Origin of the sequence: Streptomyces sp. Y2F8-2, assembly GCF_014905555.1 — a bacterium.
GTDB lineage: Bacteria > Actinomycetota > Actinomycetes > Streptomycetales > Streptomycetaceae > Streptomyces > Streptomyces cynarae.
Genome location: NZ_BNGS01000014.1, coordinates 167,683 through 218,962, shown reverse-complemented (window position 1 = coordinate 218,962; position 51,280 = coordinate 167,683). Strand labels below are relative to the sequence as shown.

The window sequence follows — 51,280 nt, the reverse complement described above, 5'->3', positions numbered from 1 at the left end:
TCCGCGCGGCGATCGCCCCGGACGCGGCCACCAGTGCTCCGCGCGCACCCTGCTTGGTGACCACCAGCGGCACATGGCGGCTCAGCTTGGCCGCCGCGTCCGCCGGGTCGGGCAGTCCGGTCAGCAGGCACGCCTCGTCCCGGCTGGGCAGCAGTACATCGACGCCTTCGGCGAACGTCAGGAACCGGTCCACGCCCAGCCCGGTGAGGAACCCCGCCGACGCCGGATCGAGGCTCACCGGCACTCCACGCGCGCGTGCCGCTTCGAGGGCCACTATCGCCAGCGCCCGGCTGGGCTCGGAGAACAGCAGGTAGCCCGACAGGTGCAGCCGTGCGACACCGTCGAGCAGCTCGTGCGACCAGTCACCGGGGTCGAGCCGCAGCGAAGCCCCGCTGTCCGTGAGGAACGTCCGCTCCGCCGAGGCGCCCGTGTCCACCAGGCAGATCACCGTTCCCGTAGGGGCCTCGGGGTCGACGACCAGATGTGGCTGTACGCCCGACTCCGTCAGCTCCCGCTCGTGCCAGGCAGCGGAATCGGCCCCGACGCGTCCGAGCAGCCGCACATCCGGACAGCCCCACCGAGCCGCCCAGCAGGCCACGTTCGCACCTGCGCCACCGGGCAGCGTGCGGATGACCGCGGCCGTGTCCGTACCCGGCGCGAGAGGGCCGAGGTGCCGCGCGACGACATCCGTGACGATGTCCCCGACGACCAGCAGCGCCCCGCTCACGCCCCCGCCCAGGCCGCCGCGATGCGTGCCGCGAGCCGCACGTTCCCGCGCACGGCCGCCAGATTGGCGCTGAGCGACGCACCGTCGGTGTGCCGCACCAGATAGTCCAGCAGGAACGGTGTGACCGCCTGACCGGTGACCCCTTCCGTGCCGCACGCGGTCAGCGCGTCGGCGAGCACGCGCGCGTGAACCTCCGGATCGAGCTGCTCCGCCTCCGGTACCGGATTGGCGACGATGAGCGCCGACTGGGGGGCGCCGAGCGTGTCCTGCGCCCGCATGACCTCCGCGACCTGCCCGGGCGTCTGAAGCGTCCAGTCGACCGGATGGCCGGAGTCGGACAGGTAGAAGCCCGGGAAGCGGTCCGTGCGATATCCGGCGACCGCCACACCCAGCGTCTCCAGGCGCTGAAGCGTGGCGGGCACGTCCAGGATCGACTTCACGCCCGCGCAGACCACGGTGATCCTGGTCCGCGCCAGCAGGCCCAGGTCGGCGGACTCGTCCTGGGTCACCGTCCACTCCCGGTGGACCCCACCCAGCCCACCCGTGGCGAACACCCGTACACCCGCGAGGGAGGCCAGCAGCGCCGTCGCGGACACCGTCGTCGCCCCGCTGACGCCCGCGGCCACCGCGAGGGGCAGATCACGATGGCCCAGTTTGCGGATCCCGTCCTCGTTCGCGACCCGTTCCACCTGGTCCTTGCCGAGGCCGACATGGGGCCGCCCGTCCAGCACCGCGATCGTCGCCGGTACGGCGCCCTCCTGCCGGACCACGTCCTCCAATTCCAGCGCGACCTGGAGATTGCGCGGGCGCGGCAGCCCGTGCGCGATGATCGTCGACTCCAGAGCCACCACCGGCCGACGGGCGGCGAGCGCCTCCCGCACCTCTTCGGACACCACCAGCACGCGCCTGCCTCCTGTCTCCGGGTCTTCTCTCATCTCTGGCGGGCGGCGCACCCGGCCAAACCCTTACGAGGTCCGGAGGCGACATCACCTGGGCGCATCACGGGCGCGGACCGGCTCAGAACAGCGGTTCCGGCAGGACCCCTTCGAGGGCCAGCAGCTTCCGTTTGGTCTCCAGACCCCCTCCGAACCCACCGATGCCACCGCCGCTCTCGACCACGCGGTGGCACGGCACCACCACCGGCAGCGGATTCGATCCCATCGCCACACCCACGGCCTGGGCGGCGCCCGGCTGACCGACCCGGCCGGCCAGGTCGCCGTACCCCACCACCGTGCCGTACGGCACGCCGGAAGCCAGCTCGCGCAGGACCTGGCGGTTGAAGCCGGTGATCAGGGACCAGTCCAGGGGCAGCGCGAAGTCGTGCAGCCTGCCGGCGAAGTACGCCGTCACCTGGCGTATCGCCTCTGCCAGCAGCGGTGAGCGGGGGTTCTCCACGGGCTCGGTCCCGAGCCGGGACGCGAGCCGCTCCAGGGCCTTGTCGCGCACGGCGTCCGAGGCGTGGAACACCACGTTCACCAGGCCCTCGCGTGTGGCGGCCAGCAGCAGAGGGCCGATGTCGGTGGGGACGACGGTCCACACCAGTTGTTGCTCGTCCTGCCCATGACTGTCCATGCGCCCACCGTACGGCGCGGCACCGACAACGGCCCGGGCGCGGACAGGGCGGCGCGGTGCGCCGCGCGGGCACAGCGCGCCGCCGGTTCAGTGAGCGCCGATCACGGCCTGCACCACATCGGGTGCGTTCGTGATGATGCCGTCCACGCCGAAGCCGGAGACCCGTCGGGCCGCCTCCGCGGTGTCGACGTTCCAGGCGAACACCTTCATCGGCCGGTCGTGCGGTCCTTTGAGGGCGTGGACCGCGGAGACGTAGCGGGCGGACAGCTTGGTCTGCGACGAGTTGATCTGGTCGGCGAACCGCGCGTACAGGGGCAGCTCCGTCGTGGGCGGCGTGCCCAGGTAAGCGGTTGTGATCCCTGGGCGCAGGTCGTGGACCATCCGCACGCTGTTCGCGCTGAAGCTCTGGACGATCAGCCGGTTCCTGAGGTGGTCCGCGTCGAGCCAGCCCTCGTTGCCGAGCAGCTTGAGGATCTGCCGATCGAGCCCCGGATACAGTTCCGGGTTCTTGATCTCCAGGAGCAGGTTCTGGTGATGCTGGGACACACGCTCCATGTACTGCCGCAGCGTCGGCACGCGCGCGCCGGTGTACCGGGGGCCGAACCAGCTTCCCGCGTCCAGGCGTGCGATCTCCTCGGCGGTGAAGTCCTTCACCCGCCAGGGCGACCGTCCGGGGTACAGCTGCTTGACGTCGGTCGTGCGCTCCAGCGTCGCGTCGTGAATGACGACGAGCCGGCCGTCCTTGGTGCGCTGCACGTCGTTCTCGACCCACGTGAAGCCCATGGCGGCCGCCTTGTCGACGGCGGCCAGCGTGTTCTCCGGCGCGTACGCCGAAGCGCCGCGGTGGGCGATGACGACCGGGCTCCGATCGCCCGAGGCGCGGGCGTGCGGGGTGGGCAGTATGGCGACGCCGAGCCCGAAGAGGGCCATGATCGTGGCGGCGGCAAGACGCACGTACATGCTCACTCCAAGTGTCCGGCTGGTCACGGAAGCACCAGAATGGCAGCACGGCGCCCGGTGGCTCGGCCGCAGCAAGGACGCAAGTGGACCGGGATTGCCCGACACTGGTCACAGGCGCCGCACAAGTGCGGAAGCGCCGTGATTCTTTGCCGGAAAATCGTTCGACCGTCCCGGTGAGGGTCATACTCTCTGCCTCAGCCCTGACCGTCGTCACGGCCTGGGGATGGGGGTATTTTCCGGAGCAGACCATCAGGGTGGGAAGGGCAGCCGCGCATGCAGGGCACCGTCGACGGCTTCAGCTACGGACTCGTCACACCGGTGGTGGCGTACCTCATGGCCAGCCTCGGCGGCGCGCTCGGTCTGCGCTGCACCACCAGATCGATGCTGGTCGCCCAGTCCTGGCGGGCCGGCTGGCTCGCCCTGGGATCGGCTGCCATCGGGTCCGGCATATGGACCATGCACTTCGTCGCCATGATGGGTTTCACCGTCAAGGAGTCCCCCGTCCACTACGACAGGGCGATCACCTTCGCGAGCCTCGGCGTCGCCATCGTCATGGTGGGCATCGGCGTCTTCATCGTGGGCTACCGGGGCGCGACCGGAGTGGCGCTTTTCACCGGCGGCACCATCACCGGTCTGGGCATCGCCTCGATGCACTATCTGGGCATGGCCGGGATGCGCCTGCACGGCGTGCTCGAGTACAACACCCTCACCGTCGCCGCCTCCGTCGTCATAGCGGTCGTCGCCGCGACCGCCGCTCTGTGGGCCGCCGGACAGATCCGCGGATTCCTCTGGAGCATCGGCGCGAGCCTCGTCATGGGACTCGCCGTCAGCGGCATGCACTACACCGGCATGGCCGCCGTCAGCGTCCACCTGCACGGCGCCGCCGGAAGCCCGGGCGGCGACTCGCCCGCGACCCTGCTCGCCCCCATGATGATCGGCCCGATCGTCTTCCTGGTCCTGGCCGGCGTGGTCGTGCTCTTCGACCCGTTGATGGTCATGGGCAAGCCCGGATGGATCGTCGAGCGCAAGCCCGGCGTACCGGCTCACCCCGAGCTGGCCCCCACAGGCCTGGGACGCCGTCCGCTGTCCCGCTCCGGTCCGCGCGCCGGACACCGGAGCTCCCGCACCCCTCAGAACTTGTGACCGGCCCCCGTTGTCAGTGCGGGGTCGTACGGTGGATTCCATGCGGCCCGTTTCACAGATCGAACGCACGGTGGCGCCCTTCGAGGTCGTCAGCCCCTACCAGCCCAACGGTGACCAGCCCACGGCCATCGCCGAGCTGGAAAAGCGCATCCGCGGAGGTGAGAAGGATGTCGTCCTGCTGGGCGCGACCGGCACCGGCAAGTCCGCGACCACCGCGTGGATGATCGAGAGGCTTCAGCGTCCCACCTTGGTGATGGCGCCGAACAAGACGCTGGCCGCCCAGCTGGCCAACGAGTTCCGCGAGCTGTTGCCGAACAACGCGGTCGAGTACTTCGTCTCGTACTACGACTACTACCAGCCCGAGGCATACGTCCCTCAGTCGGACACGTACATCGAGAAGGACTCCTCGATCAATGAGGAGGTGGAGCGCCTGCGCCACTCCGCCACCAACTCGCTGCTCACCCGTCGTGACGTGGTCGTGGTCGCCTCCGTCTCCTGCATCTACGGCCTCGGTACTCCTCAGGAGTACGTGGACCGGATGGTCAGCCTCAGAGTCGGCGACGAGATGGACCGCGACGAGCTGCTGCGCCGCTTCGTCGACATCCAGTACACGCGCAACGACATGGCGTTCACGCGCGGCACCTTCCGGGTGCGCGGCGACACCATCGAGATCTTCCCGGTCTACGAGGAGCTGGCCGTCCGGATCGAGATGTTCGGCGACGAGATCGAGGCCCTGTCCACCCTCCACCCGCTGACCGGCGAGGTCATCAGCGACGACGAGCAGCTGTACGTCTTCCCGGCCTCCCACTACATCGCCGGCCCCGAGCGCATGGAGCGGGCCATCAGGGGCATCGAGAAGGAGTTGGAGGAGCGCCTCGCCGAGCTGGAGAAGCAGGGCAAGCTCCTCGAGGCCCAGCGGCTGCGGATGCGCACGACGTACGACATCGAGATGCTCCGCCAGATCGGCACCTGCTCCGGCGTGGAGAACTACTCGATGCACTTCGACGACCGCGAGCCCGGCTCCGCGCCGAACACGCTGCTGGACTACTTCCCGGAGGACTTCCTGCTCGTCATCGACGAGTCGCACGTCACCGTGCCGCAGATCGGTGCCATGTACGAGGGTGACGCCTCCCGCAAGCGCACCCTCGTCGAGCACGGTTTCCGGCTGCCCTCCGCACTGGACAACCGCCCGCTGAAGTGGGAGGAGTTCCAGGAGCGCATCGGCCAGACCGTGTACCTGTCGGCGACCCCGGGACCGTACGAGCTCTCCCGCTCGGACGGCGTCGTCGAGCAGATCATCCGCCCCACCGGCCTCGTCGATCCCGAGGTGGTGGTCAAGCCCACCGAGGGCCAGATCGACGACCTGGTGCACGAGATCCGCAAGCGCACCGAGAAGGACGAGCGCGTCCTGGTCACCACGCTCACCAAGAAGATGGCCGAGGACCTCACCGACTACTTCCTGGAGCTCGGGATCCAGGTGCGCTACCTGCACAGCGACGTCGACACCCTGCGCCGTGTCGAGCTGCTGCGAGAGCTGCGGTCGGGCGAGTTCGACGTCCTGGTCGGCATCAACCTCCTCAGGGAGGGACTCGACCTTCCGGAGGTCTCCCTGGTGGCGATCCTCGACGCCGACAAGGAGGGCTTCCTGCGCTCGGGCACCTCGCTCATCCAGACCATCGGCCGCGCGGCGCGCAACGTCTCCGGCCAGGTCCACATGTACGCCGACAAGATCACCCCGGCGATGGAGAAGGCCATCGATGAGACCAACCGCCGCCGGGAGAAGCAGGTCGCGTACAACACGGCGAACGGCATCGATCCGCAGCCCCTCCGCAAGAAGATCAACGACATCGTGGCGCAGATCGCCCGCGAGGACGTCGACACGGAACAGCTGCTGGGTACGGGCTACCGCAAGGCGAAGGACGGCAAGGGCGCCAAGAGCCCGGTGCCCGCACTCGCCAACCACGCGGTCAAGGAGGCCAAGCCGGCCAAGGGCAAGACGAAGGCCAAGGAGACGGTCCCGACCGACCGCCCGGCCGCCGAACTCGCCGAGCAGATCGAGGAGCTGACCGAACGGATGCGCGCCGCCGCCGCGGACCTGCGGTTCGAGATCGCGGCCCGGCTGCGCGACGAAGTCTCCGAAATGAAGAAGGAACTGCGCCAGATGAGGGAGGCGGGGCTGGCCTGACGTCCCCACCACGGTGCCGGACCCCGGCACGCGCCTGGTGTGTTGCAAGACCGACACAAAGCGCGAGCCGGGGTTCGGCACTGTCAGTGCCGCTGCGTAGGGTTTTGACATCCGCGGAGTCCGCGGCCAACAGGGGACGCTCGAGAGGGGAACAGCGCGTGACCGTCAACTTGACCAAGGGTCAGGCCATCAGTCTTCAGAAGAACGACGGAGGCACGCTGACCGCGGTGCGCATGGGGCTCGGCTGGCAGGCCGCTCCCCGACGCGGGCTGTTCGGTTCGCGCACCCGGGAGATCGACCTGGACGCGTCAGCGGTCCTGTTCGCGGACAAGCAGCCCGTGGACGTGGTCTTCTTCCGCCACCTCGTGAGCGACGACGGTTCCGTCCGGCACACCGGTGACAATCTCGTCGGCGGTGTGGGCCAGGGCGGCGACGACGAGGCGATCCTCGTCGACCTCCAGCGCGTCCCGGTCCACATCGACCAGATCGTCTTCACCGTGAACTCGTTCACGGGCCAGACGTTCCAGGAGGTGCAGAACGCGTTCTGCCGCCTCGTCGACGAGACCAACGGCCAGGAACTGGCCCGCTACACACTCGCGGGCGGCGGCGCCTACACCGCGCAGATCATGGCGAAGGTGCACCGTGCGGGCGGGAGCTGGACGATGACGGCTCTCGGTACCCCGGCCAACGGCCGCACCTTCCAGGACCTGATGCCGGCGATCCTGCCGCACCTGTAGGCGGCCGGACGCCCGGCACAAGAAGCGACGCAGGGGGACGAGGCGATGACGGCCGAGCTGGTCCGGGGACAGAACCATCCGCTTCCCCAGGTCCGACTTGAGGTCCGGGTGTCGGCCGGCACGCCGATCGTGGCCGGGGCCACGCTCAGCGACGAGCAGGGCAGAGTGCCCGGCCCCGAGTGGGTCGCCCATCCGGGCAAGCCCATCCTGCCGGGTCTGGAGGTCTCCAGGCAGGCGGCAGCCGCCCACCGTCTCGCCTTCGACCTGGACGCCCTCCCGGAGCGCGTGCATCGCGTCACGGTGCTGCTGGCGCTGCCGACCGGCATCGGCGGCCCGGCGCGATTCGGCGCCGTCGCCGCCCCCTCCCTGGCGGTCACCGGCCTCGACGGCTCACAGGTCGTCACCTACTGCATCACCGGTCTGGACTCCGAGTCCGCCGTCATCGCACTGGAGATCTACCGCAGGCAGGGTGGCTGGAAGGTGCGTGCGGTCGGCCAGGGGTACGCGGGCGGGCTCGCCGCGCTCTTCATGGACCAGGGCCTGGCCGAAGCCCGGCAGCTCGCGGACGGCATCAACGAAGCGGTGGTGCAGGGCCTTGCCCGTTCGGTGGCCCCGCCTCCGCCGCGCTTGCCCAAGGGCGACCGCACCCGGCAGGCGACCGCCCCCGCGCCTCCCCAGGGACCACCCGGCACCGTGGCGCCGGCGCAGCACCAGGGACCTCCCGGCGTACCGCAGCAGGGATCCCCGTACGACGTCACCGACGCCCCGATCCCTGTCGCACAGCCCGCTCTCAGCGGGCCGGTCGACTACCGCCACCCGGGTCGCCAAGCCACGCCCCCGCCCCCGCCTTCCGCACCGGCCGGTCAGCCCGCGCAGCCGGTCGCGGGCGACGCGACCGGCTGGTCCATGGAGGAGCGCCTGTACAACCAGGTGTGGGGCATGTTCGAGGACCTGGCGCGTACGGTGGCCGCGTACCGCAGCGCGGTCGACTTCGCCGACTCGCGCCTTGAGCAGGAGCTGGACAAGGCCTTGGCCGACCCTCGCGCCCGCCTCGGCGGGCAGGGCGATGCCGCACGCGACGCGGCCCAGGCCAAGCACACCCACCTCGTCAACCAGGCGAGAGCCGCGCTCGACCGTGACCTCACCCAGCTCATCGCCGAGTCCGATGTCGTCGAACCGGCGCTGCCTGAGGCGTTCGCACGCTGGGACAGCCCCGTCTGGCAGGGTTACCGGGTACCGAGGGACCTCCCCATGGCCGTGCGCCTCGGCGACCTGCAGTTGCCCGAGAGCGAGAGCCTCCGCATTCCCATGCTGGTCAGGCTGCCACTGCAGCGCGGTCTGTGGATCGACAGCGGCCGTTCCGGATTCCCGGACCCGCTCGTGGACCCGGACGAGCTGCGCCGCCTCGCCATGGATGTGGCGGTCTCGCAGGCGGCCCGGCTGCTTGCCGTGTACCCGCCCGGCGCGTTCGCGGTGCACATCATCGACCCGGCGGGCTCGGGCGCTTCCGCGCTCGCGCCCCTCGTGCACTCCGGGGTGCTCGCCACTGCGCCCGCCGGCGGTGCCTCGGGGGTGGCCGACGTGCTGACCCGGCTCACCCAGCGCGTCGACCTGCTGCAGATGGCGGTGCGGGGCGGCGCGTCCGACTCCCTGCCGCCGGGCCTCGACACGGCCCAGCAACTGCTGATCGTCAACGACTTCCCCCACGGCTTCGACGACCGGGCCGTGAACCAGCTGCGCTACCTCGCGGACGAAGGCCCGGACGTCGGTGTCCATCTGATGATGGTCGCCGACCGGGAGGACGCGGCCGCCTACGGGCCGCTGCTCGACCCGCTCTGGCGTTCACTGCTGCGGCTCACCCCGGTGCCCGACGACCATCTCGCAGACCCCTGGGTCGGCCACGCCTGGACCTACGAGCCACCGCGGCTTCCGAAGGGCAGCCAGGTGCTCGACCGAGTGCTCACCCAGGTCGCCGAATCCCGTCGCTCCTGGAACCGCTGAGGCGTCCCCCTCTGCCCGCTGGTGTACGGGCAGGCACTTGACCAGGTGCTTTGACCTTTCTTTTGCCAATCTCTTTACCTTTCCTTGGTGATTCGGGTACTGTTGCTTGGCAACGGAGGGGAGTACTCCCTATCTGCTGCGGCGCGCCCGTCAGTACGGATCAGGCCAGATCCCGGGGCGTCGGCCCACGGCACCGGGCGTATCACGCGCCTGCGACGGTGGGTGGAAGAGACCTCCGGTGGCGACGACGCCGACATTTGCCGTGACGTACGTACTGCCGGAGGCGCAGTGGATGTTTCGATGACCCTGTGGGTCCTGACCATCGTGGGCCTTGCCGCCCTGATCACGATCGACTTCTTCATCGGCCGCAAGCCGCACGACGTATCGATCAAGGAAGCCGGGATCTGGACGGTCGTCTGGATCGCCCTCGCCGGCCTGTTCGGGATGGGCCTGCTCGTCTTCGGCGGCGGCCAGCCCGCCGGGGAGTTCTTCGCCGGCTTCATCACCGAGAAGTCGCTGAGCGTCGACAACCTCTTCGTCTTCGTCCTGATCATGGCGAAGTTCGCGGTGCCGTCGCAGTACCAGCAGCGCGTGCTCCTCGTCGGGGTGCTCATAGCCCTGGTCCTGCGGGCGGTCTTCATCGCCGCGGGCGCCGCGATCATCGCGTCCTTCTCCTGGGTGTTCTACCTGTTCGGCGCGTTCCTGATCTGGACCGCCTGGAAGCTGATACAGGAGGCGAGGGCCGATGAGGAGGACGAGGAGTACGAGGAGAACAAGCTGCTGAAGGCCGCCGAGCGCCGCTTCGGTGTGGCCGACCGTTACCACGGCACCAAGCTGTGGATACGGCAGAACGGCAAGCGGGTCATGACGCCGATGCTGGTCGTGATGCTCGCGATCGGCACCACCGACGTGCTGTTCGCCCTCGACTCCATCCCGGCGATCTTCGGCCTGACGCAGGACCCGTACATCGTCTTCACGGCCAACGCGTTCGCGCTGATGGGTCTGAGGCAGCTGTACTTCCTCATCGGCGGCCTGCTCAGGAAGCTGGTCCACCTGTCCTACGGCCTGTCGATCATCCTGGGCTTCATCGGCGTCAAGCTGGTGCTGCACGCGCTCCACGAGTCCGGGATACACGTCCCCGAGATCTCCATCCCGGTCTCCCTCGGCGTGATCTGTGCCGTCCTGATCGTCACGACGATCACCAGCCTGATGGCCTCCCGGAAACAGGAGGCGGCGGCTGACGCGACGCACAAGGCCACACAGAGCGCTGCCGAGGACAGCATCGAGGCCTGACGCGTCCCGGCCGATACGGCTGACAGGGGTGCCCGGCACCTTGCCGGACACCCCTCCGCCAGACCGTGCGAGGTGAGGAGCGTTCCCGGCGTGGGGACGCACCCTGGAGGTGCCATGACCGACTCGGTGACGTTCATACAGACCCCGGCCGCCATCGGGACCATACGGTGGGCAGGAGCCGGAATGCGGGCTCCGGGCGTGTCTGCGACGATCGCCGCATGATCGTGGGGCTTCGGTCGCTCGCGGCGCGGTGGACGGCCGTCGTGCCGGTGGCCGCCGTGGTCCTGCTGGCCCTCACCTGGGGCCGCGCCGTGCCCGGCGCGGTCGTCGCGGTGATCACGTTCGTGCTCGCCGCGTCCGTGCTGGCCGCGGTCCACCATGCCGAAGTGGTCGCGCACCGGGTCGGTGAGCCGTTCGGCTCGCTCGTTCTCGCCGTCGCCGTCACGATCATCGAGGTGGGGCTCATCGTCGCCCTTATGGCGGACGGCGGACCCAAGAGCGCGAGCCTGGCCCGGGACACCGTCTTCGCGGCCGTGATGATCACCTGCAACGGCGTCGTCGGACTGTGCCTGCTCGTCGCCTCACTGCGCCACGGAATCGCGGTCTTCAACCCCGAGGGCACCGGCGCGGCCCTGGCCACCGTGGCGACACTCGCCACCCTCAGCCTGGTCCTGCCGACGTTCACCACCAGCAAGCCCGGCCCGGAGTTCTCCTCGGCCCAGCTCACCTTCGCCGCGCTCTCCTCACTGGTGTTGTACGGCCTGTTCGTGGCGACCCAGACCGTGCGCCACCGCGACTACTTCCTCCCCATCACCCGGCAGGGAGAGGTGATCCACGCGGACGACCACGCTGAAGCGCCGTCCGCGCGGACCGCCGCCCTCAGCCTGGGCCTGCTCGGCCTCGCCCTCGTCGGGGTCGTCGGGCTCGCCAAGGGAGTGTCTCCCGCCATCGAATCCGGGGTGGCGGCGGCCGGGATGCCGCAGGCCGTCGTCGGGGTCGTCATCGCGCTGCTCGTGCTGCTGCCCGAGACCATCGCCGCGCTGCGGTCGGCGCGCCGCGACCGGGTGCAGACCAGCCTCAACCTGGGTCTCGGGTCTGCACTGGCCAGCATCGGCCTGACCATCCCCGCAGTCGCCCTGGCGAGCGTATGGCTCCCCGGGCCGCTCGTCCTCGGTCTCGGCCCGGTGCACATGGTGCTGCTGGCGCTGACCGTGGTCGTGAGCTCTCTGACGGTGGTCCCCGGGAGAGCCACGCCGCTTCAGGGCGGTGTTCATCTGGTGGTGTTCGCGGCGTACCTGGAACTGGCGGTCAATCCGTAGCCGGGGAACAACAGGCGACGATCGCCGGGCCCCAGCGCCTCATCCGGGAGTCGGCTCCGACACCGGGGCCTGCATCTGCACCGGACGGGTCTCCGGCAGCAGTGCGAAGCACCCGAGGCTGAGCAGGGCCACCGCCGTCAGGTAGGCGCCGACACCCCAGGGCACCCGGCCCCCGCGCTCGGCCAGTGTGGTGGCCACGATCGGGGTGAGGGCGCCGCCGAGCACGCCGCCCAGGTTGTAACCCACGGCCGCACCCGTGCAGCGCACCCGGGGCTCGAACAGCTCCGGCAGATACGCGGCGATCACGGCGAACATCGTGATGAGGGCGAGCCCCGCCCCCAGGAACCCCACGAACATCAGCAGGGGCTCGCCCGTGGCGAGCAACGCCACCATGGGGAACATCCACAGCGCGGTGCAGGCACAGCCCGTCAGACACAGGGGACGCCGCCCGTAGCGGTCACCCACGAGGGCGAACAGCGGGGTCAGGATCCCCTGCACCGCGACGGTGGCCATGACACAGGCCAGCATGACCGTGCGGCTCACGCCGAGCCGCTCCGTGGCGTACGCCAGGGACCACGTCGTCGTGGTGTAGAAGACCGCGTACCCGATCGCGAGTGCGCCGGCCGTCAGCAGGACGAGCCGCCAGTGGCGGCGCACGACCTCGACGAGCGGCACGCGCGCGTGGTCGTCGATGTCCAGGAACAGAGGGCTCTCGGCGAGCGCGCTGCGCAGCCACAGACCTGCCGTCGCGAGCACCCCAGCCGCCCAGAAGGGAATCCGCCACCCCCAGGAGGCGAACTGCGCGTCCGACAACGTCGCCGACAGTCCCAGCATCACGCCATTGGCCAGCAGGAAACCCAGCGACGGGCCGATCTGCGGAAAGCTGGACCACAACACGCGCCGCCCGGCGGGCGCGTGTTCCACGGTCAGCAGCACGGCACCGCCCCACTCCCCGCCGAGCCCCAGGCCTTGCAGAAAGCGCAGCACCAGAAGGAGCACGGGAGCGGCCGTGCCGATCGACTCGTACGTCGGAAGACAGCCGACCGCCACCGTCGCCGTGCCGGTCAGCACCAGGGAGGCGATGAGAACCGGCCGTCTCCCGCGCCGGTCCCCGATGTGCCCGAACAGCACCGACCCGAGCGGTCGCGCCACGAAGCCGACCCCGAAGGTTCCGAACGCCGCCAGTGTGCCCGCCACCGGGGAGAACGTCGGGAAGAACAGGGGGCCAAGGACCAGGGCGGCCGCGGTCCCGTAGACGAAGAAGTCGTAGAACTCGACGGCGGTTCCGGCGAGCGAGGTGGCCGCGAGCCGGAGCATGGAAGGAGCCCTTACCGAGCGTGCATCGTGCATGCCGGATCAACTACCCGGCGTAACCACCTGCTACGGGGGCGCACGGGGGCTCGGTGCCGCGACCGATGGGGCGGGCGTGCGCCCGAGCGAACGGCGCGATCACTGGGTGCGGTGATGCGCCACGCGGGACGCTCCGCGCGCACGGCACCTGGCCCAGCTCGCACCGGCCGGGTCACGCGCTCGGCGCATCGTGATAGACCGGGGGCTGATCAGCGGTCCGCCAAGGACCGGAAGACCTGGAACGGACCGGAGGAAATGTGCCCCGCACTCTCGCCGACGCCCCGATCATGATCCTCAACGGCCCCAATCTGAATCTTCTCGGGCAACGCCAGCCGGAGATCTACGGCTCCGACACGCTCGCGGACGTCGAGGCGCTGTGCGTGAAGGCGGCGGCCGCCTACGGCGGCACGGTGGACTTCCGGCAGTCCAACCACGAGGGCGAACTGGTGGAGTGGATCCACGAGGCGCGCCTGAACCACGCCGGGATCGTGATCAACCCGGCCGCCTACTCGCACACCTCCGTCGCGATCCTCGATGCCCTCAACACCTGTGACGGGCTGCCGGTGGTGGAGGTCCACATCTCCAACATCCACCAGCGTGAGCAGTTCCGGCACCATTCCTACGTCTCCCTGAGGGCCGACGGGGTCATCGCCGGGTGCGGGGTGCAGGGGTACGCGTTCGCCGTGGAGCGGGTCGCGACGCTCGTGGGGGCGGGGCGAACGGAGGCGTGACCTCGGGGGAAGCAGCCCCTGCCTCAGAGCCGCCCCGCCTCCACGATCCGGTGCAGGAAGCGCCGTGTGCGCTCCTGCTGCGGATCGCCGAAGACCTGCTCGGCCGTACCGCGCTCCAGGACCACGCCGCCCTCCAGGAAGCAGACCTGGTCCGCGACTTCACGGGCGAAGCCCATCTCGTGGGTGGCGAGCACCATGGTCATGCCGTCGTCCTTCAGGTCCCGGACGACACTGAGGACCTCGCCCACGAGCTCCGGGTCGAGTGCCGCGGTGATCTCGTCCAGAAGCAGCAGCCGGGGGCGTACGGCCAGCGCCCGCACGATCGCGACGCGCTGCTGCTGGCCGCCGCTGAGCCGGTCCGGGTACTCGGTCGCCTTGGCGGCGAGTCCGAGCCGCTCCAGCAACTCGCGGGCGTGCTCATCGGCCGCCGCCCGCGCGACGCCGTGCACCCGGCGCGGGGCGAGCGTGATGTTCTCCAGGACGGTCAGGTGGGGAAAGAGGTTGTACGCCTGGAAGACGACGCCGATCCGGCGCCGTACGGCGTCCTGGTCGACACGCGGGTCGGTGATCTCCTCTCCGTCCAGCCAGATGGCGCCGTCGTCGATCTCCTCCAGGAGGTTCGCGCAGCGCAGCAGCGTCGACTTGCCCGAGCCGGAAGCACCGATCAGGGCCGTCACCGTGTGCGGGGAGACCTCCAGATCGACGTTCCGGAGAACGACCGAATCGCCGAAGGTCTTGCGGACGGACTCCATGCGCAGCACGGGCCCGCCGCCCGGCGCACCGGATGCGGCATGGGACTTCTCGAGGATGTCGCTCACAGGTTCCCTCCCTGCGCCCGCTGCCGGTCCATCCGGGCGGTCACCCAGTCCGTGAAGCGGGTCATCGGGATGGTCAGCGCCACGAAGACAAGCCCGGCGACGATGTACGGCGTGTAGTTGAGACTCCGGCCCACGATGATGTCGGAGGCCCGAACGGCGTCGACCGCACCGCCGATCGAGACCAGCCCGGTGTCCTTCTGGAGTGACACCAGATCGTTGAGCAGGGGTGGCACCTGGCGACGTACTGCCTGAGGGAGCACCACATGGCGCAGCGCCTGGCGGTTCGTCAGGCCGAGGGAGCGGGCCGCGGCGCGCTGCGAGGGATGGACGGACTCGATGCCGGCTCGGAACACCTCGGCCACGTACGCCGAGTACGTGAGCGTGAGCGCCGTCCCGCCGAGCAGCACCGGATCGACGGTCACGCCCTGCAACCGCAGCGCGGGCACGCCCAGGACCACGATCATCAGGTTGATGATCAGGGGCAGTCCGCGGAAGAAGTCCGTGTACGCGGCGGCCAGGACGCGCAGCGGGAAGAACACCGGCCCGCGCAGGGTGCGGGCGACGGCGATCAGCATGCCGAGGACGAGGACCGCGACGCCGCACACCAGCAGCAGACGCACGTTGAGCCACAGCCCGTCGAGCACCTTCGGGAGCGCCTCGCGCGCGTAGTGCGCGTTGAAGAACGTCTCTTCGGTGCGCGGCCAGCCGGGCGCGTTGACGACGATCAGGTAGACGACGGCCGCGGTGACGAGCGTCGACAGTGCCGCGATCGCAGTGGCGCGCCGGGCGCGTGCGCGCTTGTGGCGCTCGCGCTCGATCCGCCGCTGCGAGGGGACGTACGCGTCGTCCCCGCCGGGCACGACGCCCGTGCCCGGCATACCGGCTTCGCCGGAGTCCCCTCCCGACTCCTGACCGATGACGGTCACTTGAGCACCGGAGCGTCGACGGCGTCGGACAGCCACTGCTGCTCCAGCTTCGCCAGGGTGCCGTCCTTGCGCAGGGCGTCCACGGCGGAGGTCACGCACGGGGTGAGCGCGCTGCCCTTGTCGAGGACGAGCCCGAACTGCTCGGGCGTCCCGCCCTGGTTCTCGAACTGGCCGACGATCTTGGCGTCGGTCACCTCGGCCGCGGTGATGTAGAAGGCGGTGGGCAGGTCGGTGACGATGGCGTCCACCTGACCGTTCTTCAGGGCCGACTTCGCCTGGTCGTTCTTGGCGTACGCGGCCGGCTGCTGCTTCGGCTTCACCACGTTGGTGATGTAGTCGAGGCTGGTGGTGCCGACCTGCGCACCCAGCTTGACGTCCTTCAGGTCCGCGATGCTCTTCGCCTTCGCGGCCTTGGAACCCTTCAGGGCGATGACGGCCTGGCGGACGTCGTAGTAGCCGGAGGAGAAGTCCACGGCCTTCTTGCGCTCGGCACTGATCGACACCTGGTTGATGTCGAAGTCGAAGGTCTTCTCCCCAGGCGCGAAGGCCTTGTTGAAGGGGACGGTCTGCCATACGACAGTGCTCTGGCCGTAGCCGAGCTGCTGCGCCACGGCGTAGGCGACGGCCGACTCGAAGCCCTTGCCGTTGGCCGGCTTGTCGTCCTTGAACCAGGGCTCGTAGGCGGGCTCGTCGGTCGCGATCGTCAGCTTTCCGGACGTCTTGGTGGCCAGCTTGCCCTTCGCGCACGTCTGGGCGCCCGTCCCGGAAGCCTTGGGGGAGGCGTTCTCCTCCGGCTGCGGGGCGCAGCCCACGGCGAGGGCGAGCAGGGCGACGGTGGCGCCGGACGCGGCGCGGCGCAGGGCGCGTTGGGCGAGGTGCATGGCGGGAGATTGGCAGCGCGACGCCCTGTTTGTCGAGGTCAGGTCAGCAACTGTCCGCATGGTGGGAACGAGTGTTGCATTCCTGTGAACGCTGGGGCGGAACGCGGGCCGGGGCCGCCGGTCGAGGGCGGGGATCGGGGGACCGGCGGCCCATCACCGCGCAGGAGCCGTCATCCTGTGCGGGGCTGCTTTCCAGTGGACTGCACCATTGGGCGCGCCGGGAGCGCACGCACGAGACCAACGCGTGCGAACGGTTCACACGGGGCGCGTGCGCCCCGCTGTCACGCCGGGCTCACACCAGCTGGGCGGTTCGCTGTCCGTGCGTGCCATGGTGGTTCGCCGTCCGTGCGTGCCACGGCGGTTCACCATCCGCGGGCGTGCCACTCCGGCAGGTGCGGGCGCTCGTCGCCCAGCGTGGTGTCGTTGCCGTGCCCGGGGTACACCCAGGTCTCGTCCGGCAGCACATCGAAGATCTTCGTCTCGACATCGTGGATCAGGCTGGCGAAGGCCTTCGGGTCCTTGTGCGTGTTGCCCACACCGCCCGGGAAGAGGCAGTCCCCGGTGAACACATGCGGGTGGCCGTGCGGGTCGTCGTACACGAGGACGATCGAGCCGGGCGTGTGGCCCACCAGGTGGCGCGCGGTGAGTTCCACGCGCCCCACCCGGATCGTGTCGCCGTCGTCGACCAGGACGTCCGTCGGCACGGGAATGCCCTCGGCGTCGTCCCGGCCCGCGTAGGTGCGCGCACCCGTGGCCGCCACGACCTCGGCGAGCGCCTGCCAGTGGTCGGCGTGCCGGTGGGTGGTGACGACGGACGCGATGCCGTCGTCACCGATCATGCCGAGGAGCGTCCTGCCGTCGTTGGCCGCGTCGATCAGCAGCTGCTCGTCGGTGGCGCGGCAGCGCAGCAGATAGGCGTTGTTGTCCATCGGGCCGACCGCGATCTTGGTGATCATCAGGTCCTTCAGCTCGTGCACATCCGCCGGGCCGCCGACCGTCACCTCTCCGCTGTACGTCATGCCCGCAGCCTATAGCGGCGAGGGTGCCGACGGCCGCCCGAGACCTACAGCGGCGGAAGCGTCGGCAGCGGCCCTCCCTCGGATGTGAGGGAGGCTCCGTCGTGGCGGCCGGAGAGCCAGCCGAGCAGGTCGGGTGCGGGGCCCCGGACGATCACCTCGGGCTCGGCCGCCTCGCGGCCCGTGCTCCACGCGCGCGTGCCGTCGGTGACGCGTGTCGGCGGCACACCGGAGTGTCCGGTGAACCGCTCCGCGAGGAAGTCGATCTCCCGCTCGACGAACTCCGCCGGCAGGTCCTCGAGCTCGTACCCGATCCCGAGATCGACGTGGTGCAGTTCGACCTCGACCCAGCGCCTGAACGGCACCCGGGCCGCCTTGTCGGTGACCCCGTTGCGCAGCTCCACCGTGCGCGACCAGTCCGCGGGCGCGGCTCCCGCCTCCTGGAAGCGGGCCTCGCTCTCGCGCAGGTCGGCGAGCTGGACGTCCAGGGGCCGTCGAGCGTCCCGTTCGATGTCGGCGTCCCGGGATTCGGCCGAGGCGTACATGGGACGGCCCTGCAGCACGTTCACAAGTGCGTCGGCGTTGCGGGCGAGGTGGGCGAGGACATGGCCGCGGCTCCAGCCGGGCAGCCGTGACGGTTCGGCCACAGCGGCGTTGTCCAGTTTGGCGGCTGCGGTGAGCAGTCGCCCGGTCGCATCGCGTACAGATGCCAGGTCGCGCGCGTGATCCTTCATGGCGCCGACCCTAGCCCCGCCACTCCTTCGGGTGAAGGAGGCCGCCCCGACCCGCAAATCGAATGCACGTGCTATATGGTCGAGTCCGGCGTCGGGCATGCTGGATGGCCGGGGATTGTTGTCAACCCTGGAATCCGACCGGCGTTGTCAGTGGCTCCCCCTAGTCTGGGAAAGCGGGGGCCTCGCCCCTGTCGCTTCTCTCAAGAAAGGTGCGGACCGGCGTGGCCGACCGTCTCATCGTCCGTGGAGCGCGCGAGCACAACCTGAAGAATGTCTCGCTCGACCTGCCACGCGACGCGCTCATCGTCTTCACGGGCCTGTCGGGGTCGGGCAAGTCCTCGCTGGCCTTCGACACGATCTTCGCCGAGGGGCAGCGCCGTTACGTGGAGTCGCTGTCCTCGTACGCCCGGCAGTTCCTCGGGCAGATGGACAAGCCGGACGTCGACTTCATCGAGGGCCTGTCGCCTGCCGTCTCGATCGACCAGAAGTCGACCTCGCGCAACCCTCGTTCGACGGTCGGCACGATCACCGAGGTCTACGACTACCTGCGCCTGCTCTTCGCGCGCATCGGCAAGCCGCACTGCCCCGAGTGCGGCCGCCCGATCTCGCGCCAGTCCCCGCAGGCCATCGTCGACAAAGTCCTGGAGCTGCCGGAGGGGAGCCGCTTCCAGGTGCTCTCGCCGCTGGTGCGCGAGCGCAAGGGTGAGTTCGTCGACCTCTTCGCCGATCTCCAGACCAAGGGCTACAGCCGCGCCCGGGTGGACGGCGAGACGATCCAGCTGTCCCAGCCGCCCACGCTGAAGAAGCAGGAGAAGCACACCATCGAGGTGGTCGTCGACCGCCTCACGGTCAAGGACTCCGCCAAGCGCCGCCTCACCGACTCCGTGGAGACCGCGCTCGGCCTGTCCGGCGGCATGGTCGTGCTCGACTTCGTGGACCTGCCAGAGGACGACCCCGAGCGCGAGCGCATGTACTCGGAGCACCTCTACTGCCCGTACGACGACCTGTCCTTCGAGGAGCTCGAACCCCGCTCCTTCTCCTTCAACTCGCCCTTCGGCGCCTGCCCCGAGTGCACGGGCATCGGCACGCGCATGGAGGTCGACCCCGAGCTGATCGTCCCCGACGAGGAGAAGACCCTCGACGAGGGCGCCATCCACCCCTGGTCGCACGGGCACACCAAGGACTACTTCGGCCGCCTCATCGGCGCCCTCGCCGACGCGCTGGGCTTCCGGACGGACATCCCCTTCGCGGGCCTGCCGCAGCGCGCCAAGAAGGCCCTGCTCTACGGCCACAAGACGCAGATCGAGGTGCGCTACCGCAACCGCTACGGGCGCGAGCGCGTGTACACCACGCCCTTCGAGGGCGCGGTGCCCTTCGTACGGCGCCGGCACAGCGAGGCCGAGAGCGACGCGAGCCGTGAGCGCTTCGAGGGCTACATGCGCGAGGTGCCCTGTCCCAGCTGTCAGGGCACCCGCCTGAAGCCGGTCGTCCTCGCGGTCACGATCATGGACAAGTCGATCGCCGAGGTCTCCGCGATGTCCATCAGCGACTGCGCGGACTTCCTGCGCGAGCTGAAGCTCGACGCCCGGGACAAGAAGATCGCCGAGCGGGTCCTGAAGGAGGTCAACGAGCGGCTGCGATTCCTGGTCGACGTCGGCCTCGACTACCTCTCGCTGAACCGCGCGGCCGGCACCCTCTCCGGCGGCGAGGCGCAGCGCATCCGTCTGGCCACCCAGATCGGCTCCGGCCTCGTCGGTGTGCTGTACGTGCTCGACGAGCCGTCCATCGGCCTGCACCAGCGCGACAACCACCGGCTGATCGAGACCCTGGTCCGACTGCGCGACATGGGCAACACGCTCATCGTCGTGGAGCACGACGAGGACACCATCAAGACCGCCGACTGGGTCGTCGACATCGGCCCCGGCGCGGGCGAGCACGGCGGCAAGGTCGTGCACAGCGGCTCCCTGAAGGAGCTGCTCGCCAACGAGGAGTCGCAGACCGGCCAGTACCTGTCGGGCAAGAAGGCGATCCCGCTGCCGGACATCCGGCGTCCCCGCGACCCCTCGCGGCAGCTGACGGTGCACGGCGCCCGGGAGAACAACCTCCAGGACATCGACGTGTCCTTCCCGCTGGGCGTGTTCACAGCGGTCACGGGTGTGTCCGGCTCCGGCAAGTCGACGCTGGTCAACGACATCCTGTACACGCACCTGGCCCGTGAGCTGAACGGCGCGCGCAACGTCCCCGGGCGGCACACGCGCGTGGACGGCGACGACCTCGTCGACAAGGTCGTGCACGTCGACCAGTCGCCCATCGGCCGCACCCCGCGCTCGAACCCGGCGACGTACACCGGTGTCTTCGACCACATCCGCAAGCTGTTCGCCGAGACCACCGAGGCGAAGGTCCGCGGCTACCAGCCCGGTCGCTTCTCCTTCAACGTCAAGGGCGGCCGCTGCGAGAACTGCGCGGGCGACGGCACCATCAAGATCGAGATGAACTTCCTCCCGGACGTCTACGTCCCGTGCGAGGTCTGCCACGGCGCCCGCTACAACCGGGAGACCTTGGAGGTCCACTACAAGGGCAAGTCCATCGCCGACGTGCTGAACATGCCGATCGAGGAGGCCATGAACTTCTTCGAGGCGGTCCCGGCGATCTCCCGTCACCTCAGGACGCTGAACGACGTCGGTCTCGGCTACGTCCGGCTCGGCCAGTCCGCGACGACCCTGTCCGGCGGCGAGGCCCAGCGCGTGAAGCTGGCGAGCGAGCTGCAGAAGCGGTCCACCGGACGCACCGTCTACGTTCTGGACGAGCCGACCACCGGCCTGCACTTCGAGGACATCAGCAAGCTGCTCAAGGTGCTCGGCGGCCTGGTCGACAAGGGCAACACGGTCATCGTCATCGAGCACAACCTCGACGTCATCAAGACCGCCGACTGGGTCGTCGACATGGGTCCCGAGGGCGGCGCGGGCGGCGGCCTGGTGGTCGCCGAGGGCACGCCGGAGGAGGTCGCCGGCATCCCGGCCAGCCACACCGGCAAGTTCCTGCGCGAGATCCTCGGCGCCGAGCGCATCAGCGACGCCGCCTCGGTGAAGGCACCGCGCAGGAGCGCGGCCAAGAACGCGGTCGCCGCCAGTTCGACGGCGAAGAAGACGGCGACGGCCAGGGCCGTGACGACCGCCAACAACACGGCGACCAAGAAGGCCGCCACCACCACGAAGAAGGCGGCACCCGCGAAGAAGACCACGCGGGCACGCAAGGCCTGACGGACACCGAAGGTGCGGCGCCCCGCGGGAACTCCCCGCGGGGCGCCGCACGGTGCAGCCCGCGCCCTGTCCCGGCGGCTCCATGAACCGCAGATATGGCTGACTCGAGGCTAAGCGCCCGCGAGTTCGGAGGCGTAGGGCGGTTCCGCGCCGGCCCTGGAGCAGGTGATCGCCGCGGCGTGGGCCGCGAAGCCCAGCAGTTCCGTCCAGCCGTCGGCGCCCAGGCTCACCACGGCGGCGGGGGAGAGGGCGTCGCGGGCGGCCAGGCCGTGCAGCAGGGCCGCGTTGACGGTGTCGCCGGCGCCGATCGTGTCCACGACGTTGACCCGCACCCCCGGCACGGAGTACTCCGCCCCGTCCCCGGTGTACGCCGTGATCCCGTCGCCGCCATGGGTGATCACCACGGCGGCGGGGCCGGAGGCGAGCCATTCCCGCGGGCTGCCGCCCAGCCACGCGGCGTCCTCGGCGGAGAGCTTGAGCAGTGAAACCGACGGCAGCCAGCTCTTGAAACGGGCGCGATAGGCGTCGGGGTCCGGGATCAGGCCTGCGCGGATGTTCGGGTCGAGGGCCGTGAACACACCCTGCGCCGCGGCGCTGCGCATCAGCTCCTCGTACGCGCTCGCCCCTGGTTCCAGGACCAGCGAGCAGGTACCGAACGACACGGCCCGCGTGCCCTCGGGAAGGCTCGCCGGTGCCGTGAAGAGCCGGTCGGCGGTGCCCTCGACGTAGAAGGAGTAGCTGGCCGAGCCGTGCTCGTCGATCGTGGCGGCCGCCAAGGTGGTCGGCTCGGTGCCGCGTTGTACGGCCGACACGTCCACGCCCGCCTGGCGCAGCCCGTCCAGCAGGGCCTCGCCGAAGGCGTCGTGGGAGGTACGGGAGCAGAAGGCGGTGGGGGACCCCAGCCGGCCGAGCGCGATGGCGGTGTTGTACGGGCCGCCGCCCAGCGCCGGCTGCAACGGTGCGAGCGCGCCCCGGCCCTGCGGGACCAGGTCGATCAGAGCCTCACCGGCGACGACGATCACGAGAGGGTTCCCTTCTGGAACGGAGTGTCGGGACAGCCGCACGACGTGCGGTGGACGAACGCACAGGGGAGCCGCACGGTGCGGGAGGGACGGTCCGGGGCCTCGAGCCGCTCCAGGAGGAGCCGCACGGCCCGGGCGCCGATTTCTCGGCTGGGCTGGGAGACAGCGGTCAGCCGGGGGGAGAACAGATCCGCCCAGGGGAAGTCGTCGAAGCAGGCGAGCGCCAGGTCTTCCGGTACGGACAGGCCTCGCGTGCGCAGGACGCGCAGCGCCCCGATGGTCATCGCGTTGTTGGCCGTGACCAGGGCGGTGGGCGGCGCCGCGAGCGTCAGCAGGGCGGCGGTGGCGCGCTCCGCGCCCTCGGCCGCGGAGTCGCCGTGCACCACCAACCGCTCGTCGTACGGCAGCCCGGCGGCCGCCAGGGCGCGCCGGTAACCGCTGATCCGCTCGGAGGTGGTGCTGAGGCCGGGCAGGCCCGCGACGAGGCCGATGCGCCGGTGGCCGCGCTGGACGAGGTGGGTGACGAGGTGGGCCATGGGTTCGGCGTTCTCGGCACAGACCTGGTCGAAGCGGAAGGCCGCGGCCGAGGACTTGCCCGGCTCGTCGGCGTCCTCGGCCCCAGTGACGTGCCCGGCCTTGGCGGCGCGCCCGGCAGCGGGGTCCTCCTGCGCGCCGTCCCCGGTGCTCGCGTTCTGCCGGTGCGTGACCGCGGGGTCGGGAATGCCGTCGACCAGGCGGTCAAGGAACACGGTCGGTAGGCCGTGCCGTCCCAGAAGGGCGAGGAGCTCGCGCGGGTCCGCCGAGGGCGCGACGATCAGGCCGTCGACGCGACGCTCGTGCAGCAGCTGGACCACCTTGCGCTCGTGCTCCGGGTCGTCGTGCGGATCGGCGATGAGCAGGCTGTAACCGTGTTCCAGGGCGGCGGCCTCCACGCCTTGGAGGATCTCCGTGAAGTACGGGTTGCTGATCGCCGACACGGCGAGCCCGATCGACCGGGTGCGCGAGGTCACCAGGGAACGGGCGAGGGTGTTCGGTGTGTAGCCCAGTTCGTCGATGGCGTGCAGCACGGCTTGGCGGGTGTGGGGCAGTACCGGGCGGGTGCCGTTCAGGACGTGCGAGACGGTGGCGACGGACACGCCCGCACTCCGTGCGACATCGGCCATGGTTGCCATCGGGTCCCCTCCTCGGCGTCTTCCCTCTCGAGCCGTCCGGCGGCGAACGTATCCCATTCGGCGGCTGACGTAAACGCTTGCGCAAGCGTTTACGTCAGCCGTGCACTCAGGACCCATCCGGGTGCGAGCTCGTCGCCTCGACTGGGTTGCGCTGCCGCCCCGGCGCTTCCGGTCTCCGTACGCCGGCCCTGCGACCCGGCCGAAAGCGGAATGATTCGTGCCGCTATCGTCGGTGTGCCCGCGCCGACCCGGCGGGGCCGACCTTGACCAGTGGAGATGCCATGCCCACCCGTCCCTCCGCGACCCGTCGCACCGTCCTGCGCGGGGCGGCGCTCACTCCGGTCGCCGGACTCGGCCTCGCGGCCTGTTCGGCGGCCGGCGAGGGCGGAACGGCGCCGGAAGCGACCCCGACCGCACCGGTCGCGCTGGGCTCCGAGAGTGAGGTTCCCAAGGGCGCCGCGAAGCTGTACCGGGACGAGAACGTGGTGGTGAGCCGTGCGGCGGACGGCTCCCTGAAGGCGTACAGCACGATCTGCACGCACGCCGGGTGCCCCATCAACAAACTCTCCGGGACGACGCTCGTCTGCCCCTGCCACGGGAGTGAGTTCGACGCACTCACCGGCGAAGTGGTGCAGGCCCCGGCCACCGAGCCGCTGCACGAGCTGCCCGTCCAGGTGAAGAACGGCAGGATCGTGGCGGGCCCGGCGGCCTGAGACGCTGCCCGGCCCGGGTCAGTCCCAGTCCCAGCAGATCCCCACGATCCCCGAGCGCACGCGCGGCTCCACCAGGTGCACCGAGTGGTGGAGCCCGCTCAGCCGCAGCTCCTGGCGGCCGCTGCGCGGAGCGGCCGCGGACTGCTGGGTGAACCGGTGGCAGCGCACCGGCAGCGCCGTCTCGTCGAAGCGCACCTGGAGCGCGTACTGCCCGCCCGGGACACGGAACCCGCGGACGTGTTCGCCGGAGGTGCCCGCGGTGCCGTCCTCGAAGGCGTAGCGGAAGAGAAACGTATCGCCGGAGTGGAGCCGCGTGTCGAAGAGCAGTTCGGCGACCAGCAGGCCCGTGTCGTGGTGCCGGCGCACACGTCCCGTGCGGCAGTTCTCGAGGGCGTGCACCGCGATGCGCTCGGGGGCGCACCCGGGATCGCCGTGGTGAACGGCGATGTAGCGGTCCACGCCGTCCCGGTGGGCGCGCACGATGTGGTGCGACTCGCGCGCCAGCAGTTCCCGGCGTGATCCTATGCGCACGCGGTCGTGGTGGCCGATGGTGAGCAGCCCGTCGTCGAGCGGCGCCTCCAGCTCGGCGAGGAGCTGTTCCAGGACGCCGGAGGCCTCCACCAGGGCTCGGTACGAACGGCTCGCGGGACGGTCGGGACCCGGCTGCTCGTCGGAGATGGCGAGCAACCGGATCAGGGACTCGTCCGGCAGCTGCAGGATCTCCTCCAGGGCGCGCACCGCGCGCAGGGACTCGGGCCGCTGGGGGCGGCGCGCACCCTGCTGCCAGTAGCTCAGGCTCGTCACTCCGACCCTGACCCCGTGCCGGGACAGGTGGTGCTGCACGCGCTGCAGCGGCAGTCCTCGGGCAGCGATCGCGGCGCGCAGTGCGACGTGGAAGGGGCCGCCGCGCAGAGCCGCCTCCAACTCCACCGGGACGACGTCCGCATGCTGTGTGCCGTGCCGCATACAGGGGGGCCTTTCTGTGAATGCGCGACGGCTGGTCAGACCGTACGCAGGGTGGTGCCGGGGCGCCCGGGGCGTGCGAGGCTCGTTCACAAGCGAACCTCTCCGTTCGCGGCCCGAAGTTTCCCCGCATTGAAGCGTGTTGACCAAGCCCCGACAACACCTGATGCCGGCCCCTGGCCGGGCGGTGTCCGGAACCCGCTCGGTGGGACGGGTACGAACCCCGCTCGTGGCACCGTGGGTGGCTGCGCGGCAGCGGAGGGTGTCCGACCGTGCGACCGGTGTTCCCGGCGACCCGGGCACCGCCCGCCGACGGCCGTGGGCAGCACCGGCGGGCCGCGGCGCGGACGGCCTCCGGTGGGGCGACCGTCCGCCGAGACATCCCGGTCGAGCCGGCCTCCGTCACCCCGGCCGCTGTCCACAGGGGCGCCGCGCTGTCGGCCCCCGCCAGTAGGGTGTGAGACATGGCCGACCCCTCCAGCTACCGCCCCAAGCCAGGAGAGATCCCGGACTCTCCCGGGGTCTACAGGTTCCGTGACGAGCACCGCCGGGTGATCTACGTCGGAAAGGCGAAAAGCCTGCGTCAGCGCCTGGCGAACTACTTCCAGGACCTGGCGAGCCTCCACCCGCGCACCCGCACCATGGTCACCACGGCCGCGTCCGTGGAGTGGACCGTGGTGTCCACGGAGGTCGAGGCCCTGCAGCTGGAGTACACCTGGATCAAGGAGTTCGACCCCCGGTTCAACGTCAAGTACCGCGACGACAAGAGCTACCCGTACCTCGCGGTGACGATGAACGAGGAGTTCCCGCGGGTGCAGGTGATGCGCGGCCAGAAGCGCAAGGGTGTGCGGTACTTCGGGCCGTACTCGCACGCCTGGGCGATCCGCGACACCGTGGACCTGCTGCTCCGCGTCTTCCCCGTACGTACCTGCTCGGCCGGCGTCTTCAAGAACGCGGCCCGAACCGGCCGCCCCTGCCTGCTCGGCTACATCGGCAAGTGCTCCGCGCCCTGTGTGGGCCGGATCTCCCCCGAGGACCACGGCGAACTGGCTGAGGAGTTCTGTGACTTCATGGCGGGCCGCACGGGGACGTACCTCCGTCGTCTGGAGAAGCAGATGATGGAGGCGGCCGAGGAAATGGAGTACGAGCGGGCCGCCAGACTGCGCGACGACATAGAGGCCCTGAAGAAGGCCATGGAGAAGAACGCGGTCGTGCTCACGGACGCGACCGACGCCGACCTCATCGCGGTCGCCGAGGACGAACTCGAAGCAGCTGTGCAGATCTTCCACGTGCGCGGTGGACGCGTGCGCGGCCAGCGCGGCTGGGTCACCGACAAGGTCGAGGAGATCACCACCGGCGCCCTCGTCGAGCACGCCCTCCAGCAGCTCTACGGCGACGAGACGGGCGACTCGGTGCCCAAGGAGGTCCTCGTCCCGGCGCTGCCCGACCCCATAGAGCCCGTCCAGGACTGGCTCACCGGCCGACGCGGGTCGAACGTGTCGCTGCGCATCCCCCAGCGCGGCGACAAGAAGGCGCTGATGGAAACCGTGCAGCGCAACGCCCAGCAGGCGCTCGCACTGCACAAGACCAAGCGCGCCTCCGACCTGACCACCCGCTCGCGCGCCCTGGAGGAGATCGCCGGCGCCCTCGACCTGGACAGCGCCCCCCTCAGGATCGAGTGCTACGACATCTCGCACCTGCAGGGCGAGGACGTCGTGGCCTCCATGGTCGTCTTCGAGGACGGGCTGCAGCGCAAGAGCGAGTACCGCCGCTTCCAGATCAAGGGCTTCGCGGGGCAGGACGACGTCCGGTCCATGCACGAGGTGATCACCCGCCGCTTCCGGCGCTACCTGGCCGAGAAGGAGAAGACGGGGGAGTGGGCGGACGGCGAGGTGCTCACCGAGGAAGACGGGCGACCCAAGCGGTTCGCCTACCCGCCGCAGCTCGTCGTCGTCGACGGCGGGCAGCCGCAGGTCGCCGCGGCCCGGCGGGCCCTGGACGAGCTCGGCATCGACGACATCGCCGTGTGCGGTCTCGCCAAGCGGCTGGAGGAGGTGTGGCTGCCGGACGAGGAGGACCCGGTGGTCCTGCCACGCACCAGCGAGGGTCTCTACCTGCTCCAGCGGGTCCGGGACGAGGCCCACCGCTTCGCGATCACCTACCAGCGCAGCAAGCGGACCAAGCGCCTCAGGGCGAGCCCCCTGGACGATGTGCCGGGCCTCGGCGAGACCCGCAAGCAGGCGCTGATCAAGCACTTCGGCTCGGTGAAGAGACTGCGTTCCGCGACGGTCGACCAGATTCAGGAGGTTCCCGGCATCGGCCGCAAGACGGCCGAGACCATCGCCGTGGCCCTCGCCCAGGCGGCCCCGGCCGCACCCGCCGTCAACACGGCGACTGGAGAGATCATGGAAGAGGAGGAACCCGTTACGACGGCCGGTTCCTCCGGGGAACCCGTGTCCACGGGCGCCCCGCACGAGCGACGGGGGCAGGAGACATGACCGAGCACGACCAGCACCCAGAAGAACGACCGGCGCTGAACCAGCCGGATCGCCCGGATCCCAGGGAGTCGGGCGCGGACCAGGGGCGGCAGCAGGCCGCCCAGGACAACGGAGCACAGGTGAGTACGGGCAGTGAAACGGCCGGGATCCCCGAGGCGGCCATCCCCGAGCTGGTGATCATCTCCGGCATGTCCGGCGCCGGCCGTTCGACGGCCGCCAAGTGTCTGGAGGACCTCGGCTGGTTCGTCGTCGACAACCTGCCGCCCGCCCTGATCCCCACCATGGTGGAGCTGGGCGCCCGCTCGCAGGGCAACGTCGCCCGGATCGCGGTCGTCGTCGACGTCCGAGGCCGCCGCTTCTTCGACAACCTCCGCGAGTCCCTGGCGGACCTGGAGGCGAAGAACGTCACCCGGAGGATCGTCTTCCTGGAGTCCTCCGACGAGGCCCTGGTGCGCCGTTTCGAGTCCGTGCGCCGTCCGCACCCCCTCCAGGGCGACGGCCGCATCGTCGACGGCATCGCCGCCGAGCGCGAGCTGCTGCGCGAGCTGCGTGGCGACGCCGACCTGGTGATAGACACCTCCAGCCTGAACGTGCATGAGCTGCGCGCCAAGATGGACGCCCAGTTCGCCGGGGAGGAGGAGCCCGAGCTGAGGGCCACCGTCATGTCCTTCGGCTTCAAGTACGGCCTGCCGGTGGACGCCGACCTCGTCGCCGACATGCGCTTCCTGCCCAACCCGCACTGGGTCCCGGAGCTGCGCCCCTACACCGGCCTCAACGAGGAGGTGGCCGCGTACGTCTTCAACCAGCCCGGCGCGAAGGAGTTCCTCGACCGCTACGCGGAGCTGCTGCGGCTGATCGCAGCCGGGTACCGCCGTGAGGGCAAGCGCTACGTGACCATCGCCATCGGCTGCACCGGCGGCAAGCACCGCTCCGTCGCCATGTCGGAGAAGCTGGCCGCCCGCCTGGCCGCCGAGGGAGTGGAGACCGTGGTCGTGCACCGGGACATGGGGCGCGAGTGACCGGACGTACTCCGCGGCTGAGCAGGCTGCGCCGAGTGGTGCCGGAGGGCCGTGGCGGCCGGGCGCGCCGCCGTGGTGCCCAGCCCAAGGTGGTCGCCCTCGGCGGCGGCATGGGCCTGTCCGCCTCGCTCGCCGCGCTGCGCCGGATCACCGGCGACCTCACCGCCGTCGTCACCGTCGCCGACGACGGCGGCTCCAGCGGGCGCCTGCGCGACGAGCTGGGCGTGCTCCCGCCCGGGGACCTGCGCAAGGCGCTGGCCGCGCTGTGCGGCGACGACGACTGGGGCCAGACCTGGGCCCGCGTCATCCAGCACCGCTTCCAGTCCAAGGGCGACCTGCACGACCACGCGGTCGGCAACCTGCTGATCGTGGCCCTGTGGGAGCAGCTCGGCGACCACGTCCAGGCCCTGGACCTGGTCGGCAGGCTGCTGGGTGCCCATGGCCGGGTGCTGCCCATGTCCGCCGTGCCGCTGGAGCTCCAGGCGCTGGTCAAGGGCCACGACCCGGAGCGCCCGGACGAGATCGACACCGTACGGGGGCAGGCGACCGTCGCGCTCACCCCGGGCGAGGTGCAGTCCGTGCACCTGGTGCCGAACGACCCGCCCGCCGTCCCGGAAGCCGTCGAAGCGGTCCTGGACGCCGACTGGGTGGTGCTCGGGCCCGGGTCCTGGTTCTCCTCGGTGATCCCGCATCTGCTCGTGCCCGAGCTCCTGGACGCCCTCGTCGAGACGAAGGCGCGCCGGGTCCTCTCCCTGAACCTCGCCCCGCAGCCCGGAGAGACCGAGGGCTTCTCCCCGCAGCGTCATTTGGAGGTTTTGGGACGACACGCCCCTAAACTCGCCCTGGATGTGGTGTTGGCCGACCAGGCCGCCGTGCTCGACCGCGCCTTGCTGACCGAGGCCGCCCAGCGGTTCGGTGCCGCGGTCGAGCTGGCCCCGGTGGCCCGGACCGACGGAACCCCGCGGCACGACCCGGAGCTGTTGGCCGCCGCGTACGACCGTATTTTTCGGATGCATGGAAGGATCGGCCCATGGCGATGACGGCAGCGGTGAAGGACGAGATCTCCCGGCTTCCCGTCACCCGGACCTGCTGCAGAAAAGCGGAGGTCTCGGCGATCCTGCGGTTCGCGGGCGGACTCCACCTGGTCAGCGGCCGCATCGTGATCGAGGCGGAGCTGGACACCGCGATGGCGGCCCGGCGGCTCAAGCGGGACATCCTGGAGATCTTCGGCCACAGCTCCGAGCTGATCGTGATGGCGCCCGGCGGTCTGCGCCGCGGCTCCCGCTACGTGGTGCGGGTGGTCGCGGGCGGTGACCAGCTCGCCCGTCAGACCGGCCTCGTCGACGGGCGGGGCCGCCCGATCCGCGGCCTGCCCCCGCAGGTGGTCTCCGGGGCCACGTGTGACGCGGAGGCGGCCTGGCGCGGCGCGTTCCTGGCGCACGGCTCGCTGACGGAGCCCGGCCGCTCGTCGTCCCTGGAAGTCACCTGCCCGGGCCCCGAGGCCGCGCTCGCCCTGGTGGGTGCCGCCCGGCGGCTGTCGATCGCCGCGAAGGCCCGCGAGGTGCGCGGCGTGGACCGGGTGGTCGTACGGGACGGCGACGCGATCGGCGCCCTGCTGACCCGCCTCGGCGCGCACGAGTCCGTGCTGGCCTGGGAGGAGCGGCGGATGCGTCGCGAGGTCCGTGCCACGGCCAACCGCCTCGCCAACTTCGACGACGCCAACCTGCGCCGCTCGGCCCGCGCCGCGGTCGCCGCGGGCGCACGGGTGGCGCGCGCTCTGGAGATCCTGGGCGACGAGGTTCCCGAGCACCTCGCGGCCGCGGGCCGGCTGCGCATGGAGCACAAGCAGGCATCGCTGGAGGAGTTGGGCGCCCTCGCCGACCCGCCGCTGACCAAGGACGCGGTCGCGGGCCGTATCCGCCGACTGCTGGCGATGGCCGACAAGCGCGCCGCGGACCTCGGCATCCCGGGCACGGAGTCCAATCTCACGGAGGAGATGGCGGACAACATGGTGGGGTGACCCCGCAGGCCCAACAGGCCGGTGACGACGACTGCTTGAGGCGCCGTCACCGGCCTTTGCCCGTCCTGGAGGCACCCTTGACTCGATCATGGATTGTCATGAGCCTGGCAGCTGATTCGCCGCTGTGGCGAACCATCGCTAGGGGGATCCATGAGACACAGAGCGAGATCGATCCTCGCTGTCGGCACACTCCTGCTCGGTGGAGCGGGCCTCGCACCCATAGCCCAGGCACAGAGCGGGACGACCTCCCGGCCGGACCCGGAGGAGGTCAGGGTCTTCCGCGCCGAGGTCACCGAGAAGCAGATACCCCTGCTGCTGGAGGCCGGCCAGGACGGCCACGAACTCGGCGAACAGGTGACCGGCAACCGCAGGAGCACCGTGGAGGTCTACCTCACCGAGAAGCAGGCCGGGAAGCTCAGGAAGCAGGGCGTCCGCCTCACCGAACACACGCTGTCGGCCAAGGCCGAGACGCGCGTCGAGAACGCGGCCCAGGGCGTGTTCCGCCCGTACAGCGGCAGCGGCGGTCTGAAGGAAGAGATCGTCAGAACGGGCCAGGCCCACCCCGGCCTCACCAAGGTCGTGTCCCTCGGCAGGACGATCAACGGCCAGGACATTCTCGCGCTCAAACTGACCAGGGGCGCGAGGAAGTCCAGGGACGGCTCCAAGCCCTCCGTGCTGTACATGTCCAACCAGCACGCACGCGAGTGGATCACTCCGGAGATGACCCGCCGGCTGATGCACTACTACCTGGACCACTACGCCACCGACAAGCGCATCAAGAAGATCGTCGACTCCACCGAACTGTGGTTCGTCCTCTCGGCCAACCCGGACGGCTACGACTACACGTTCAAGGACCCGGGCACCCGTCTGTGGCGCAAGAACCTGCGGGACGTCAACGGCGACGGCGTGATCGGCGTCGGCGACGGAGTCGACCTCAACCGCAACTTCGCCTACAAGTGGGGCTACGACGACGAGGGTTCGTCCCCCCTGCCCACCAGCGAGACCTACCGCGGCGCGAGCCCCCAGTCCGAGCCCGAGACCCGGGCGCTCGACAGCTTCGAGAAGCGCATCGGATTCAGGTACGGCATCAACTACCACTCCGCCGCCGAACTGCTCCTCTACGGCGTCGGCTGGCAGGTGGCGACCCCGACCCCCGACGACGTCCTCTACAAGGCGCTGGCCGGCACCCCGGACAAGCCCGCGATCCCCGGCTACCGCTCGCAGGTGTCCTCGGAGCTGTACACCACCAACGGCGAGGCGGACGGCCACGCGTCGAACGTCAATGGCATGGCGATGTTCACCCCCGAGATGTCCACCTGTCAGACCGCGTCCCGCATCGACCCGAACGATGCCTGGAACGCCGCCGACTGCGAGTCCGTCTTCAACTTCCCCGACGACGAGAAGCTGATCCAGCAGGAGTTCCAGAAGAACATCCCGTTCGCGCTCTCCGTCGCCGAGACCGCCTCCCACCCGGACCGGCCGTCCTCCTCGGTCGGCATCGACGCACCCGACTTCACCCCGTCGACGTTCTCCACCTCCTACGCGCGCGGCGCCGACCAGGAGGTCTCCGTCGTCGTCCGGAAGTCCGTACGCGACAAGGAGCTGAAGTACCGCGTCAACCAAGGCCGCGTCGAGAGCCGGACGCTCAGGCCCTGGAAGGGCGGCAAGACCTACGGCGGCGACGACAACCTCTACTTCGACGAGTACCGGGCCAAGGTCCGAGGCGGCCACCCGGGCGACAAGGTCGAGGTCTGGTTCACCGGTGAGTCCCGCGGTGGGCGGAAGACGGCCGGCAAGCACTTCACCTACACCGTGGCCGAGCGGCCCAAGGCAGACGTCCTCGTCGTCGCCGAGGAGGGCGCCAAGGCCACCCAGGCCCGGACCTACGTCGACGCCCTGAAGGCAGCGGGCCGCAAGGCGATCGTCTGGGACGTCGCCACCCAGGGCGCGCCCGACGCGCTCGGGGTGCTCCACCACTTCAAGGCGGTCGTCCACTACACGGGCGCGAGCGTCCCCGGCAACGCCACCCAGCTCCAGCTGCGCGCCTACCTCAACGAGGGCGGCAAGCTGATCGAGGCCGGGGAGCAGGCGGGCGGCACCGTCGACCTCGGCGACGGCAACCTCTCGGACGACTTCAGCCAGTACTACCTCGGCGCCTACTCGCGTACGGCGGCGCCGGGGGTCACCGGATTCGCCGGCTCCGGCAAGCTCGGCGGCTTCACCGCCGGACTCGGCGACGCGCCCGGCAACCCGCTGGACAAGGCCGGGGCGTACGGCGTCACCTCCGAGGAACTGCCCGCGGACAAGTACCCGCAGTTCGCCGGTGCGGGGGCGGGCCTGTTCACCGGGGCGGCCAACCCGTACCAGCCCTACGCGGGCTCGTACATGGCCGCGGCCGCCCACACCGACAACGCCTACAAGCGGCTCACGCGCACCGTCGACCTCACCAAGGTGACCGCGGCCGACGCGCCCGCCCTGCGCACCCGGCTGCTGTGGGACACCGAACCGGGCTACGACCACGCCGTGGTCGAGGTACACACCGCCGGAGCCGACGACTGGACCACGCTGCCGGAGGCCGGCGGCGCCACGAGCGACGCCGTGCCGGCGGACTGCGAGGCCGGGTTCCTGGTGGGCGAGCACCCCTGGCTCAAGCATTATCTGACCGTGGCGTCGGGCGGCTGCAGCGCGAAAGGCACCACCGGCGCGTGGCACAGCCTGACCGGCGCGTCCAACGGCTGGCAGCAGGTGAGCTTCGACCTGAGCGCGTACGCAGGGAAGACGGTCGAGGTCTCGCTGAGCTACATCACCGACCCGGGCACCGGCGGCCACGGCGTCCTCGCCGACGAGGCCTCGCTCGTCGTCGGCGGCACGGCCGTCGAGACGGAGGGCTTCGAGACGTCCCTCGGAGCCTGGCACGTGGCGGGGCCGCCCGCCGGCAGCCCGGCCGTCCTCAAGGACTGGGCGCGCACCGGAACCCTGTTCAGCACCTACGGAGCGGTCACCACGGACCGCACGGTGCTGCTCGGCTTCGGCCTGGAGCACCTGACCTCCGCGGCCGACCGGACGGCCCTGATCGGCAAGGCACTCAACGCGCTCGGCCTCTGACGGCCGGTTGTCAACGGCAGTTGGTCCCGTGTCACCGGAACGAGCGGCGGGGCCCTCATGTCCGGGCGGTCCGTACCCCTACTGGCGGGTACGGACCGCACTGCCGTGTATGAGGCATCTCGATGTCACCACGGCAGCCTCAGGGAGGTAGGGTCGTAGGCGGTCGGGGACATCCCATACAGCTCGCCGGCGTCGAACCCGGCGTACCAACGAGGAGATCGGTTCGTGACGATCCGCGTAGGCATCAACGGCTTTGGCCGCATCGGTCGTAACTACTTCCGCGCGCTGCTGGAGCAGGGTGCAGACATCGAGATCGTGGCTGTCAACGACCTGGGTGACACCGCGACCACCGCTCACCTGCTGAAGTACGACACCATCCTCGGCCGCCTCAAGGAGGAGGTGTCCCACACCGAGGACACCATCACCGTCGGCGGCAAGACCATCAAGGTCCTGTCCGAGCGCAACCCCGCCGACATCCCGTGGGGTGAGCTGGGCGTCGACATCGTCATCGAGTCGACCGGCATCTTCACCAAGAAGGAAGACGCCGAGAAGCACATCGCCGGTGGCGCCAAGAAGGTCATCATCTCGGCTCCGGCCAAGAACGAGGACGTCACCATCGTGATGGGCGTCAATCAGGACAAGTACGACCCGGCGAACCACCACGTCATCTCCAACGCCTCCTGCACCACCAACTGTGTGGCGCCCATGGCGAAGGTCCTCGACGAGAACTTCGGCATCGTCAAGGGTCTGATGACCACGGTGCACGCGTACACGAACGACCAGCGCATCCTGGACTTCCCGCACAAGGACCTGCGCCGCGCCCGTGCCGCCGCCGAGAACATCATCCCGACCACCACCGGCGCCGCCAAGGCCACCGCCCTGGTCCTGCCGCAGCTCAAGGGCAAGCTGGACGGCATCGCCATGCGCGTCCCGGTCCCGACCGGCTCGGTCACCGACCTGGTCGTCGAGCTCGGCCGTGAGGTCACCAAGGAAGAGATCAACGCCGCCTTCCAGAAGGCCGCCGAGGGCGAGCTGAAGGGCATCCTCGAGTACACCGAGGACGAGATCGTCTCCTCCGACATCGTCAACGCCCCGGCGTCCTGCACCTTCGACTCCTCCCTGACCATGGTCCAGGAGGGCAAGAACGTGAAGGTCATCGGTTGGTACGACAACGAGTGGGGCTACTCCAACCGCCTCGTCGACCTGACGGTCTTCGTCGGCAACCAGCTCTGATCGCTTCAAGCAGGCATCCCATGCGGTAGCAGGGCTCGGGCAGCGCACGGTCGCGCTGCCCGAGCCCTGACGCACGTGCGGCGAGCCCCGGCGCGCCCACGGATCGATCGGCCCGGACCGGCCGTCCGGACCGATCAGCCCTCGTTACGATCAAGAGCTTTCCCCAGGAGTCCGACCCATGAAGACGATCGACGAACTTCTCTCCGAAGGCGTGGACAACAAGCGGGTCTTCGTCCGCGCCGACCTCAACGTGCCGCTCGCCGACGGCCTCATCACCGACGACGGCCGCATCCGTGCCGTCCTGCCCACGGTCAAGGCCCTCGCCGAGGCGGGCGCCAAGGTGGTCGTCGCCTCGCACCTGGGCCGCCCCAAGGGCGCCCCGGACCCGGCCTTCTCCCTGCTGCCCGCCGCCGAGCGCCTCGGTGAACTCCTCGGGGCGCCCGTGACGTTCGCCCAGGACACCGTCGGCCCCGCCGCCCACGACGCGGTCGACGGCCTGCAGCCGGGTCAGGTCGCGGTCATCGAGAACCTGCGCTTCAACCCCGGCGAGACGTCCAAGGACGACACCGAGCGCGGTGAGTTCGCGGACCGGCTCGCCGCCCTCGCCGATGTGTACGTGAGTGACGGCTTCGGCGCGGTCCACCGCAAGCACGCCTCCGTCTACGACCTCCCGGCCCGGCTGCCGCACTACGCCGGCTACCTCATCGCCACCGAGGTCGGCGTACTGAAGAAGCTCACCGAGGACGTCCAGCGGCCCTACGTCGTCGCTCTCGGCGGTGCCAAGGTCTCCGACAAGCTGGCCGTCATCGACCAGCTGCTCGGCAAGGCCGACCGCCTCCTCGTCGGCGGCGGCATGGCGTACACCTTCCTCAAGGCCAAGGGCTACGAGGTCGGCAAGTCGCTGCTGCAGGAGGACCAGATCCCGGCCGTCCAGGAATACATCGAACGCGCCGAGAAGACCGGCGTCGAGCTGGTCCTGCCCGTCGACGCCCTGGTCTCGCCCGACTTCCCGGACCTGAAGACGAAGGCCCCGGCCAACCCCACCGCCGTCGCCGCGGACGCGATCCCGGCCGACCAGGAGGGCCTGGACATCGGTCCGGAGACCCGCAAGCTGTACGCCTCGAAGCTCGCCGACGCGGCCACCGTCTTCTGGAACGGCCCGATGGGTGTCTTCGAGCACCCCGACTTCGCCGAGGGCACCAAGGCGGTCGCCCAGGCCCTCGTCGACTCCCAGGGCTTCACCGTGGTCGGCGGTGGCGACTCCGCCGCGGCCGTCCGCATCCTGGGATTCGACGAATCGGCATTCGGTCACATCTCGACCGGTGGCGGCGCCTCCCTCGAGTACCTCGAGGGCAAGACGCTCCCCGGCCTCGCCGCACTGGAGGACTGAACCTTGGCAGCATCGATTTCTTCCGGGCGCACGCCGCTGATGGCGGGCAACTGGAAGATGAACCTCAACCACCTCGAGGCCATCGCCCACGTCCAGAAGCTCGCCTTCGCCCTGGCGGACAAGGACTACGAGGCCGTCGAGGTCGCCGTCCTGCCGCCCTTCACGGACCTGCGCTCCGTGCAGACCCTGGTCGACGGGGACAAGCTCAAGATCAAGTACGGTGCCCAGGATCTTTCGGCGCACGACTCCGGTGCCTACACCGGTGAGATCTCGGGCTCCATGCTGGCCAAGCTGAAGTGCACCTACGTGGTGATCGGGCACTCCGAGCGCCGCCAGTACCACGGCGAGAGCGACGATCTTGTGAACGCCAAGGTCAAGGCCGCCTACAAGCACGGCCTGACCCCGATCCTGTGCGTCGGTGAGGAACTGGAGGTCCGCGAGGCGGGGGAGCACGTCACCCACACGCTCGCCCAGGTCGAGGGCGGTCTGAAGGACCTCCCGGCCGAGCAGGCCGAGAGCATCGTGATCGCCTACGAGCCCGTCTGGGCCATCGGGACCGGCAAGGTCTGCGGCTCCGACGAGGCACAGGAGGTCTGCGCGGCGATCCGCGGCAAGATCGCGGAGCTGTACTCCCAGGATGTGGCCGACAAGGTGCGCATCCAGTACGGCGGCTCGGTGAAGTCCGGCAACGTCGCAGAGATCATGGCGAAGCCGGACATCGACGGCGCGCTGGTCGGCGGCGCCTCGCTCGACGCCGACGAGTTCGTCAAGATCGTCCGCTTCCGCGACCAGTAAGTGCTTCCCGGGGGCGATCCGTCGTACTCTTGCGGGGGCAAGGTGGTCCGCCACCCTGCCCCCGTCGTCCATCCGAATCCGAGGAAGTTGGTCCAGCCGTGGTTTTGGGGTTCTCGATCGCCCTGATCGTCTTCAGCCTGCTGCTGATGCTGCTGGTGCTGATGCACAAGGGGAAGGGCGGCGGCCTCTCCGACATGTTCGGTGGCGGCATGCAGTCCTCCGTCGGCGGCTCGTCGGTCGCCGAGCGCAACCTCGACCGGATCACCGTCGTGATCGGTCTGCTCTGGCTCGCCTGCATCGTGGTGCTCGGCATCCTGATGAAGACCAACCACTAGCGTCGGTCGGCTTCGGCAGGCCGGACAAAACGCACATAAAGCACGTAACGCCCCATGTTCGGTACGGGTCTTCGGACCCGGCCTATCATGGGGCTTGCGTCTGGGGGCGGGGGTAACTCCCATCACTGGACGCGCGTTGGGCCTTACGTAGACTGAGGCGCTCGCAGCGAAGCGAAACGCCGACTCGCTTCGCGGCACCATCACGCAGGGAGTTACGACCGTGGCAAGTGGCAACGCGATCCGAGGAAGCCGGGTCGGGGCGGGGCCGATGGGCGAGGCCGAGCGCGGCGAGTCCGCGCCGCGTCTGCGCATCTCCTTCTGGTGCTCCAACGGGCACGAGACGCAGCCGAGCTTCGCCAGCGACGCGCAGGTTCCCGACACCTGGGACTGCCCCCGCTGCGGCTTCCCGGCCGGACAGGACCGGGACAACCCGCCGGACCCGCCGCGCACCGAGCCGTACAAGACGCACCTCGCGTATGTACGGGAGCGGCGCAGCGACGCGGACGGCGAGGCGATCCTCGCCGAGGCGCTCGCCAAACTGCGGGGCGAAATCTAGAAGTTGAACCGGCCGGGTGCCTGCGGGCACCTGGCCGGTGCGCGTTCGGTACCGCGGTTGCGCGTGCCGCCGGAACGGCCCCGAACGGGCCGCGGCCCGGCGCCTCGTGCGGCCGGGGCAGCCCCGCGCCCAGGTGCGCTCCGGAGAGTCCCCAGCGGCCTTTTCCGCAGCTCAGCCCGATTGTCAGTGGTGCCCTCTACGGTTTGTGCATCGGCGAATCGTGAGGGGGGACGATGGCAACGGTCGAGGTGGCGGGCACCCTACGGCGGCCCGCGTGGCGTGGAGGATTCGGGCGGCTGTGGACCGCCGCCGTGGTCTCCCGGTTCGGGGACGCGCTACGGACGGCCGCGCTGCCTCTGCTCGCCGTGCGGCTCACGGACGAACCGCTCGTGGTCGCCTCGGTCACCGCCTGCGGCTATGTCCCGTGGCTGCTGTTCGGCCTGCTCGGCGGGGCCGTGGCCGACCGGGTGGACCAGCGGCGGGCGATGTGGGCCGTGGACACCGTGCGGGGACTGCTCGTCGCGGCCTTCGCGCTCGCCGTGGGGCTCGGGCACGCCTCGATCCCGCTGCTCCTGCTCCTGGCCTTCACGCTCACCACCCTCCAGACCCTCTTCGACAACGCCTCCACGGCCTTGCTGCCCTCCCTGGTCGACCGCGAGGCCCTGGGCAGCGCCAATGCCCGGCTCATGACCGGACAGCAGCTCGCGGGCGGCCTGCTGGCGGGCCCGTTCGTGCCGCTGCTCCTTGCGGCCGGAGCGTTCATGCCCTTCACGGCCGACGCGGGCACCTTCCTGCTGGCCGCCGCCCTCGTCGCCTCCCTGCGGACGAAACCGGCCGATCAGGAGCCGCGCCCGTCCGGCAGCACCCTGCGTGCCGAGATCGGCCACGGGCTGCGCGCCCTGTGGCAGGACCGGGTACTGCGCGCGGCCTGCCTGGCCACGCTGCTGTGCAACATCGGCATGGGCGCTCTGATCGCCACGCTGGTGCTGCACGTGACGCGCTGGCTGCATGCCGGCGACGCCGGATACGCGGCCGCGATGACGGCGTACTCGGCAGGCAGCCTCATCGGTGGATTCGCCGCCCAGCGGATCGCGCACCGCACCGGACGCCTGCGCGCCCTGCTCGTCGCCGGCTGCGTCCAGACGGCGTGCCTGCTGCTCATCGGGACCGTCCGCCACACAGGAGCGCTGCTCGCGGGCATGCTGCTGTTCGGCGCCATGGGCATGGTGTGGAACGTCAACCAGGTCACCCTGATGCAGCACCGCAGCCCCGAGACCATGGTGGGCCGTATCGCCGCCGCCTTCCGCACCGCCTCCACGTCGGGCGCCCCGCTCGGCGCCCTCCTCGGCGGAGCCGTGGCACGGGCATACGGCCTGAACGGGCCGGCGCTGCTCACCGCCGCGCTCTTCGCACTCGCCGTCACCTCGTTGACACACGCGCGCAAGGCGGACGTACCTGTTGTTGCCCCGGAGGACGGCGTGACAAGAGGTCAGGCCGCATCGGGATCAATTAGGTTGGGACCGGCAGCGGAGCGAGCTACGCAGCAGCACAGGCAAGGAAGAAGGCTGAACTCTCAGATGAACGCAGACAGCCGTACCAGGCTCAACCAGACGCCCGAGTGGACCGCTCTGGCCAAGCACCGCGAGGAGCTCGGCGAGGTGCGGCTGCGCGAGTTGTTCGCGGCGGACCCGGGCCGCGGCAGCGGGTACGCGCTCCAGGTCGGCGATCTGCACGTCGACTACTCCAAGCACCTGGTCACCGACGAGACGCTGCGGCTGCTGCGCGAGCTGGCCGCCGCGCGGGACGTCTTCGGTCTCAGGGACGCCATGTTCCGTGGCGACAAGATCAACACCACGGAGAACCGCGCGGTCCTGCACACCGCCCTGCGCGCGCCCCGGGACGCGGTGATCGAGGTCGACGGCGAGAACGTGGTGCCCAAGGTGCACGCGGTGCTCGACAGGATGACCGACTTCGCGAACCGGGTTCGCTCCGGCGAGTGGACCGGTCACACCGGCAAGCGCATCAAGAACGTCGTCAACATCGGCATCGGCGGTTCCGACCTGGGCCCCGCGATGGCGTACGAGGCGCTGCGCGCCTACACCGACCGCGGCCTTACGGTCCGCTTCGTGTCCAACGTGGACGGCGCCGACCTGCACGAGGCCACCCGCGACCTGGACGCGGCGGAGACGCTGTTCATCATCGCCTCCAAGACCTTCACCACGATCGAGACGATCACCAACGCGACCTCGGCCCGCAAGTGGCTGCTGGGCGAGCTGAAGGCCGGCCAGGAGGCGGTCGCCAAGCACTTCGTGGCGCTGTCGACGAACGCCGAGAAGGTCGAGGACTTCGGCATCGACACGGCCAACATGTTCGAGTTCTGGGACTGGGTCGGCGGCCGCTACTCCTACGACTCGGCGATCGGTCTGTCCCTGATGATCGCCATCGGCCCGGACCGCTTCCGCGAAATGCTCGACGGCTTCCGCACCGTCGACGAGCACTTCAGGACCGCGCCCGCCGAGTCCAACGTGCCGCTGCTGCTCGGCCTCCTCGGCATCTGGTACGGCAACTTCCACGATGCCCAGTCGCACGCCGTGCTGCCCTACTCGCACTACCTGTCCAAGTTCCCCGCGTACCTCCAGCAGCTGGACATGGAGTCCAACGGCAAGTACGTCGGCCGGGACGGGCGCGAGGTCGAATGGCAGACCGGCCCCATCGTCTGGGGCACCCCGGGCACCAACGGGCAGCACGCCTACTACCAGCTCATCCACCAGGGCACCAAGCTGATCCCGGCCGACTTCATCGGCTTCGCGAACCCGGTCGCCGAACTCGCCGACGAACTGAAGGCCCAGCACGACCTGCTGATGGCGAACTTCTTCGCCCAGACCCAGGCACTGGCCTTCGGCAAGACCCCGGACGAGGTGCGCGCGGAGGGAGTGCCGGAGGAGCTGGTGCCCCACAAGACGTTCAAGGGCAACCACCCGACCACCACCATCCTCGCCAAGGAGCTGACCCCGTCGGTCCTCGGCCAGCTCATCGCCCTCTACGAGCACAAGGTGTTCGTCCAGGGCGCGATCTGGGACATCGACTCCTTCGACCAGTGGGGTGTGGAGCTGGGCAAGGTCCTCGCCAAGCGCGTCGAGCCCGCGCTGACCGAAGGCGCCGAAGTACCGGGTCTGGATGAGTCCAGCAAGGCCCTGGTCGCCAAGTACCGGGAATGGCGCGGTCGTTAGAGCGACGGGAGGGGGCGGGCGGCACCTCCGTCCGCCCCGCTGTCCCCCGGCCCCCGGCTCGCGGCTCAGGCCACCGCGCTCAACGTGTCCGCGAGCCGACGGCGGGCCGCGCGGGCCGCGGGCAGGGCGGCGAGCGTGGCGGCCCCCGCCACGGCCGCGGCCCCGAACAGCAGCAGGAGGACGGGGGAGGGGCCCCGGGCCAGCCCGGAGCCGATGCCGCTGGAGCGGCCCTGGGCGTCGATCAGCCAGTGGGCGAGGGGCAGACCCAGCGCCGTACCGACGACCACCGCGGCCAGAGCGGTGCAGGCGGTGGCCGTGACCGTGATCGCGGTGATCTGGCGTGGGGACAGGCCTATCGCCTTGAGCGCCAGGAGGTCCCGTTCGCCCTCGCGGACGGTGCCGCCGATCGCGGTCAGCAGTTCGACGATCCCGATGAGCGCGAGCACGGCGATCAGTCCGGCGACGACTCCGCGCAGCGGTGAGAGACCGTCCGCGGGGTTCGCCACCGGGTGCACGTCCAGGTGTCCGTGGGCGGCCCTGGCCAGGTCGCCGGCGACCTGGTGCGGATCGGCGCCCGGGCGCAGCCGGAGCTCGTAGAGGGTGGGGCGCAGGCCCGGGTCGTTCTCGCGGAGGGTGTCGAGCGAGGTGGAGATGACCCGGCCGGCGTTCTCCGGTTCCATGCTGCGGCCCACTATGTGCAGGATCTGCGGCTGGTCGCCCACCGTCATCCGGACCCAGTCGCCGACCCGCACGTCCAGCAGGTCGAGCAGCCCCTGCCCGGCCACGGCCTCGTCGGGGCCCCGCGCGGCACGGCCCTCGGCGAGGGCGTAGGGGTAGGGGTTCAGGCGGGTGCCCAGGCCCCGCAAGGCGATGGTGGCCGTCTGGCCCGGCACCAGGGCGGCCACCTCGACGCCCGGGTAGGCGTCGGCGATCTGCCGCTCGTGTTCCAGCAGGGCGCGCGTGGCCGCCTCGCCGAGACCGCTGTCGGGACGCACGGTGAGGGCGGCGGCGAGGCCGACCTCGTCGGGCCTCGAATGGAAGCGGTCGATGGTGGTCCACGCGCTCATCGCCACCACGATCAGCAGCAGCGGCAGGGCGAGTCGGGCGACCGTGGCCAGCGACCGGGGACGGCGTGCGAACGCCCGGTGCCAGCCCAGGACCAGCGCGGGCGGCAGCCGCAGACCGAGGGCGCCGCGCGCCAGGGCCGTCAGACGTCCGCCGGCCGGGGCCGCGGGCCGCGGCACCGGCACCGGAGGCACCCGTCCCGCCCGCCAGGCCGCGAGCCCGGTGGTGGCGGCGATGAACAGCACCGCTCCGGCCGGGACGGCGAACAGCACCACAGTGTGTCCCGGCAGCCCCTGCCACACGCCGACCGCATCCCCGAAGCGCCCCGGGATCCGGCGGCCCAGCCCCTGGGTGAGCGCGGCCGCGGCCACCGCGCCGAGCAGGGCGTAGGCCACGTGCTGGAGCAGGAAGACGCGGACGACCTGGCCGGGTGTGAAGCCGATCGCCTTCAGCACCGAGATGTCCCGCAGGTGCCCCCGCACCCGGGTGCCGATCGCCCCGTGCACGGCGAACCCGGCGGCCACCAGCGCACCCAGACCGAACAGGCCGAGGACCTGTCCCAGCAGCCGGTTGTCGCCCTGCGCCTCGGCGCGCGCCTGCTTCCAGGTCGAGACCTCGGTGACCGCACCGGCTCCCAGCACCGTGACGGCGCGCTGGACGGCGTAGTCCGTGTCGTCCGGGTCGGACAGGCGCAGCCCGGTCACCTCTCCGCCGGCATCGCGTACGGCGGACGGCAGGGCCCAGACGAGTCCGGGCTGTTCACCGGGGCGGTAGCGGGGTTCGGCGCTGTCCGCGATGCCCACCACGGTCAGTGTCCGGGCCGTACCGGCCATCGTCAGGGTGTCCCCCGGCTCGGCCAGCAGTGCCCGGGCGAGCCGGCTCTCCAGCACCACGCCGCCCGGGTCAGCGGGATCCAGCCAGTGGCCCGAGGTGAGCAGCGGCCGGCCGACGGAGGGCCGCCCGGGGGTGGCCCGCAGCTCGACGGAGGCGCGGGTGCCGCGGGAGGCGAGGGTCGCGGACTCGGTCGGGTAGGGCCCGGCGACGGATTCGACGCCGTCCAGATGGGCGAGGGCGGCCGCGTCGGCGGAGCGGGTGGTGTGGATCCACACGTGCGCGCCGCGCGCCTGCGTGAAGACGCGCTGCCAGGGGTTGGTGGCGTACCCGAACAGGGCCGTGGCCAGCAGCAGGGAGGCGACGATGCCGGCGGTGGCGAGCACCATGAACAGTGCCTCACCGCGGTGCGTGCGCAGATCGGAGTGCGCCCAGCGCAGGGTGGCTCGCACAGGCCTCAGCCCCTGGGCCCTGGGACGGTGCCCGAGCACGTCAGGTGGTCGTACACCGCACTCAGTCCTTCAACTCCAGCACGCCGGACACACCGGAGGTCCCGGCGCGGCGCGGCGGTGTGGCGTCCAGCTCCGCGTCGTCGACGATCCGCCCGTCGAAGAAGCTGATGACGCGGTCGGCGGCGCTCGCCAGCCGGGCGTCATGGGTGACAAGTACGATGCTCTGCCCGCGCTGGTGGAAGCGGGACAGCAGCCGCATCACCTCGCGGGTGCCCTTGCTGTCGAGGCTGCCCGCGGGCTCGTCGGCGAGCAGCAGGGGCGGATGGTTGACCAGGGCGCGGGCGAGCGCGACCCGCTGCTGCTCGCCGCCGGACAGCTCGCCCGGCATGCTGCGCTCCTTGCCGGTCAGGCCCAGCTCGGCCAGCAGCGCCTCCCGCTCGGCCCGCGCCTGCTTCGGCGGCACACCGGCGAGCAGGGCGGGCAGCTCCACATTGTCCGCGACCGACAGGTCGGAGACCAGGTTGAAGAACTGGAAGACGATCCCGATGCGCTTCCTGCGCTCCACGGCCCAGCGGGCCTCGCTGTAGGAGTCGGTGCGCTCGCCGTCCAGCCAGATGCTGCCGGCGTCGGGTCGCTGCAACCCGCCGAGCAGGTGCAGCAGCGTCGACTTCCCGGCGCCGGACGGGCCGGTGACCGCCACGAACTCGCCGTGCGACAGGCTGAGGTCGACCCCGCGCACGGCGTGCGCCGGGGCTCCCTCGCCGTGGTGGGTCTTGACCAGGCCCTCGGCACGCAGCAGAGGAGTGGGGCGCTCGCTCATTCCAGCTCCTCCAGTTCCTCCTGGCACCGCTCCAGCCAGTCGAGGTCGGCCTGCAGGTGCAGCATCGCGCCCTCGATCAGCAGTTGGGCGATACGGTTGTCGCGGTCTTCGGCGGCGGCCAGTCTCGACAGGTCGCGCATGGTGTTGAGGTACTGGCGCCGCTGCTTGTTGATCAGGGCGATCTGGTCGGCGAGACCGGTCCGCGGGGCGAGGGCCAGCTTCATGAAGAACTCGTCCCGTACCCGCGGCTCGTCCTCGGTCTCCTCGAACCAGGCGTGCAGCGCCTCCCGCCCGGCGTCTGTGAGGTGGTAGACCTTTTTGTTGGGCCGGCTGGACTGCTCGACGTCCTCGCCCTCGATCAGTCCCGACTTCTCGAGGCGGCCGAGGGTCACGTAGATCTGGCCGACGTTCGGCTGAGGGTACGCGGAGCCCAGCACTTGCTCAAGGTCCTGCTTGAGCTCGTAGCCGTGGGCGGGGCCGCGTGCGAGGAGTGCCAGGAGGGGCAGGCGCACTCGTGCTGTCCTCCTGTCTGCTCACAATGTGCTCCAGGCCCTAGTATCGCCCATACCTAACAGGTATACATGGCCTCTGACTCCTGGGCGAGGGTGCCCGGAGCCATGTGCGTGTGTACAGGGAGGAACCTATGCGGTGGATACGCGCCGCCGGTAGGTGCCTCCTCGTCCTCGCCGTGGTCATGACCGGTTACGTGGCCTCCGGTGCCCGCGCCGACGAGGGGAGTGCCGGGGGCCGTGGCCCGCTCACCCTGGCCACCGCGGGAGATCTCACCGGCTACCTCGGCCCGCTCCTTCAGGGCTGGAACCGCACCCACCCCGACGAGAAGGTCACCCTCGTCGAGCTGCCGGACTCCGCCGACGAGACGCATGCGCAGATGACCACCGACCTGCGCGGCGGCGACCGCAGCCGGTTCGACGTCCTGAACATCGACGTCGCCTGGACCTCCGAGTTCGCGGCAGCCGGCTGGATCCGTCCGCTGCCGCGCGACCGGTTCCCGCTGAGGACCTTCCTGCCGCCGGTCGTCGACACGGCCACCTACGACGGACAGCTGTACGCCGTCCCGTATGTCACGAATGCCGGGCTTCTCCTCTATCGCAAGGACATCCTCGCCAAGGAGGGCGTGCCGCCGCCGCGCACCTGGGCCGAACTGGAGCACGACGCGAGGACCATCGCGCCCAAGTACGGGCTCGGCGGCTATGCGGGCCAGTTCCTGCCCTACGAGGGGCTCACCGTCAACGCGGCCGAGGCCGTGTACTCGGCGGGCGGCACCATCCTCGGCGAGGAGGGCGCCCGCGTCACCGTGAATTCCGACGCGGCCCGCCAGGGCATCGGGTTCCTCGCCCGCGGCGTCCGCGAGGGCTGGATTCCCAAGCAGGCGCTGACGTACAAGGAGGAGGAGTCCAAGCAGGCCTTCCAGGACGGCCGGCTGCTCTTCCTGCGCAACTGGCCGTACGCGTACGTCGCCGCCTCCGCCCCGGGCTCGAAGGTGGCCGGGAGGATCGGCGCCGTCCCGCTGCCGGGGCCCGACGGGCCGGGGACGAGTGTTCTCGGCGGATCCAACCTGGCCGTCAACACCCATGCACACCACCCCGAGTCGGCCGCGCGTCTGATCGCGTACCTCACCAGCGAGGGCGTCCAACGCCAGGTCCTCACCCGTGGCGCGCTGCCACCCGTGCGCGCCGCGCTCTACGACGACCCCGAACTCGTACGGCAGTTCCCGTATCTGCCGACCCTGCGCGCCGCCGTGCTCGCGGCCGCACCGCGCCCCAAGAGCCCGCGCTACGACCAGGTCAGCCTGGCGGTGCAGGCGGTGGTGCACGACGCGCTGACGGGGCAGGAGACGCCCGAGTCGGCAGTGCGACGCCTGGCGCGCGAGCTGGCTGCCATCTCACATCGCTAGTTACTTGTTAGGTAACGCGGACGTCTCATCTGACCGCTCGGCGCGGTGATAAGTCCGGATTTGATACCCGAACTCCTCGGTAGTTTCCGTATTGTTCGTTGACACCCTCATGAAACGGCTACTTAACATGCATGCATAACCGTTAGCACGCACAGACAGGTCAACGGGGTGAGTCCCAAGCACATCGACACCCGTCGCTGGTGGCGCGACGCAGTGATCTACCAGGTGTATGTCCGCAGCTTCCTGGACAGCACCGGCGACGGCATCGGCGATCTGGCCGGCGTCAGGGCCGGCCTGCCGTACCTGAAGAAGCTCGGCGTCGACGGGATCTGGCTGAGCCCCTTCTACCCCTCCCCGCAGCACGACCACGGCTACGACGTCTCCGACTACTGCGACGTCGACCCGCTCTTCGGCGACCTCGCCGAGTTCGACCTGCTCACGGCGTCCGCCCGGCGGCTCGGCATCAAGGTGCTCCTCGACATCGTCCCCAACCACTGCTCCAGCGAGCACCCGTGGTTCCGCGAGGCCCTCGCCTCGCCGCCCGGCAGCCCGGCCCGCGCCCGCTTCCACTTCGCCGACGGCCGCGGGCCCGACGGCTCCGAGCCGCCCAACAACTGGCACGCCATGTTCGGCGGCCCGGCCTGGACCCGGATCACCGAGGCGGACGGCCGCCCCGGCCAGTGGTACCTGCACATGTTCACGCCCGAGCAGCCCGACTGGAACTGGCGCAACCCCGAGGTCCCCGCCGAGTTCGACCGGGTGCTGCGCTTCTGGCTGGACCGGGGCGTCGACGGCTTCCGCATCGACGTCGCCGCCGGCCTGTTCAAGCACCCGGAGCTGCCCGACTCCCCGGACCCGGAGGCCGACGCCCGCACCCGCGACTCGGTCAACCCGCTGGCCTGGAACCAGCCCGAGGTGCACGACGTGTGGCGGCACTGGCGATCGGTCTGCGAGGAGTACACGGCACGCGACGGCCGCGAGCGCCTGCTGGTCGGGGAGGTCTCGGTACCGACCGCCCGCGAGCACGCGACGTACGTCCGCCCGGACGAACTGCACCAGGCGTTCTTCTTCGACCTGCTCAGCGCGCCCTGGGACCCGGACGCCTTCCGCAAGGTGATCTCCGAGGCCATGCAGGACATCGCCGGCACGGGCTCCACGGTCACCTGGGTCCTCAACAACCACGACCAGGTCCGCACCGTCACCCGCTACGGAGAACCCACCCCGCAGGGCAGCGGCCTCGGCGCCGCCCGTGCCCGCGCCGCCGCGCTGCTGATGCTGGCGCTGCCCGGAGCCGCGTACATCTACCAGGGCGAGGAACTCGGCCTGCCCGAGGTCGTCGACCTGCCCGACGACGTGCTCACCGACCCGATCTTCCGCCGCACCGGGAGCCGCGCCCGGATCCGCGACGGCTGCCGGGTGCCGCTGCCCTGGTCCGGGCAGGCCTCCCCGTTCGGCTTCACCTCCGGCGCCGAGGGGGCCAGGCCCTGGCTGCCGCAACCGGAGTGGTTCGCCGAGCACGCGACCGACCGCGCCCTCGCCGACACCCGCTCCTTCTGGCACCTGTACCGCGACGGTCTCCAACTGCGCTCCTCGCTCCCGCAGTTGGGCGAGGGCACGATGCGCTGGCTGGACACGCCGCCCGGCGTCCTCGCCTTCGTGCGCGGCGACGACCTGGTCTGCGCCGTCAACTTCGGTACCGCCCCCACACCCGCGCCGGTCTCCGGCACCGCCCTGCTGGCCAGCGGCCCCTGCCCGCCCGGGGTGCTCCCCGGCTCGACGGCGGCCTGGTGGATCAGCGACGGCACCGACCTCTGACTCCGTCCATTCCCCCCCATCCCGAAGGGACATCAACGATGATGCGACGACGTACCACCCTGCTCACCGGCTGCACCGCCCTCGCCCTCGCACTCGGCGCGACCGCCTGCGGCGGCGGCCCCGTCACCGCGGGCGGCGGTGACAAGGCCCTCAGCGGCCAGACGGTCACCGTCGCCGGTGTCTGGACCGGCAGCGAGCAGAAGAACTTCCAGAAGGTCCTGGACGCGTTCAGCGAGAAGACCGGCGCCAAGACCCAGTTCATCTCCACCGGCGACAACGTCTCCACCGTCGTCGGCAGCAAGATCGAGGGCGGCAACGCGCCGGACGTCGTGATGGTCCCGCAGGTCGGCGTGCTCCAGCAGTTCGCCAAGAAGGGCTGGCTCCAGAAGCTGTCCCCGACCACCGAGCAGTCGGTCGACAGCAACTACGCGCCGGTGTGGAAGAAGTACGGCAGCGTCGACGGCACCCTGTACGGCCTGTACTTCAAGGCCGCCCACAAGTCGACCGTCTGGTACAACCCCGACGCGCTCAACCAGGCCGGGGTCAAGCCGCCGAAGACGTACGACGAGATGCTGAAGGCCGGGCACACCGTCTCCGACTCGGGCCTCGCCGCCTTCGCGGTCGCGGGGGAGGACGGCTGGACCCTCACCGACTGGTTCGAGAACATCTACCTGTCCCAGGCCGGTCCCGAGAAGTACGACGCGCTCGCCGCGCACAAGCTCAAGTGGACCGACCCGAGCGTGGTCGAGGCACTCACCACGCTGGGCAAGCTGTTCAAGGACAAGCAGCTGATCGCGGGCGGGCAGCAGGAAGCCCTCAACACCGACTTCCCGGGCTCCGTGGAGAAGGTGTTCGGGCCCAAGCCCCAGGCGGGCATGGTCTACGAGGGCGACTTCGTGGCCGGGGTCGCGCACGACCAGTTCGGAAAGACCATCGGCAAGGACGCGGACTTCTTCCCGTTCCCGTCGGTCGACGGCGGTACGGCACCGGTCGTCAGCGGCGGTGACGCGGCGGTCGTCCTCAAGGACGGCAAGAACGCCAAGGCCGGCATGAAGCTGCTGGAGTACCTGGCGACCCCGGAGGCCGCGGCCGTGTGGGCGAAGGCGGGCGGCTTCCTGTCCCCGAACAAGAAGCTCGACCTCTCCACCTACGGCGACGACGTGACGCGGGCGACGGCCAAGTCCCTGATCGCGGCGGGCGATTCCGTCCGCTTCGACATGTCCGACCAGGCGCCGGCGGCCTTCGGCGGCACGAAGGGCGCGGGCGAGTGGAAGCTGCTGCAGGACTTCCTGCGCGACCCGTCGAACCCCAAGGCGACCGCGGCCCAGCTGGAGGACGCGGCGGCCAAGGCGTACCAGGGCTGACCGGCCATGACCGCCACGCTCGTGAATGAGGCGAGCCCGCCGACCGCCGCCGGTGCCGCCGTGAGGCGCCGCACCCGGCGGCGGGGGCGGATCATCGCCCTGCTGTTCGTGTTCCCCGCGCTGCTGCTGCTCGGTGCGCTCGTCGTCTACCCCGTGCTGTTCTCGATCGGCCGCAGCTTCTTCGACGCCTCCGGCACCCGGTTCGTGGGCGGGGGCAACTACGCCGAGATGTTCCGCGACCCGGCGACGCTGAAGGCCATCCGGAACACGACGATCTGGGTGGTCGTGGCTCCGGCGCTGCTGACGGGGCTCGGCCTGATCCTGGCCGTGCTGGTGGAGAAGGTCCGCTGGGCGACGGCGTTCAAGCTGCTGCTGTTCATGCCGATGGCGGTGTCCTTCCTCGCCGCCGGCATCATCTTCCGGCTCGCCTACGACGAGGACCCCGACAAGGGGGTACTGAACGCGGCCGCGGTCTCGATCCACGACGCGTTCAAGGGTGCGTCGTCGTATCCGACGGCGCGGGCGCGCGAAGGGCAGGGCCTGACGCAGGGCCGTGACGGCTCGTACGCGACGAGTGCGGGCGCCTCACCCGGTGACTCGGTGGCGCTTCCGATGGTCGGCGTGCTGCCCAAGGACCTGCCGAAGGACGCCTCGCCCGCGTACGCGGCGGCCGGGAAGAAGGCCGCGGCGGACGAACTGCGCGGGGTCGTCTACCTGGACTTCACGCCCGGTGGCGGCGGGAAGCAGGGGAAGGTCGACCCGCGGGAGAGTGGGCTGCCCGGGATGAAGGTCGAGGCCGTGCGCGACGGACGGACGGTGGCCGGTACGACGACGGCGGCCGACGGCTCCTTCCGCTTCCAGGGGCTGAAGCCCGGCTCGTACACGGTGAAGCTGCCGTCCTCGAACTTCGCGGCGCCGTACCAGGGCGTGTCCTGGCTCGGGCCGACGCTGGTCACGCCGGCGATCATCGGGGCGTACCTGTGGATCTGGACCGGCTTCGCGATGGTGCTGATCGGCGCCGGGCTGTCGACGCTCCCGCGGGACGCGCTGGAGGCGGCGCGGATGGACGGGGCGAACGAGTGGCAGATCTTCCGGCGGATCACGGTGCCGCTGCTGGCACCGGTGCTGACCGTGGTCTTCGTGACCCTCGTCATCAACGTGATGAAGGTGTTCGACCTCGTCTACATCATCGCGCCGGGGCCGGTGCAGGAGGACGCGACCGTGCTCGCCACCCAGATGTGGCTGGTGTCGTTCGGCGGCGGCAACAACCAGGGCCTCGGCAGCGCGCTGGGTGTACTGCTCCTGCTGCTGGTG

At 70.4% G+C, this 51,280-nt stretch carries 40 protein-coding genes and 1 pseudogene (1 of these 41 cut by a window edge); 25 read left to right on the top strand and 16 right to left on the bottom strand.

What is annotated here, in order from left to right; all coding sequences use genetic code 11:
* From SY2F82_RS36065 to SY2F82_RS36050, 4 genes are all read right to left on the bottom strand, one after another.
* Positions 1-727 (bottom strand): carbohydrate kinase family protein (locus tag SY2F82_RS36065; RefSeq protein WP_200423319.1); only part of this gene is annotated, 727 nt, incomplete at its 3' end.
* Positions 724-1,629: a pseudouridine-5'-phosphate glycosidase gene (locus SY2F82_RS36060; RefSeq protein ID WP_200423318.1), complete on the bottom strand. Its 906-nt coding sequence runs from the start codon at positions 1,627-1,629 to the stop codon at positions 724-726. The genes SY2F82_RS36065 and SY2F82_RS36060, both read right to left, overlap by 4 nt.
* A 115-nt stretch (positions 1,630-1,744) precedes the next feature.
* Entirely contained in the window at positions 1,745-2,299 is a 555-nt protein-coding gene (locus SY2F82_RS36055; RefSeq protein WP_200423317.1) for a methylated-DNA--[protein]-cysteine S-methyltransferase, read from the bottom strand.
* An 87-nt stretch (positions 2,300-2,386) separates the two neighbouring features.
* Entirely contained in the window at positions 2,387-3,259 is an 873-nt protein-coding gene (locus SY2F82_RS36050) for a glycerophosphodiester phosphodiesterase family protein (RefSeq protein ID WP_200423316.1), read from the bottom strand.
* Positions 3,260-3,532: 273 nt separating this feature from the next.
* Between SY2F82_RS36050 and SY2F82_RS36045 the strand changes: the two genes are divergently transcribed.
* From SY2F82_RS36045 to SY2F82_RS36020, 6 genes are all read left to right on the top strand, one after another.
* Positions 3,533-4,402 (top strand): MHYT domain-containing protein, encoded by an 870-nt coding sequence (locus SY2F82_RS36045; protein WP_200423315.1) that lies wholly within the window; start codon positions 3,533-3,535, stop codon positions 4,400-4,402.
* 40 nt (positions 4,403-4,442) lie between these two features.
* Positions 4,443-6,587, top strand: coding sequence for an excinuclease ABC subunit UvrB (gene uvrB, locus SY2F82_RS36040; protein WP_200423314.1), 2,145 nt, complete (start codon positions 4,443-4,445; stop codon positions 6,585-6,587).
* 158 nt (positions 6,588-6,745) lie between these two features.
* The gene (locus SY2F82_RS36035) at positions 6,746-7,324 is read left to right on the top strand and encodes a TerD family protein (RefSeq protein WP_200423313.1); all 579 of its coding nucleotides are present in this window, start codon (positions 6,746-6,748) and stop codon (positions 7,322-7,324) included.
* A gap of 45 nt (positions 7,325-7,369) precedes the next feature.
* Positions 7,370-9,325, top strand: a complete 1,956-nt coding sequence (locus SY2F82_RS36030; protein ID WP_200423312.1) for a TerD family protein — start codon at positions 7,370-7,372, stop codon at positions 9,323-9,325.
* Positions 9,326-9,625: 300 nt separating this feature from the next.
* Positions 9,626-10,618: a TerC family protein gene (locus SY2F82_RS36025; protein WP_200423311.1), complete on the top strand. Its 993-nt coding sequence runs from the start codon at positions 9,626-9,628 to the stop codon at positions 10,616-10,618.
* 218 nt (positions 10,619-10,836) lie between these two features.
* Positions 10,837-11,937 carry a calcium:proton antiporter gene (locus tag SY2F82_RS36020; protein ID WP_200423310.1) on the top strand — a complete coding sequence of 367 codons (1,101 nt, stop codon included), beginning with the start codon at positions 10,837-10,839 and terminating at the stop codon, positions 11,935-11,937.
* Positions 11,938-11,976: 39 nt separating this feature from the next.
* Here the strand turns inward: SY2F82_RS36020 and SY2F82_RS36015 are convergent, their stop codons facing one another.
* Complete coding sequence (locus tag SY2F82_RS36015) at positions 11,977-13,254, bottom strand: MFS transporter (RefSeq protein ID WP_236041991.1); 1,278 nt, start codon at positions 13,252-13,254, stop codon at positions 11,977-11,979.
* Between the two features lie 290 nt (positions 13,255-13,544).
* On the opposite strand from SY2F82_RS36015, the gene aroQ reads away from it, so the two are divergent.
* On the top strand, positions 13,545-14,018 hold the full coding sequence (gene aroQ / locus SY2F82_RS36010) for a type II 3-dehydroquinate dehydratase (protein WP_200423308.1): 474 nt from the start codon (positions 13,545-13,547) through the stop codon (positions 14,016-14,018).
* Positions 14,019-14,041: 23 nt separating this feature from the next.
* Here aroQ and SY2F82_RS36005 read toward each other — a convergent pair whose 3' ends face one another.
* From SY2F82_RS36005 to SY2F82_RS35985, 5 genes are all read right to left on the bottom strand, one after another.
* Complete coding sequence (locus SY2F82_RS36005) at positions 14,042-14,770, bottom strand: amino acid ABC transporter ATP-binding protein (RefSeq protein WP_200423328.1); 729 nt, start codon at positions 14,768-14,770, stop codon at positions 14,042-14,044.
* A 62-nt stretch (positions 14,771-14,832) separates the two neighbouring features.
* On the bottom strand, positions 14,833-15,762 hold the full coding sequence (locus tag SY2F82_RS36000; protein ID WP_374707235.1) for an amino acid ABC transporter permease: 930 nt from the start codon (positions 15,760-15,762) through the stop codon (positions 14,833-14,835).
* Positions 15,759-16,643 carry an ABC transporter substrate-binding protein gene (locus SY2F82_RS35995; protein WP_200423307.1) on the bottom strand — a complete coding sequence of 295 codons (885 nt, stop codon included), beginning with the start codon at positions 16,641-16,643 and terminating at the stop codon, positions 15,759-15,761. The genes SY2F82_RS36000 and SY2F82_RS35995 overlap by 4 nt, the downstream gene beginning before the upstream one ends.
* Positions 16,644-17,005: 362 nt before the next feature.
* Positions 17,006-17,662, bottom strand: coding sequence for an MBL fold metallo-hydrolase (locus SY2F82_RS35990; protein ID WP_200423306.1), 657 nt, complete (start codon positions 17,660-17,662; stop codon positions 17,006-17,008).
* A 44-nt stretch (positions 17,663-17,706) separates the two neighbouring features.
* Positions 17,707-18,393, bottom strand: a complete 687-nt coding sequence (locus SY2F82_RS35985; protein ID WP_200423305.1) for a maleylpyruvate isomerase family mycothiol-dependent enzyme — start codon at positions 18,391-18,393, stop codon at positions 17,707-17,709.
* 221 nt (positions 18,394-18,614) lie between these two features.
* Between SY2F82_RS35985 and uvrA the strand changes: the two genes are divergently transcribed.
* A complete protein-coding gene (gene uvrA, locus SY2F82_RS35980) occupies positions 18,615-21,653 on the top strand; it encodes an excinuclease ABC subunit UvrA (protein WP_200423304.1) in 3,039 nt (1,012 codons plus the stop codon).
* 110 nt (positions 21,654-21,763) lie between these two features.
* Here uvrA and SY2F82_RS35975 read toward each other — a convergent pair whose 3' ends face one another.
* Together SY2F82_RS35975 and SY2F82_RS35970 are read right to left on the bottom strand one after the other, a co-directional pair.
* Positions 21,764-22,675, bottom strand: coding sequence for a carbohydrate kinase (locus SY2F82_RS35975; protein ID WP_200423303.1), 912 nt, complete (start codon positions 22,673-22,675; stop codon positions 21,764-21,766).
* The gene (locus SY2F82_RS35970; protein WP_200423302.1) at positions 22,672-23,847 is read right to left on the bottom strand and encodes a LacI family DNA-binding transcriptional regulator; all 1,176 of its coding nucleotides are present in this window, start codon (positions 23,845-23,847) and stop codon (positions 22,672-22,674) included. Before SY2F82_RS35970 ends, SY2F82_RS35975 begins: the two co-directional genes overlap by 4 nt.
* 281 nt (positions 23,848-24,128) lie before the next feature.
* Between SY2F82_RS35970 and SY2F82_RS35965 the strand changes: the two genes are divergently transcribed.
* Positions 24,129-24,560, top strand: a complete 432-nt coding sequence (locus SY2F82_RS35965; RefSeq protein ID WP_200423301.1) for a Rieske (2Fe-2S) protein — start codon at positions 24,129-24,131, stop codon at positions 24,558-24,560.
* A gap of 18 nt (positions 24,561-24,578) precedes the next feature.
* Here SY2F82_RS35965 and SY2F82_RS35960 read toward each other — a convergent pair whose 3' ends face one another.
* Complete coding sequence (locus SY2F82_RS35960) at positions 24,579-25,526, bottom strand: hypothetical protein (RefSeq protein WP_200423300.1); 948 nt, start codon at positions 25,524-25,526, stop codon at positions 24,579-24,581.
* Positions 25,527-25,987: 461 nt separating this feature from the next.
* Between SY2F82_RS35960 and uvrC the strand changes: the two genes are divergently transcribed.
* The 12 genes and pseudogenes from uvrC (at position 25,988) to pgi (ending at position 41,704) form a co-directional block, all read left to right on the top strand.
* Positions 25,988-28,021 (top strand): excinuclease ABC subunit UvrC, encoded by a 2,034-nt coding sequence (uvrC, locus tag SY2F82_RS35955; RefSeq protein ID WP_200423299.1) that lies wholly within the window; start codon positions 25,988-25,990, stop codon positions 28,019-28,021.
* Positions 28,018-29,040, top strand: a complete 1,023-nt coding sequence (gene rapZ / locus SY2F82_RS35950; protein WP_200423298.1) for an RNase adapter RapZ — start codon at positions 28,018-28,020, stop codon at positions 29,038-29,040. Before uvrC ends, rapZ begins: the two co-directional genes overlap by 4 nt.
* Positions 29,037-30,080 (top strand): uridine diphosphate-N-acetylglucosamine-binding protein YvcK, encoded by a 1,044-nt coding sequence (gene yvcK / locus SY2F82_RS35945; RefSeq protein ID WP_200423297.1) that lies wholly within the window; start codon positions 29,037-29,039, stop codon positions 30,078-30,080. Before rapZ ends, yvcK begins: the two co-directional genes overlap by 4 nt.
* The gene (gene whiA, locus SY2F82_RS35940; protein WP_103844738.1) at positions 30,071-31,060 is read left to right on the top strand and encodes a DNA-binding protein WhiA; all 990 of its coding nucleotides are present in this window, start codon (positions 30,071-30,073) and stop codon (positions 31,058-31,060) included. The genes yvcK and whiA overlap by 10 nt, the downstream gene beginning before the upstream one ends.
* Positions 31,061-31,210: 150 nt before the next feature.
* Complete coding sequence (locus tag SY2F82_RS35935) at positions 31,211-34,165, top strand: M14 family metallopeptidase (protein ID WP_200423296.1); 2,955 nt, start codon at positions 31,211-31,213, stop codon at positions 34,163-34,165.
* 225 nt (positions 34,166-34,390) lie between these two features.
* Positions 34,391-35,398: a type I glyceraldehyde-3-phosphate dehydrogenase gene (gap, locus tag SY2F82_RS35930; RefSeq protein WP_200423295.1), complete on the top strand. Its 1,008-nt coding sequence runs from the start codon at positions 34,391-34,393 to the stop codon at positions 35,396-35,398.
* A gap of 178 nt (positions 35,399-35,576) precedes the next feature.
* On the top strand, positions 35,577-36,788 hold the full coding sequence (gene pgk, locus SY2F82_RS38575; protein WP_207187656.1) for a phosphoglycerate kinase: 1,212 nt from the start codon (positions 35,577-35,579) through the stop codon (positions 36,786-36,788).
* Between the two features lie 39 nt (positions 36,789-36,827).
* A complete protein-coding gene (gene tpiA, locus SY2F82_RS38570) occupies positions 36,828-37,583 on the top strand; it encodes a triose-phosphate isomerase (protein WP_236041999.1) in 756 nt (251 codons plus the stop codon).
* A 98-nt stretch (positions 37,584-37,681) separates the two neighbouring features.
* Positions 37,682-37,918, top strand: a complete 237-nt coding sequence (gene secG, locus SY2F82_RS35920) for a preprotein translocase subunit SecG (protein ID WP_200423294.1) — start codon at positions 37,682-37,684, stop codon at positions 37,916-37,918.
* A 220-nt stretch (positions 37,919-38,138) separates the two neighbouring features.
* On the top strand, positions 38,139-38,474 hold the full coding sequence (locus SY2F82_RS35915; protein WP_003957010.1) for an RNA polymerase-binding protein RbpA: 336 nt from the start codon (positions 38,139-38,141) through the stop codon (positions 38,472-38,474).
* 233 nt (positions 38,475-38,707) lie between these two features.
* Positions 38,708-39,916: pseudogene (locus tag SY2F82_RS39325) on the top strand (MFS transporter); the annotation flags it as partial.
* Positions 39,917-40,051: 135 nt separating this feature from the next.
* Complete coding sequence (gene pgi, locus SY2F82_RS39320; protein ID WP_236041998.1) at positions 40,052-41,704, top strand: glucose-6-phosphate isomerase; 1,653 nt, start codon at positions 40,052-40,054, stop codon at positions 41,702-41,704.
* Positions 41,705-41,769: 65 nt separating this feature from the next.
* On the opposite strand, the gene SY2F82_RS35905 is transcribed toward pgi, so the two are convergent.
* The 3 genes from SY2F82_RS35905 to SY2F82_RS35895 all read right to left on the bottom strand — a co-directional run bounded on the left by SY2F82_RS35905 (position 41,770) and on the right by SY2F82_RS35895 (position 45,384).
* Positions 41,770-44,052, bottom strand: a complete 2,283-nt coding sequence (locus SY2F82_RS35905; RefSeq protein WP_200423292.1) for an FtsX-like permease family protein — start codon at positions 44,050-44,052, stop codon at positions 41,770-41,772.
* A 61-nt stretch (positions 44,053-44,113) separates the two neighbouring features.
* Complete coding sequence (locus tag SY2F82_RS35900; RefSeq protein WP_200423291.1) at positions 44,114-44,872, bottom strand: ABC transporter ATP-binding protein; 759 nt, start codon at positions 44,870-44,872, stop codon at positions 44,114-44,116.
* Positions 44,869-45,384: a PadR family transcriptional regulator gene (locus SY2F82_RS35895; protein WP_200423290.1), complete on the bottom strand. Its 516-nt coding sequence runs from the start codon at positions 45,382-45,384 to the stop codon at positions 44,869-44,871. The genes SY2F82_RS35900 and SY2F82_RS35895 overlap by 4 nt, the downstream gene beginning before the upstream one ends.
* A gap of 131 nt (positions 45,385-45,515) precedes the next feature.
* On the opposite strand from SY2F82_RS35895, the gene SY2F82_RS35890 reads away from it, so the two are divergent.
* From SY2F82_RS35890 to SY2F82_RS35875, 4 genes are all read left to right on the top strand, one after another.
* Positions 45,516-46,787 (top strand): ABC transporter substrate-binding protein, encoded by a 1,272-nt coding sequence (locus SY2F82_RS35890; RefSeq protein WP_200423289.1) that lies wholly within the window; start codon positions 45,516-45,518, stop codon positions 46,785-46,787.
* 168 nt (positions 46,788-46,955) lie between these two features.
* Positions 46,956-48,602 (top strand): glycoside hydrolase family 13 protein, encoded by a 1,647-nt coding sequence (locus SY2F82_RS35885; RefSeq protein WP_236041989.1) that lies wholly within the window; start codon positions 46,956-46,958, stop codon positions 48,600-48,602.
* 38 nt (positions 48,603-48,640) lie between these two features.
* Positions 48,641-49,966, top strand: coding sequence for an ABC transporter substrate-binding protein (locus SY2F82_RS35880; protein WP_200423288.1), 1,326 nt, complete (start codon positions 48,641-48,643; stop codon positions 49,964-49,966).
* Between the two features lie 6 nt (positions 49,967-49,972).
* Positions 49,973-51,280, top strand: the 5' portion of a protein-coding gene (locus SY2F82_RS35875) for an ABC transporter permease subunit (protein ID WP_200423287.1). 51 nt of this gene lie beyond the right edge of the window; only the first 1,308 of its 1,359 coding nucleotides appear in the window; it begins with the start codon at positions 49,973-49,975; the stop codon falls past the right edge of the window.

What these genes read in the sequence shown, in the direction of transcription:
- tpiA (WP_236041999.1), top strand. Translation starts at nt 36,828, where the DNA reads ATGGCGGGCAACTGGAAGATGAACCTCAACCACCTCGAGGCCATCGCC.
- pgi (WP_236041998.1), top strand. Translation starts at nt 40,052, where the DNA reads ATGAACGCAGACAGCCGTACCAGGCTCAACCAGACGCCCGAGTGGACC.
- rapZ (WP_200423298.1), top strand. Translation starts at nt 28,018, where the DNA reads ATGACCGAGCACGACCAGCACCCAGAAGAACGACCGGCGCTGAACCAG.
- SY2F82_RS35990 (WP_200423306.1), bottom strand. Translation starts at nt 17,662, where the DNA reads ATGACGTACAGCGGAGAGGTGACGGTCGGCGGCCCGGCGGATGTGCAC.
- SY2F82_RS36045 (WP_200423315.1), top strand. Translation starts at nt 3,533, where the DNA reads ATGCAGGGCACCGTCGACGGCTTCAGCTACGGACTCGTCACACCGGTG.
- SY2F82_RS36015 (WP_236041991.1), bottom strand. Translation starts at nt 13,254, where the DNA reads ATGCTCCGGCTCGCGGCCACCTCGCTCGCCGGAACCGCCGTCGAGTTC.
- SY2F82_RS35935 (WP_200423296.1), top strand. Translation starts at nt 31,211, where the DNA reads ATGAGACACAGAGCGAGATCGATCCTCGCTGTCGGCACACTCCTGCTC.
- SY2F82_RS36050 (WP_200423316.1), bottom strand. Translation starts at nt 3,259, where the DNA reads ATGTACGTGCGTCTTGCCGCCGCCACGATCATGGCCCTCTTCGGGCTC.
- SY2F82_RS36020 (WP_200423310.1), top strand. Translation starts at nt 10,837, where the DNA reads ATGATCGTGGGGCTTCGGTCGCTCGCGGCGCGGTGGACGGCCGTCGTG.
- uvrC (WP_200423299.1), top strand. Translation starts at nt 25,988, where the DNA reads ATGGCCGACCCCTCCAGCTACCGCCCCAAGCCAGGAGAGATCCCGGAC.
- SY2F82_RS35890 (WP_200423289.1), top strand. Translation starts at nt 45,516, where the DNA reads ATGCGGTGGATACGCGCCGCCGGTAGGTGCCTCCTCGTCCTCGCCGTG.
- SY2F82_RS36055 (WP_200423317.1), bottom strand. Translation starts at nt 2,299, where the DNA reads ATGGACAGTCATGGGCAGGACGAGCAACAACTGGTGTGGACCGTCGTC.
- SY2F82_RS35880 (WP_200423288.1), top strand. Translation starts at nt 48,641, where the DNA reads ATGATGCGACGACGTACCACCCTGCTCACCGGCTGCACCGCCCTCGCC.
- SY2F82_RS36025 (WP_200423311.1), top strand. Translation starts at nt 9,626, where the DNA reads ATGACCCTGTGGGTCCTGACCATCGTGGGCCTTGCCGCCCTGATCACG.
- SY2F82_RS36005 (WP_200423328.1), bottom strand. Translation starts at nt 14,770, where the DNA reads ATGGAGTCCGTCCGCAAGACCTTCGGCGATTCGGTCGTTCTCCGGAAC.
- SY2F82_RS35960 (WP_200423300.1), bottom strand. Translation starts at nt 25,526, where the DNA reads ATGCGGCACGGCACACAGCATGCGGACGTCGTCCCGGTGGAGTTGGAG.
- SY2F82_RS35900 (WP_200423291.1), bottom strand. Translation starts at nt 44,872, where the DNA reads ATGAGCGAGCGCCCCACTCCTCTGCTGCGTGCCGAGGGCCTGGTCAAG.
- pgk (WP_207187656.1), top strand. Translation starts at nt 35,577, where the DNA reads ATGAAGACGATCGACGAACTTCTCTCCGAAGGCGTGGACAACAAGCGG.
- whiA (WP_103844738.1), top strand. Translation starts at nt 30,071, where the DNA reads ATGGCGATGACGGCAGCGGTGAAGGACGAGATCTCCCGGCTTCCCGTC.
- SY2F82_RS35970 (WP_200423302.1), bottom strand. Translation starts at nt 23,847, where the DNA reads ATGGCAACCATGGCCGATGTCGCACGGAGTGCGGGCGTGTCCGTCGCC.
- SY2F82_RS35985 (WP_200423305.1), bottom strand. Translation starts at nt 18,393, where the DNA reads ATGAAGGATCACGCGCGCGACCTGGCATCTGTACGCGATGCGACCGGG.
- SY2F82_RS35965 (WP_200423301.1), top strand. Translation starts at nt 24,129, where the DNA reads ATGCCCACCCGTCCCTCCGCGACCCGTCGCACCGTCCTGCGCGGGGCG.
- SY2F82_RS35995 (WP_200423307.1), bottom strand. Translation starts at nt 16,643, where the DNA reads ATGCACCTCGCCCAACGCGCCCTGCGCCGCGCCGCGTCCGGCGCCACC.
- SY2F82_RS36030 (WP_200423312.1), top strand. Translation starts at nt 7,370, where the DNA reads ATGACGGCCGAGCTGGTCCGGGGACAGAACCATCCGCTTCCCCAGGTC.
- uvrB (WP_200423314.1), top strand. Translation starts at nt 4,443, where the DNA reads ATGCGGCCCGTTTCACAGATCGAACGCACGGTGGCGCCCTTCGAGGTC.